The following is a 57671-nucleotide window of genomic DNA, read 5'->3' on the forward strand; positions in this document are numbered from 1 at the left end:
AGAGGAGCAGAGGAGCAGAGGAGAAAATCTTCTTTGCAACTGACAACTGACAACTGACAACTGACAACTGACAACTGACAACTGACAACTGACAACTGACAACTGACAACTGACAACTAACAACTGACAACTAACAACTGACAACTAACAAATTAAAAATATTGCTAATCCTAACCATAGTAAAAACGCATATCGAGTTAATTGTAAAGCTTTATCAATAGAATCAGGAGTTATGGGATAAATAGCATCTCCTAAAAGTGGTTTATCTTTAGCTACTCCACGATACCAATTTATTCCTCCCATTTGCACACCTAAAACCGCAGCATAGGCACATTCACTCCAACCAGAATTGGGACTTGGATCTTTAATGGCATCCCGGCGGCAAATTCGCCAGACATTTAAAGGTTTCAAGGATAGTAACGATAGAGTTATCACTGTTAATCTACAAGGCAACCAAGTAAAACAATCTTCCCATCGCGCACTAAACCAACCAATATCGGTGTAAGGTGCTTCCTTATAACCAATCATAGAATCTAGAGTGCTACTAGCTTTATATGCTAAAGCTAAAGGAGCAGAACCAATTACAGGTATAAACGCACCGATAATGGCATAAAAAAGAGGAGCCATGACTCCATCGGTAGCATTTTCTGTTACAGTTTCCAAGATTGCTCGTAAAACTTCTGCTGCTGAAAGATTGGCTGTATCTCTACCAACATAATTACTTAAAACTTGTCGAGCTTGTGTTAATTCTCCTAAGATTAAGGGTTTAATAACCTCCGTTGCTGCATCTCGTAAACTCTTGAGTGCAAAACAACTAGCTAAAAGAATGCTTTCTATAGCGATTCCTAAGAATGGATGTATCCATTTGGCACTTTGAATTATTACCCAGCCAACTAAAGCACTACCAATCATTAAAATCATGGCAATGACAATTCCGGCCAGACGCTGAGTGAGAGAATTTTGACAATATTGCAGGGCTAATTTACTCAACCGAGAAATTACTCCACCCATGACTCGTACCGGATGAGGCCAATTCCAAGGATCTCCTATTAAATAATCTAAAAATGCAGCCAAAACTAAAACCAAAGCGGCGGATCTCATTTGTTCTTGATTTTTTGTCTTTTAGATGATGATTGATGCTGAACTGATGACTAAACCACAAAATTGGCTTCTTCACCTAAAGAGGCTTGCCAACTACGAGCGTCATAATAAAGGTCAGCCAGAGTGATACTGAATAAAGCTTCTTTGAGTTTTTGGTTAAGTCTCTGCCACAAAGTGAATGTTACCCAATCTTCTGTTTGAGCAGGTGTAGGATTATTCAGAGGTAAATTAGTGATATTTTCACCAACAGCCTCTAAAATTTGGCCAATAGATATTTGTGCAGGTTTTTTTGCTAATTGGTATCCACCGACGCTACCACGAATAGAAGTCACCAATCCTGCCCGACGCATTTCTATTAGTAGTTTTTCTAGATAAGGTGCAGGAATATCTTGACGTTTGGCGATCGCTCTGACCGATTCAGGTCCATATTTGGGACGTAAACTCAAATCTAGCAATGCTTTCACACTGTAGTGTCCCCTCGTCGTTAGTTTCATATTGCAGTTGTCATAATTTTTTTGATGCCCCTCATCACTTTTCCCTATTTTCTGCTTTTATGAGTAATTTCCAAAATCCCATCGGCAGACAATACTGCTCTCATTGTCGGAAAAGGGGGAAGGGCAAGAAAAATCTTTAACCTTTTCCCCAACCAACTTACTAATTACCAATTCTTCACCAAGTTGTATTGAGTCTAGCAGGAATTGACAATCTATCTATCGTAGCTATCAGCATGATCATAATTCTATTTCATATAATTTCTTGACAATATTGATAATAGTGCAACAATTTTGTCTATGAGTGTAATATACTTGGCTAGGCTGATATAAAAAACTAAAGGATTCTGTTCTTGTTAGCTCAATGTCAGCTAAAATAAAATCCACTCAACAACTTCAAAAATTCATTTTCGACCTAAGTTGATGCCTAAACAGAAAAAAATTGAACCCCTAGTCGGTGAAGAACTGCTCAAAAAAGTTAAAGAGCTAGAAGCCCTCAGCAAAGACGAAAAAGCTAAACAGTGTGGCTACTATACTGTTACCAAAAATGGTATAGAGCGCGTCAATATGATGAAATTCTTGAATGCCTTAATTGATGCCGAAGGTATTCAGTTGGATAGTTCACCCAGTGCTAACGGACGCGGTGGACGCAGTGCCAGCTATAGAATTAGTGTGCAACAAAACGGTAACTTGCTAATCGGTTCAGCTTATACAAAACAGATGAATCTGAAACCCGGTGATGAGTTTGTCATTACTTTAGGGAAAAAGCACATTCGACTCCGGCAAATAGATGCAGAATCACTAGAAACTGCCGAAGTAGAAGCTACAGCTTAAATAAATATTCATTAGTCAGTTGTGAGTTGTCAGTTGTCAGTGGTTTAGTTTTACCTCTGACGGCTGAATACTGGCCACTGACCAATTACCAATTACCAATTTCTTCTATATATTCGGTAGTTGGTAGAATTGGTAAATAGTGATGTAGTGTCTTAGTGATTGCTGTTAAATTACAGGTTAATTCAATTTGCTCTCTTTCTAATAAACCCAGAATAAAATCAGGATTGTCTTTAGACACAACTGGTAATTGATGTAAACCACGTAATGCCATGCGGTCTAAAGCCTCAGACAAGGGTTCATTTTCCCAAGCATAGAGAATATCAGTAGTACAAATATCTATCAGCTTTTGATTAAATAAATGATCCTGAATTTCAGTAGATGAATGAGGATAATTTTCCCATAGAGAAAGAGTCCGCTTAATATCTTCTAGGGAAAGAATTCCCACTAACTTTGCAGTCTCATCATCAATAATCAAAGCACTGCGTGTCCGTTCTTTTGTCATTTCTACCGCAGCTTCTATAACTCCTAGAGTTGCTGATAATTTTTTCGGACAAGTGTGCATAGCATCTGCTACTAACAGTTGCTGCCACATTTCCACCTTTTCATCTTTTAACTCTGGTAAACCAATCTGTTGCAGATTGGTATTAGCATCTACAGTTGGCTTAATTCGTTCCACTAGCCAAACACTTAAACCTACTGCGGCCATTAAAGGTAAAACAATCCGGTAATCGCGGGTTAATTCAAATAACATTAAAATTGCTGTTAATGGCGCTCTCACACTAGCTGCTAAAACCGCTGCCATACCTACCATTGCATAGGCTGGAGGGGCAGCCATATATTCCCCAATCGTTGGTGCTACCAAAGTCAGAAATTTAGCATAAGCAGACCCAAAGGACGCACCTAAAAACATAGCTGGGGCAAATAATCCACCAACAAAACCACTACCTGAACTGACCGCTGTCATCAGCAGTTTTAAAACCAGTAATATTAATAATAGATTCAGGGAAAAATCCTCATCCTGTAGCATTGCTTGGACAGTATCATAGCCAATACCCAGGATTTGTGGGTAGCGCCAACTGACAGCACCAATAATTACACCACCAATAATGGGCTGAATTGACTGAGGAATTTTACCTAGTAACTTTAATCCTGGTAAATTTCCCGCAAAACCAGCCTTAGCTAAACGAATTGATTCAGTATAAGTTACAGCAATTAAACTTGCACCTAAACCTAAACCAAGATAAAGCGGTAATTCTAAGTAACTACGAACTTGATAAGCAGGTAAAGCAAAAGCTGGTTGTGAACCCAAGCCAATTTGAGCAATTAAAGCAGCCACTACAGCGGCCAGCAATACTACGCTCACAGCCGAAGTGGCAAAATATGTAGTCCCCATAACTACTTCTAAGGCAAAAAATACTCCAGCAATGGGAGCATTAAAACCAGCAGCTAAACCAGCAGCCGCCCCAGCACCCAAAAGTAACCGCTGACGTTCTTGAGAAACTTGTAATATATCAGACAACAACACTCCAAAATTAGTACCAATTTCTACACTTGGTCCTTCTGGTCCTAAAGATGCACCACTACCTAAAGAAACAGCCGCAGCAATCATTTTTGTGACTGGTCTTAATGGTTTCTTTGCTTCTTTCCCTTGAGAAACCGCTATGAGAGATGAAAGTCCCGGTCCAAAATCTTGAGTGCGCCAACGCATGAGGCCAACAATGATTCCACCTAGAGTGGGAACAGCCGCTAAAGTCCAAGCACCCCAAACACCAATCTGTCCCATGAAATTTTCCAGCATGAAGTTGTTAATTAGCTGGATTAAATAGTGAAAGGTAACTATCCCCATACCTGTACTACCGCCAATTAAAATGGCTAAAAATAACACTACTGTTTCTGGGGAAGGCTGAAAACGATTAATTAATGGAGTCAACCGCAGGGAAGGTGTGGGAAAAGCAGGGGATTCCCTGACCTTGCTCTGTGGTACAGGAGGCAAGATAGTCATTGATAAATGGGGTAAATGGGGGAAAAATTCTATTTTTTTAGCTGTTATTTTTAATTGTGGTTCATTATGAGAATAAATGCTTGATTAATAAATAGCAGGATCAAATTAGTTTGAATGTTACATATTTTTACCCAATTGTGGGGTAAATTGCTAGTTAGGCAAGGTATATTGTCCGAGTCAATACTCCTCGGTTTAAAGCTAAGTAGGTGGGCGTTAAAAATTGTCGTTGGGGCAAGGGAACAGGGAACAGGGAACAGGGAACAGGGAACAGGAAGAGAGTTTTGGGCGATTTTACTTTTCCTCGCATACCTTTAAATTTGTCTGTTCACCTACTTAGTACCACAGGCTAGAATTAATAATTAAAAATTTAAAAAGTAGGCGATACCAGCTTTTTGCGGGTTTTTAATAGTTGACAAGCTGTAAGTATGAATAAAAATTAGACACAAATACACTTTCAGCCTGATCACCTGCTATAAATATGGAAGGCTGTAGCAGGGTTGGTGATTTTTTAGTAAAATTCAATACAGATATTGTTAAAGTGAATAAATGGACTAGGCGGACGAGCTAGATGAGTACAAATACCTTTTGATAATCGTTATGTTACTTGCCCAATTTGTCAAAGAAATAATAGAACAATGCCAATTAAGAGTTATATTGGTTTGTTTACCTGTCCTTATTGTCAAGAAAAGTTAGTTGTTTGTCAAAGTGGACACTATGTGCGTGATCCATTTATTTGGAGACAAATGATTATTTCTTCGGCTTTACGTCGTCAAAGCCGACCTTTAGCGAGAATAATCAGGGATTTTATTTTCATTAAGCGTCCTCTATTGTCCTTAGCTGTGGGAAGTGCTATTTTTTTGACTATTGTCACTATGACTCAAGATAATATGAGTTACGATCGCCAAGAGATTTTGAAAATTGAAAGTATAAAAAAAGATAATCATTAAAACAGCAAGAAGGGGAGGGTCAAAAGAAGCAGGGGAGCAGGGAGCAGGGGAGCAGGGGGAAAGAGTTTTAGATACCTTTTAAATTTTTCTGTTCGCCTACTTACACTGTACCTGACGGTACAGTGTAGATAGTTTACAAATGTTTGCTGTCTTTGGTAATTAATTGCCAATCTTCTACTTGATCTACTACTTTAATAGATTTAATTTGTAGGTTTTTTAAGGTAGATTTGTTGATGAGAAAGTAAGGTTGGCTATGATACTGCCAAAAATATTCCAGATCACCAGTAGAAACAGGAATGATAGTGCGATCGCTATAAAAATCCAAAGCAGGACGATGGTAGGGAAAAGATGTATAGATTTCCTGAACTGCTGGGTTTGTTTTAGCTATCATTGCTGCTACTGGTTTAACGGGATAGGCTGTATTTAATTCCCAAATCCAGTAATTAGATCTCATGAGCAGGAATAAGGAAAGATAACTTCCCCAAATTAAAACTTTGAGAAATTGCCTATCCCCTCGTTCTGCTAAAATTGCGGCTAAAGTCATAGTTAACGCTACAGTTGCAAAAATTATCTGTAACTCGGCTTTAGCTAAAGTCCGCCAACTAAAATAAATACTCCCCGCCGAAGCAACTACCGCCAATATAGCTAAACTTGTTACCCAAGCACGGGGATAGCCGGAAAATGCAGGTGCATTTTCCATATCTGCCAACTGAAATCCAAATGCTAATGCCAAGCTAGGATAAATGGGGAGAATATACCAAGGAAATTTGACGCTAATTAGGGAAATGATTAATAGATAAACACCACACCAAACAATTAGTAATTTTGCCCAACTTAAATTATTATTTTCCCAGGTAATGCGGATAGTTTGGGGTAAAAATATCAGCCAAGGCCATGTCCACTTGCAAATTTCTAGAAGATAATACCAAGATGGTTCTGAAGCGTCTTTAGTAATAGTTGCCATCTTGGGTAAAGATGTATTGACATCAATTTGGCTGAAGGGATAACCATAGTGTAATAGCTGAAACCCGTACCAAAAAAATACAGGTAGACAACCAATAAAAATGGCCATCCAGAAATAATAACAAGTCAGTAATCTGGGTGTATCCCAATAGAGAAATACTAAGACAACCGCGCCTAAATAAATACCCATCATCCCTTGAGTCAGACAAATTAAGCCAAAACTCAGACCTACACCCAAGCAATAACGTAAATCACGGCGCGATCGCAACAAAAACCAGATCATCAATATTAAAAAACTGACAACCACACCATCAAACAATGCCAACCTACCATAACGGACAACAGGTAGCATTGTCAGATAAATCCAAGAACTATAAATAGCAGCCCAACGTTGCCGAAATATTTCTCGTCCAATGCAATATAGCAAGGGGACAGAACTTGCTGTCAAAATAGCACTAGGTAGGCGAGTTGTCCATTCATTGACACCACCTATGGCATAAGCCCCAGCGATTAACCAGTGGATTAGCGGTGGGCTGTGATGATATGGTTCACCACCCAATGTTGGGTAAAGCCAACGCATAGAACCTGGGGGGGCTTGCCAAATTTCCCGTGCTACCCGTGCGATCGTTCCCTCCTCACCATCTTGTAAGGGTAAGCCACCAAGATTGATGCTGAACAGTATCACTGCTGCCAATAGTAAGACTATTAGCCATAGCCAATCCATCTTTTTCTCAACCACACGGTGCTGTTTTTCTAGATGACTCCAAATAAAGCTTCCTTCTTGCATATTCTATGCTAATCATTTGACTGCGGGGTTTGATTACATAGAGATCAAAGCAAATCTCCAATGTTGCCATCCAGGAACAACCTAATTTTCACAAACAATGGCTAGATCCCAAATTAGCGCAGTTTTCTAGGAACAGAGATAATTTTTTAGCGAAGATTTCTTTATTGATTTTTAAGGAAGTTTACAAGCACCTTGACGCTTAAATGATATAAATATTACCATCAGTATTTGGTCAATTATCCGGAAGGAGAATGTAAATGAACCTACCTTTTATTTTAGATGTGGCACTTGGTTTAATTTTTATTTACTTGATTTTAAGTTTGCTGGCTTCCGAAATTCAAGAATTATTATCAACAGTTTTGCAATGGCGTGCTGAACACTTGCGAAGATCAATTGAAATTCTCTTAGCTGGTGATGTTCAAGATTCAGATAGTCAGGAAGTAATTCAACTAGTTAATAAAATTTACGATAATCCTTTAATTAGAAGTATTAATCAAGAAGCTAAAGGTTTATTAGCAACTTTACCGCGCAAAGCTACTTGGGTAATTGGTTCATGCTTTAATATTTTAAGAAAGTCTAGTTCTAGACTCCGCAAAGAAACTGTTTTTGGTGATCAGAAACATAGTGCGCCTTCCTATATTGGCGGTGATAATTTTGCTAGTACCTTTATGGATACGCTCCAACTACCAATGCTGGTTCAGAAATTAACGGAAATTCGTTTAGATAATTTCAAAAAAGAACGTTTAGATGATATTAGACAAATTTTAATTCAGTTGCAGATTTATATTAATAATCAGGAATTATCTAGTGAATTTGCTACGAATATTGCTACAGATTATAAACAATTGGAATTAGAGTATAGTCATATTGTTAATGAATTTACCAATGATAAATATGATATATATATGAGTATTAATCGCATGAGAGATTGCCTGGATAAATATATAGAGAGTTTTCAGGCAAATATCGGTGATCATGGCGATATTTTAAATAAGTCTTTACGGGAACTAAAATTTTTAAGAAAAGATATTTTTGAAGATGCAGAAAAAGCTATAGTGCTGGGAGGATTAAGGCCTAATATTAATGAAATTGTTAAATTTCTCAAAAAAGGTAGTGATGTTCATGATGAAGTGATAACAGCTATCCAAGATAGAGATAGTGAAACTTACAAAAAAGTGAAAGAACTAATTGATATTTTGCCAGAGTCTGTAGTTAAGAATATTGAAACTATGGCAAAACGCGCTCAAATGAAGGCAAAAAGCACTGAGGAGGGGATTACTCTGTTACGAAAAGAAATTGAAAATAGTTTTGATAGCTCTATGGAAAGAGCCGGTGGTGTTTATAAACGTAATGCTAAAGGGGTAGCAATTCTAATTGGGATAACTTTAGCTCTGACAGCCAATGCAGATACTTTTCATATTATTAACCGCTTATCAAAAGATTCTTTATTGCGAGAAATAATTGTTGATAGAGCTACTCAAATAGTCCCCCCATCATCTAATCCTTCAGATATGTATAACATAAATCCTAATGAGGTTTTGAAGGATATTAATTTACCAATTGGTTGGACATCTGTTAACTTAAATGAGCAAATCAACCGCACAAACTATAGAATCAATGATTTACCTGTTTTTAGTGTTTTAACTATGATTGCAGGTTGGGTTGTTAGTGGTATTGCTATTTCTATGGGTGCATCTTTTTGGTTTGATTTACTCAGTAAAGTCATGAATGTGCGTAATTCTGGGAAAAAAAATAAACAATCTTCTAGAAATCAAGATGAATAATTCCTAATTCAGATCCCCGATTTCTTTAAGAAGCTATTACGGGCGAAGCATTCGGACAATAGTCTTGGAAAAAATGGATAATTTATCGCCCGAATGCTGATGCTTCCAGCACGCTCCGCGAACGCCCCTACCTCCTGCTGTATTGCTAATTTAGAAGATAAAAATTATCTTTAAATACCATTCTGGATTTTGACGGATAATTTGGATTTGTTGAATAAATTCGCGGAAGTAAAATCGTCTTTCTACTTCTGATAAGTCTAACCAAAATTGAGGAATGGAAACAGCTTGAGCGACGGAACGTAAATTGACAGGAGGAAGAATCGCTAACTTGGCTTGAAGTTCAGAAATTTCTGTGCGGATTTTATAAGCTCTTAATTTTGCAGTTTCTGGATCTAAAATTCCCGTTTCTATTAAAGTGGGTAATTGTTGCAGGATTTCTTGCTGACGAGATATGCGATCGCTTACACTATTTTTAATCGCATCTAATTGGGGAAAATCCATCCCCGCAACAGCTAAAGGTAAATCTCGACAAACACTATCAATAGTTTTTTGCAAAATTTCTTGGTAAGGAATAGCACGACATTTTGGTTGTTGAGAACAGTTGCTTGGGCGTAAATATAGATACTCTTTATCTTGATGACGCTGGGTAACACGGGAGACAATCATCTGTGATTGACATTGATTACAAATGACTAAACCTGCTAAAGAACGGGGCGCACTCGCAGTCCGTGATGGTAAACGGCTGTTGCGTCGCAGTAGTCTATCAACTTGTGCGGCTTCTTCCCTAGAGATAATTGCTCCATGAGTATTGGAGATAATTTCACTATTCTGATAAGCGGTATCACCCCGATAAACTGGATTAGTTAACCACCGTCTACCAGTAGTTACAGAAATTGTTTTACTGTATTTTTTACCTAAATAACGGACAGAAGCACGTAGAGAACCATAAAGTAGAAAGTGTTCAAAAAAATCTTTAACGACAGGTGAAGTGGTGCGATCAATGATATATTTCCCTTGTCCTCTACGGTAGCCATAGGGTGATTTTCCCGGTGGTGGTGAGGCTTCTAGCCGATTGCGAGCGTGTCCTTGACGGATACTGCGGCTGCGTTGTTGACGTTGGATTTCTTGTAATACTTCCAGGAGTTCAGCGCGGATGTGACTAGATTTGGAGGTGTATGGCTGTTGTGTCGCAATTACCATGACTCCCATTGCTTCTAATTGATTGAGGCGATCGCTCACTTGGGCTAGATTATCACCTAATTCTTCTAAGCGGCGAACCAGAAGATAATTTACTGTTTCTCTTTGACAATCAATTAATAATTGTTGTAATTGGGTACGTTTTCCCAAATCTTCATAAATTTTATCTACTTCCCAACCCCAGTCACCTTGATTGGGAACTGGATCTAGTAATGGATCAGTATAAATATAAACAATGATTTTCATAATGGGAAATATGGGATAATTATATATTTTCCTTAATTATTAATGATAAAAACTTGAATACCCTACTGATTATGAGATACTGATGACATTCTCCTAGCTGTTCCATAAACTGTGAGTCTGGAAACTGATATTTAAACAATCAAACTTTTTGTTGCAAAATACAAGATCAAAAGATCGTCAATTATCAGTGATTAGAACCACCTACAATTCGTCATCCGTAGTCATCATAATGTATGGATTCTCTTCAGGTTGACACAGTTGAATTGCTGAATGTAACAATTCCCGATCTTGATTCTTCACCAACTCAACAGTTTCCTGAGCGATTTGCTAAAAATGCTATTCGCACCAGTTTGCGAGCTTCTACTATAGACGCTATTTTCGCATCTGTTTTTTCCTTGAGTACAGGGGGAATTTTACTAAGTAATTTCTTAGTTGAGTTGAATGCTACTCCAGTGATATTTGGGATGTTGTCATCAATTCCCATGCTGGTAAATTTCATTCAACCTGTGGGTGCTTACATCTCAGAACAAACTACCAGTCGGTTTAAATTTTCTCTATTAACTTTTGGAACTTCCCGTTTGTTGTGGTTAATTCTGGTAATTGGCATTTTTGCTAATAATTCTAGTTTAATAAATTCCCAGCAACTGGTTGTACTAACTCTGTCAATTGTTCTGTTTAGCCATCTGCTCGGAGGGCTAGGAAGTGCGTCTTGGCTGAGTTGGTTAGCACTTATTGTTCCTCGTCGGTTACGAGGTAGATATTTTGGTATTCGGAATAGCGCCTCTAATCTGACAAATTTAATATGTGTACCTTTGACTGGATTAGTTATATCTCATTGGTACGGTGGAGCGATCCAAGGCTATGGTTTAGTTCTGTTTTTAGGTATTATTTGTGGACTAATTGGTTTAGGTTGTCAATATTTTAAGGTAGATATAAATCCTCAATTACAAAATCAGAATCGTCTGACTTTTTGTGAAAGTCGCACTAATGTTAGTGACAAAATCATTGATGCTATGTGTACAAATGAGGATTCTTTGACTGCTAGTATTTGGCAAAACTCTAACTTTTTAATATTTCTGGTTTATTTTAGTATATGGATGTTGGCTGTTCATTTGAGCGCACCTTTTTTCAATCTCTATTTACTAGATACTTTAGATTTAGATGTCACTTTAGTAACTATTTATGGCAGTCTTCAGACAGGTGCAAATCTTTCGATGCTGATTATGTGGGGTAAATTAGCTGATAAGATTGGCAATCGTCCTATTTTAATTTGTATTGGTGTTTTAGTAGCAATTACACCATTATTGTGGTTAGGAATTGGCACTGATCACCTTGATTTGTGGTTGTGGTTGCCGCTTTTACATATTTTTATAGGTGTGACTTGGGCGGGAATTGACCTGTGTACTACTAATATGTATTTGGGAATTGCCCCTGTCAAAAATCAATCAATCTATTTTGCGATCGCTGCTGCTGTAGCAGGAGTTAGCGGGGCTTTAGGAACAACAATCGGCGGTTTTATTGCCCAAACACCTGGTTTTGGCGGTTTATTAGGCTTGTTTGCCATATCTAGCATTTGTAGATTAGTAGGGTTAATTCCCCTGATTTTTGTCAAAGAACCAGGGAAATAAGAGTCAGTTGTCAGTTGTCAGTTGTCAGTTGTTAAGAAGTTTTCCTTTCCCCCTGCCCCCTGCCCCCTGCTCCCTGCCTCTTCTCTGTCACCTGTCACCTGTCACCTGTCACCTGTCACCTGTCACCTGTCACCTGTCACCTGTCACCTGTCACCTGTCACCTGTCACCTTACTCCTTACTCAACAGAGGTGGAACTCAATTTCATGGTTTCCCACAGAACCATGTTTGGTGTAGTTGTGGGTAGAGGTTGATGTAGAGCAATTAGTTGTGTCAACGTAGATTTTAATTGTGTCCGAGAGACGATATCATCAACAAATCCGTGTTTGAGTAAGTCTTCTGCTGTCTGAAAATCTTCAGGTAGTTTTTCTCTGAGAGTTTGTTCAATTACTCGTCTTCCTGCAAAACCAATAGTTGCTTTTGGTTCAGCGATGATGATATCACCCAACATGGCGAAACTAGCTGTAACACCTCCGGTAGTGGGGTTAGTTAAAATGGGAATATATAATAGTTTAGAATCTCGATGACGTTGTAGGGCGGCGGAGATTTTGGCCATTTGCATTAAAGAGAGCATTCCTTCTTGCATTCTTGCACCACCGGATGTGCAGATAATGACAACAGGATAACGGCGTTGGGTGGCTTGTTCAATCATGCGGGTGAGTTTTTCCCCGACAACAGAACCCATGCTTCCACCCATAAACCGGAAGTCCATGACTCCTAGTGCTATGGGTAAAGTGTTTATTTGTCCCAAACCAGTTTTAACAGCATCTATAAGTCCTAGTTTTTCTTGTGTTTCTAGCAGGCGATCGCTATAGAGTTTGCGATCGCGGAATTGCAAGGGATCAGTGGGGCGCAAATGTTCATCTAATGGTTTCCAGGTATTAACATCAATTAATTGACGAATCCGTTCATCACTATCAACGCGATTATGATGTCCACATTCAACGCAAACCATTTGATTGGCTTTCAAATCTTTTGCATAGCTTAAAACGCCACATTTGGGGCATTTATGCCATAAACCGTCAGCAATTTCCCGTTCTTGGCGTTCTAAATTGGTACTTCCTGATTTACGCCGATTTGCGAACCAATCAAATAGAGACTTTAAACCGCGTGATTCTTCGTTGTTTGCCATTTTTATTTTATGTAATGAAGTATGAGGTCAAAAAGCAGGCCAATCAAATAACAATTGATTGACAACACCTCTCCAGGTTGGTAGAGATTGAGAATTGTAGATTTTGGATTGAAGATTTATGAAGAAAGGTGTCAGCGAGTCAGGAGTCAGGATGAAGAATATTGGCAAAATCCCACAGATTCAAGATTTTGGCTAAATTATTAAGCATGATCCTGAAAGTCTTATTTATTCTGATTGCTTAGATATTACCAAAATCTGCAATGTCAGTGAGGTAATGGCAGCTACAGTCATCTGGGATGGAGGTTTGGGTTGATAAAACCATAAGCATGAGACAAAAAAAGATTTAAAAAATGATTTTAAGATCCAGGCAAAAATAATCTCATATAGTGGGACAAAATAGTTTCACCGCTAAAGACAGTGATTACCGCACCTAAAGCTAGAAATGGACCGAAAGGCATCTTTTGTCCCAGTTGGTGACGAGAGAGAATAATTGCTCCACCACCGATAATTACTCCCAAGGTACAGGAGATAAAACCCGCTAGGAGTAAATAACGCCATCCTAACCATGCTCCCATCATGGCGGCTAATTTAGCATCACCTGCACCCATGACTGTTTTGCCAAAAGCTAGAGAACCTAAAAAGGCGATCGCATCAAACAGCCATAAACCGAGAACTGCACCAGCTATCCCTGTCATTAAGCGTTTGGACAATCCCGCTATCGTCGGTTCTGATAACCAACCAACGGCTATCTGAAAGACTATTCCTAGAATTAAACCTGACTTAGTAAGTGAGTTAGGTAAGGTCATTGTATCTAAATCTATGAGAGATAAAGCTAATAACCAACTACAAAAAGCCCAATATCCGATTGTGAAAATCGAAAATTGAAAAACCCAAAATACTATTAAAAATATTATCCCCGTTAACGCCTCTACTAATGGATAACGGCGAGAAATCTTAGTTTGGCAATAACGACACCGCCCTTTTAACCATAACCAACCAAAAACCGGAACGTTATCATAGGCTTTTAACCTATTTAAGCACTTCGGACACCGAGAAGGTGGCCACAGCACAGATAAACCAGCCGGTAGCCGATAAACTACGACGTTAATAAAACTACCTAGAGATGCACCCAAGGCAAAAACAATGATACTTGCTAAGATATTAATTGGAATGTCCATATTGTTATTTGTCAACTGTCAGTTGTTAACTTATGACTAATGACTAATACATATAGGACTCAATTTGATTCAACGGTACAAAACACTCTTGTGGTAACAGCACTGGGTACTGAGTAAAAATAACTTTACCCCGATGAGTTACCCGACTAATTGCCACTCCTACTGCTTTCCCTACTATTTCTGGATGTACTTCACAGTAGGTGTAGTAAATTTGACTAGCAGCCTTAATTACAGCAGGATCAATCAAAGACGAATACTTTTTGGGAGGGGTAAAATTTGCCTGTTCTTGTTGTAAAGCGTACACTATTGCTTTTTTGTGATTTGTAGGTTTGCTATATATAAATACTAGACAAGTCTAAATATTTATGTTTTACTTCAAAGGTATTGGTTATTCCTTTGTAAATTTACAAGTGGTAGTTGACCATACTAGCGGATTATAACGCACTAGGATTCATAAAATTAATTGCTTTTAGTTTATCTGAAAGTTTTAACAATAGGTGTTAAAATTTCCAGATTTATACTTTAACGTGATTTTAATTCCAGAATCTCTATCAGTGCCTCGCCCATAGCTTGACAACCTACCAGTTTCATTCCTGGGGACATGATATCGCCGGTGCGATCGCCTTGTTGTAAAACTTGTAACACTCCATTTTCAATTAAGTCTGCTGCTTCTGGTTGGTTTAAAGCATAACGCAACATCATTGCCGCACTGAGAACCTGTGCCAAAGGGTTGGCTTTATCAAGTCCGGCAATATCTGGGGCTGAACCGTGAACTGGTTCATAAACACCGGGACCATCAGCACTTAAACTTGCGGATGGTAACATTCCAATACTACCAGTTAACATAGCCGCAGCATCGGAAAGAATATCACCAAATAAATTTCCTGTAACAATTGTATCAAATTGTTTGGGAGCGCGAACTAATTGCATGGCGGCGTTATCTACATACAGGTGAGATAATTCCACATCAGTATATTCTGAAGAAAGTTGAGTGATGCGATCGCGCCATAATTGTGATACTTCTAATACATTAGCTTTATCCACAGAACAGAGTTTTCCACCCCGTTTTCTGGCGGTTTCAAAAGCTACTCGCCCAATTCGTTCAATTTCTGATTCTGTGTAAACCATCGTATTTACACCACGTTTTTCTCCGGTTTCTGTGGCAAAAATGCCTTTGGGTTTACCGAAATAAATCCCTCCCGTGAGTTCACGCACCACCATAATATCTACACCTTCCACTACTTCTCGTTTTAAGGTGGAAGCGTCAATTAACTGGGGAATGATTTTCGCGGGACGTAAATTAGCAAATAGTTCTAAACCCGCCCTTAGCCCTAATAAACCTGCTTCTGGGCGTAAGTTAGAGGGAAGGGAATCCCATTTGTAGCCACCAATAGCCGCAAGTAAAACGGCATCGCTATTGCGGCACATATCTAAGGTAACAGCGGGTAGAGGTTCGCCTGTTTCGTCAATAGCCGCACCACCGATTAAAGCTGTTGAAAATTCAAAGCTAATATCAAAGCGTTTACCAACGACTTTTAGCACGTCTACCGCTACGGCCATAATTTCAGGACCAATGCCATCGCCGGGGAGTAGGGTAATGCGGTAGTTTTGAGTCATAATTAGATTTTGCTGGGTAAATGTTTACAGATAGAACATCATACCTAGCAAGTGTACAAAATGGGTAATTGGTGATTGGTGATTGGTAAAATGCTGATTTATTAACTATTTGCCTAAGTTTCATCAATTTCAATCAGTTTTTGTCGAGATGTTGTCCCAGATTTAATTCTGATAGAGGATTTAGGAACATCAAATTTTTTGGCTAATAGTTTAATTAATTCTTCATTGGCTTTACCATCTACTGGTGGTGATTTTAAATGTACATTTAAACTACCATCTGCTAATTCTTCAATTTTTTGTTGTTTGGAATTTGGTTTCACTTTGACTCTTTTTTGCATTATCTATTCCTTGCAGTTTCTTTAACCACAATTAACCCAAAATGATGGAAGATGGATATCTCAAGAAAAAACCCACCGCTATAACGATGAGTTTATAAATGATATAGCAATTCTGGTGTTGCTGATTAAGAGTATGATTTTGTTATGCCTACGGCACGCTGCGCGAACACGCAGAGGCGCAGAGTCTACAGAGAGTAAGAGTTTGAAATCATTGATTTTTGAATTTCATACCCTAATTCAGCAACGCCGCAATTCTCATTTAAGTGAGGTACAAGAAGAAGGAATTAACCGCAGATAAACGCAGATAATTTTGTACCTCGTACGAAATGCTATAATAAATCTTGTTTGGTAATGATCAGGACTAATGAAAAATCAAGGGTTTGAAACCCACGAAGGTGGGTTTTGTCTGTGTAGCCGCGACTTCTAGTCGCCAGGGCGAGTATGAATTTAGACTTTTCAAACATCCTCTTAGAGGATCACAAATTTATCCAATACCTAACATCCTATTGACTTGTGTTAATGCTAAAGGTTTTCGTTCGATATTTTGGAAGCATTCGACTTTTTTTAGTTGTATATAAGCATTTTTGAAATTACTTGTTTTTAATAAAACAATATCTTGATAAACTGCATCTTGAGGACTTTTGATCTCTATTACCAAGTCTTGTAATTGATTTTGGCTAATAGCGAGATTCAGAAATTTTAAAAATACTTCTCGTTTTTTAGAACGAACAGTTACTAAATACCAATTCTCTAGGCTTTGTTCTGATGCGGTTGAATCTATAGGTTCGATTGGTGGCATGATTGACAGTCTGACTTTTTTTGAATTTATTTAAAGAGAAAATTCTGAACTGTGATGTTTATGATTAATTAATCACTCGAATCATAGTTTTGACTTTAGCCAATATTTGTAAGCAGCATAAGCCAAGGTGACTACTCCCGTAATAATAGCAGATTCATCAACTTCAAATTGCGGATGATGCAAGGGATGATTAATAATTCTATCTTCATAGCCTACACCTAAGCGAAACATTGAACCAGGGGCGTGTTCTAAATACACAGAAAAATCTTCTGCACCCAAGGATGGTTCTGGTAAAATTTGCACTCGCTCATGACTCCAAGCTTCTTCCGCTGATGATTGTAATAATTGTGTGAGCGCATTATCATTTTGGACACTGGGTACACCTTGATGATAATTAACTTGATATTTTGCATTATAAGAATTACAAACATTGGCAACTATGTTTTCAATCCAATGTGGTAGTTTATCACGGGTTTCTGGATGAAGCGATCGCACTGTCCCTAATAACTGGACTTTATCAGCAATTACATTGGGCGCTCTCCCGCCATTAATTTGACCAATACTTAATACTACAGGACGTAACGGATTTTGGGTACGGCTAATTGCTTGCTGTAGGGCTGTAATCACTTGAGCCGCAATCCAAATCGCATCTATGGCTTCATGGGGACGCGCACCATGGCCAGATTCACCAATAATGATAATTTCTAAATTATCTGCTGCTGCTGTTAGCGCACCGTAGCGGATACCAATTGCACCGGCAGGAATGGAAGGAAAAACGTGCAACCCTAAAATAGCCGCAACATTGTTCATCACTCCATCTTCTACCATCCAGATTGCTCCTTTGGCAATTTCCTCGGCTGGTTGAAATAAAAATCGGACTTTTCCACCTATTTCATCGGCAATTTGGGCAAGCACCATTGCTGTCCCTAAACCTACTGTAGTATGGATATCATGACCACAAGCGTGCATAACTCCTTCTATTCGAGAAGCATATTCTAAATTTGTGCGTTCTTGAATGGGCAAAGCATCCATGTCAGTGCGAATTGCGAGGATTTGACTACTATGTTGAGTCCCTTTCAATTCACCAATGACACCTGTTTTACCTATGCCCTCTTCTACGTGCAAGTTATTGGCAGATAAGACTCCGGCAATGAAAGCAGCGGTTTGATATTCTTGCCCACTCAGTTCTGGGTGTGCATGAATATGTCGGCGAATTTCGACTAATCGGGGTGCAATGGTTGTTGTTAAGTCTTTGATTCGGTTCAGCATAGAAATAATTTTAATTCATTCCAAAATTTGAGTAGTAAGCGATCGCCAATTGTCATTTCTCAGATTTGTTCAGCAGGTGTTGTTTTTACAAGCGATCGTCATGATTCTCCCCAATCAATTATTTTATATGGTTTAGATAACATGATGTGTTGCTGAGGATTCCATAATTAATTAAAAGGTATGGGAATAGTGGAATTGACTGAATCACGTTTGTGCAATTTATTAAACCAATTTCCTAAGTTAGGATACTGTAAAATCCAATCTTCATCTAAGCGTAAACTATAATAACCCATTGAACATAATGCTGCTACATCTGCTGCTGTCCAGGCTTCATCACCTAATAAGTATTGATGCTGGGTTAATTGTTGTTCAAAAATTGGTAAAAGGCGATTAATTGAAGTTTCCAATTTTATCCGCTGACGAGTCGGGGCTAAATTATTGGTTAAATTGAGTATCCATAAGTTGATGATCATCTCACCTAAATTATCTGCTAACTCTTCCCATTTTCGACACTCAAGCCGTGACCGAGGAGTATTTGGATAAAAACTAGGTTGTGGATAAGTTTCATCTAAATATTCCGCAATTAATGTAGAATCCCAAATAACTGTACCATCTTCTTCTACAAAGACAGGGACTCGACCAATAGGAGAAATTTCTAGAAATTCAGGGGGTTTATTTAGCAGATTAATTTCGTGTAGTTCGCAATCTAAATTTTTCTCTGCTAACAATATGCGGATTTTCCGAGAAAAGTTGGATTGCTGGTGATAATACAATATTCTGTTCATTTAGATATCTTCAGAAAAGCTAGGAGTATCGAGCCGTAAATATGAAAGAGCTAAATTCTATTATTATAGCATTTGCCGCACTTCAGGATAATCCTGAATCGGTATTTCTCGCCACAATTGTGAATGTTAAAGGCTCTACTTATCGTCAACCAGGGGCGCGAATGTTGATGTCATCAACAGGTAATATGGTGGGAACGATTAGCGGTGGTTGTTTGGAAAATGATGTATTTGAGCATACTCGCGTTTCCATGCCAGATGGAAAGTCAATTGTTGTTACTTATGATACTAATGCTGATGAGGATATTATTTGGGGTTTTGGACTGGGTTGTAATGGTGTGGTAGATGTTTTGATTGAATGTCTAAATCCAGATGATCCACTTAATCCTTTAATTTTTATTCAGCAATGTTTTAATAATCAACAGTGCGGAATTATTGCTACTGTTTTTGGTGTGGAAGGTGAGGTTAATGTTCAGGTAGGAGCGCGGTTAATTCTCAATGCAGATAATAATGTCAATACTAATATTCCTGAATCTGCTTTAAATCAAGTTTTAATAAAGGATGCACAGGAAGCATTAAAAAATCAATGTTCGAGTTTTCATAAATATCAATTTGGATCAGGTGAAGTTAATGTTTTTATGGAATTTATTCAGCCTCCTTTTAACCTGCTCATTTTTGGTGCAGGTCGTGATTCTGTCCCAGTAGCGGAATTTGCGAAAGCTTTAGGTTGGCAAGTTACTATTTTTGATTGTCGAGCTATGGAAGCTACTAAAGGACGGTTTATGATGGCTAATGAGGTCATTTTAACTCGTCGGGAAATTCTGTATAAACAGATATCTATGAATGAAAATTCTATTGCTGTGGTAATGACACATAATTATTTTGATGATTTAGAAATTCTCAAATTGTTAATACCATCTAATTTAATTTATGTAGGTTGTTTGGGGTCAAAACAACGAACTCAAAGATTACTCACAGATTTACAAAAAGAATGTGGAGAATATCCCCCAGCACAATTACAAAAGTTATATGCTCCCATTGGTTTGGATATTGGTGCAAATACACCAGAAGCAATAGCTTTATCTATAATTGCAGAAATTCAAGCCATACTTACTCAAAGGAATGGTGGTTTTTTGAAAGACCGTAATCAACCAATTCACCAAATAACTCAAGTGCAGGAAATTTTTATTGAAAAATGACTGAATCAAAAATTGCCATTATTATTTTAGCCGCAGGTGCATCAACTCGCATGGGTACACCGAAACAGCTATTACTATATCAAGGATGCAGTTTACTTAAAAATACCATTGAAAATGCGATCGCTTCCCTATGCAAACCTATAATAGTAGTGTTGGGAGCAAATGCCGAAAATGTCCGTTCGGAAATTAGCGAATCTGCTATTAAAATCGTGGAAAACCCTGATTGGAATTTGGGAATGAGTTCTTCAATTCGCAGCGGAATTACATCATTAATAACTGATTTTGAAAATATAGATGCAGTAGTTATTACTGTTTGTGATCAACCATTTATTTCTTCGGAAATTATCAATCATCTAGTTGCAGCATATCATACTATGGGAAAATCCATCATTGCTTGTGAATATGCAGAAACTCTAGGAGTACCTGTGTTATTTAGCCACATATTTTTTCCAAAATTAGCAGTTTTGAGTGAAGATGTAGGCGCAAAAAAATTAATTAAAAACCACAATGATGAAGTTTTTAGTATTCCTTTTCCTTTGGGTGCAATTGATATTGATACACCCCAAGATTACCAAAAACTTCAAGAAAACTGAATTTTAATCTTCTGTATTTTTCTTTTCCGCTATTCTCAATTTAGCAGAACGAGAACGAGGATTTTCTTTTATTTCTTCTTCTGTGGCAATTATTGGTTTTTTGGTCAATACTCGCAATGAAGGTAAATTTCTTAATCCATGTTTAACTGGTCGGTCTTCTAAACTGTGAAAGCTGATTATGGCTATTCTTCCCCCAGGAATAAGCGCGTTTGGTGCTTTTTCTATCAACGTTTCCAGCACTTTTAATTCGTCATTGACAGCGATTCGTAAAGCTTGAAAAACACGGGTTGCGGGGTGAATTCTGCCATGACGATATTTAGGGGGGACAGAATAGGCGATCGCATCAGCTAATTCTGTAGTAGTATTAAATGGGCGTTTTTCAACTATTCTTCTGGCTATTCTTCTCGAAAGTCTCTCTTCACCATATTTAAAGAAAATATCCGCTAGTTCTTTTTCGTCCCATTCATTAATTATATCTCCAGCGGTGAGGGATTGTTGTTGGTTCATTCGCATATCTAAATTTGCAGTGTTGCGAAAACTAAAACCCCGTTCTGGGTTATCTAAATGATAAGAACTTACTCCTAAATCTGCTAAAATTCCATGATAGGTATTTTCTGGAAATTGGTAATTTGCAAAGTTGCTATGAATAAATTTAACTCTATCTCCAAATTCTGCTAGATTTTGTTTTGCTGCGTTTAAAGCATCTTCATCTTGGTCAACTGCGGTAATTTTCACATCTTCAGCAGTTTCTAATATTAACCGACTGTGACCACCACCACCAACTGTTAAATCTAAATAATTTCCTCCAGGTTGGATATTTAAACCTGTAATCACTTCTTGGCTGAGAACAGGAATATGGGAAAATGTAACTTCTTCTAAATCTAATGGGGTTTGTAAATCTGATTTGCTCATTAATTTATTAATTTATCAAAATGTAACTGCTTTTTGCTTTTCAATGACAGGATTAAAATCAATTCCTTTCCAATCTTTAAATAACTCCGAAATTCCTTCTACTGTAGTAAAATTATCTGTAAAATATTCAAATTTGCCAAGATCAAGATTGAGGAAAAAACTCAAAAAACTACAATGATCTTTTGCACCAAAACCAAGTGGACAATCAACACGCCAATTATCTATACTTGTTCCATATTCATGAATAATGTCACAAATTTTCTCAATTTTACTAGAATATTTTTGGCATAATTCTAGTAATTTAAAAGGATTTTTACCGATTTCACAAAATAACTCTATTGCTTGATAGGTTAAATTGGTAGGACGATATTTAAAACCAATCAATGATTGACAAATATCTAAAGCTTCAACAAACTTTTGTTCAGATGTTTTGTTCATTTTTTCTTATCTCCTTTAGTTATAATTATAGACCAAGGGTATTCATTTTGAGCTATTTTATGAGCATCTAATTGATTCACACCTTGATTAATTACCAATTCAGATTCCAGAATTTCATGCTTTAGTAAAACTTCATCACTATCAATTTCTTCTCCTAACGCCATTCTTTGCCAACTTTGAGCCATACGTAAATCAGGGATAAATTGATTTTGTAATACTCCCTTACCAAAAGCATACTGTTTAGCTCTTTCAATATCCTCAAAATTTAATTGATACCGATTTGCTATTTTGAAAATATCATCTTTTGATTCTATAATTTTATCATAAGCTTTCATAGCTTCTTTGAGATATTTTTTCTCATATTGATTCAGATATGACCACCTATCAGCAAGAGAATTTTCATTATTAGGTTGATTGGGGTTAGATGCTGGAATATTAGACAATTTCTTAACGAATATTTATAACTTAGATTAAAAATCCTTTATTGATTCTATTCTAACGGAAAACCGCCATATTTATCAATAATTTTATCAATATCTTCCATAATCTTAATAGTTTGCGATATGATGGAAATTATATTTTGATAATGACTAATATCATCAAAGTTCAATTCTCTCCCTTTCCTATCTTTCAGCCATTTTTGACAAACTTGATAACCCCCAATGTAAAAATTCCATATTTGCTGAGGAACTTGATCAAAATACTGTTCAGCATTTATCCAAATTTGTTGTTCATTTTCATTATATTTAACTTGTTCGACAACATCAGAACCAGGAATAGGATAAGTAGAAATTTCTGTTACTGTTACTTTCATTAAATGATATTTAACTAATCTATCACCTTTGATAACTAACTCCCAAAAAAGCGCAGAATTGGTAGTTAAAGGAATACGAGGAAAATCAATCTTTAAAAATTCAGCGTAGCGTTGACGGTAGTTAGGAGAATGGAAGATAGCGTAAATGTAATTAAAAATATCCTCTGGTCCAAAAGTATTAGTTTTATCTCCCTTACCATCTCCAATAAATTCTAAGCCTAATTTTCGAGAAAATTCAATAATAAATTCTGGGGATAAATTCGGTTTACGTCCTCCAGGTGCGTTAGTTTGTGTATCAGTTGGGTAAAGGTAGAGAGGAAAGATATATGCAGAAGCATTTCCTGTTTCTAAAACATGACGTTCTACGATATTTTCACTAACAAAAAAATGCCTAGTAATATCTAATTTAATCTGTCTATTGGCAATTAATCCATAATTTTCCTGATTTAACAAATGTTGCATAACTTCGTTTCGAGGGGTACAATGAAACCCTCTTGATTTCCCCGTATAATAAGTATAACGGATGTCAAAAGGTCTATATAAAATAGGAACAATACATGATTTTAGTAATCCTGATATTTTCAAATCTTTCTGTGCTAAATCAACCTTCCAATCTCTCGTGTCTATTCCTAATTGATATTTATTTCTAGCTCCTTCTATAGATAAATTAGCAAAATCTTTAACAGTCTTCCATATCTCATCAGGTGTGTCTTTGATTGTTAAAGCATCTCTAGCTGTGACAACACTTACACTATTAATATAAAATATTTCTGTGAGTTTGAAATTCCTAGTATACTCATCTAAAATATGATTATTTTGGACTTGAAATAAATAAAATTCCTTTTGAGGATTTATAATTTTCCACTCAGTTGAACTAATATCATTTTCTGCTAACCAATGATATTTACCACCAACTAATTCTTTATTTTCATAAACCTCTCGAATCCCCCATAAATCAGCATGATAAACCTTGGCTAAATTTTGCTGACTATCTTGATATTTGATAAAGATACTGATTGCTACTCCTTGTTGAATATCAAAAACATTTTTATCCGGTGAACCGTCAAGACAAACTTCTTTTTTCTTACTATTACCATGTAAATCTAAAACATAAATCTCATCAAAAGTTTGCATCAAATTTTGACGCATTCCCCGAAATGTCGGATTATCTAAATATCCATGATTCGTAATTAAAGCCACAATACCATAACCAGTTTCCGAAACTCGATGTTGAGCAAAACGGATAAACTTTACATAATCATCTAATAAACCTTTAGGGTTTCTTTCTCCTAAAGGTTTTCCGTCTACTTGATAATAATCTCGAACTAATCCCATAATCCAAGGGTCAGTATTTATAGATTCATAAGAATAAGGAGGATTTCCTAAAATTACCATCACAGGAACATCTTGTTTTATGTCTTTAATCCCGTTCACCGCACCATCAAAAGGCATTGGAAATGCTTCTTTTAACGTATTAGTTAAATAAATCCTTAACTGTTCCTCAGAACTAAAATCATAACCCAATTCTTGCAACTGTAAACCTAACTTGATATGTGCTACAGTATATGGAGTGATTAATAACTCAAACCCAAGTAAACGGGGTAGTAAATGCTGACTCACATAACTTGACCACATTTCCTTTTGAGATTTAAAACTATCATAAATATAATTAATAATATGGTGCATAAAAGTTCCTGTTCCCACCGCAGGATCTAAAATCAAAACTTGATGAGTTTCGATAGTTCCCTCACCCTTGGGATTGGGAATTTTAATCTTTTGAGAATCTGCTAAACCCTGACTAATATTAAATTTATGTTTAAGAAGATAATCTACACTTTTAACAATATAAGAAACTACAGGTTCAGGAGTATAGTAAACCCCTCTAGCTTCGCGCACTTGCGGATCATATTCCGCTAAAAATGTTTCATAAAAATGGACAACAGGATCTTCTCTGCGAGTCCGTTTACCAAAATCTTTAAGAATTTCTGCCATTTCCGTTTGTTGGAGAATATTCGCTAAATTATCCACAGCCCAACTAATTCTCTCATCTAAATCTGGGCTAGCTATTTGTCCAAAAATACTTCTTAAAAATGGGTTAGTTTTCGGTAATTTAAAAGCTGCTGTTTCCCGTGAAAAAGTCTGAACATTATCAGTATTACATCTGGCTGCAAATAACCCATAACAAATAGTTTGAGCATACATATCCGCAAATTGTTCAACAGTCAAATCCTTAATTAATACTCGTTGAAATAACTCTAACTGTTGACGTAACATTCCCCCATTATCTACATCATATAAAGCCGTTTTAATAGCATCTCTCATCAATTGTGCCAAACTAGCCATACATTTAGCTAAATCCTTCGGTGTCGTGACTTTAGGAACTTGCAAATAATTCATCATTTAATCATACTTAGTAAAAAAACTCTGCTTCTCTTACTTTGCGCCTCTGCGTGAGAAAAAAACCTTAAACCCTATAAAGACATGAAAAAAATCAAAACTCTTAATCCCTTATATATCAGGCTTCCCTATAATAATTGAAGAAGCAGCACAAAATAAAACATCACCTACAAAACCGACTCTGCTATTCTCTCTCCAATATAACCGTGTAGAGATAACCTAGAAATTATCCCTATCAGCTAAATTTTGGCAGAAAAGAGCGATCGCAGCAGGTTAATCTTAGCTACAACATCCATCACGGGAGAACAGCGAATCTATGAGTAGAATAGAAACCCGCACTGAACCAATGGTGCTAAACATGGGACCTCACCACCCATCAATGCACGGGGTTTTGCGACTGATTATGACACTAGATGGTGAAGATGTCGTTGACTGTGAACCAGTCATAGGCTATCTACACCGGGGAATGGAGAAAATTGCCGAAAACCGCACCACAATCATGTACGTCCCCTACGTCAGCCGTTGGGACTACGCTGCGGGGATGTTTAACGAAGCGGTAACAGTCAACGCCCCAGAAAAATTAGCAGGGATTACCGTCCCCAAACGCGCCAGCTATATCCGCGTGATTATGCTGGAACTAAACCGCATCGCCAACCACTTATTATGGTTTGGTCCGTTCCTAGCTGACGTGGGCGCACAAACACCCTTCTTCTACCAATTCCGGGAACGGGAAATGATTTATGATCTGTGGGAAGCCGCCACAGGCTACCGCATGGTAAATAACAACTATTTCCGCGTTGGTGGTGTCGCTGCTGATTTACCCTATGGTTGGGTAGATAAATGTTTGGATTTCTGTGACTACTTCATCCCCAAAGTAGATGAATACGAACGCCTAGTTACCAATAACCCCATTTTCCGCCGCCGTATTGAAGGTTTGGGAACAATTACCCGTGACGAAGCTATTAACTGGGGACTTTCTGGACCTATGTTACGCGCTTCTGGGGTGAAATGGGACTTGAGAAAAGTTGACCATTATGAATGTTACGATGATTTCGATTGGGACGTACAGTGGGAAAAAGAAGGTGATTGTTTAGCGCGTTACATGGTACGGATGCGAGAAATGCGCGAATCTGTAAAAATCATTCGACAAGCGATCGCAGGATTACCTGGTGGCCCTTACGAAAACCTAGAAGCCAAGCGGATCATGGCCGGGAAAAAATCTGAATGGGATGCTTTTGATTACCAGTTCGTTGCCAAAAAAGTTTCTCCTACCTTCAAAATGCCCAAAGGTGAAATTTACTCCCGCGTCGAAAGTGGCAAAGGGGAATTGGGAATTTATTTAGTAGGTGATAATAATGTTTTCCCCTGGCGTTGGAAAATCCGCGCCGCTGATTTCAATAACCTACAAATTCTGCCACATTTACTGCGAGGAATGAAGGTTGCAGATATCGTTGTTATTCTCGGTAGTATTGACGTAATTATGGGTTCTGTTGATAGATAACAGATATCTTTTCACAAATCTTGTAGAGATGTTCCATGGAACGTCTCTACATTTTTTTCACAGATGTCTAACAAAGATTTTACCACTGACTACCAATCATTGTAAAAGCAGACCAATAATAAGGATGGGAAAGACTACCATTAATATTCTTCTGTAAATAAGTGGCTATTGTTGGTGGCAGATCAATACTGCTGTTGACACCAGTTAATTGATTTCCTGCAATTGCAACTTTACCTTGAATCATGGCTATCTGTGCTTGTCGCAATGCTTCTGCTTTTATTGGTGCAGTCTTTAACTGCTGATAGAACTCAGTCATTAAACCCATAGTTCCGGCATCGGAAACATACCACAAACTGGCAACGGCTGATTTGACCCCAGTTCGCACCGCTAACCCAGCAAAACCTAATTCTGCCTTTTCGTCTCCAAAAGCTGATTTACAAGCACTTAAAACTAATAATTCAACTGGTGGTTGATTCCATCCCAACTCGCGGACTTGATTTAGTCCCAGCTTGCTATTGTACAACTGGATGTAGGAATTACCTGCATCACCAGAAACAAAGTCTACGTGAGTTGCTAGGTGAATTAAACTAAAAGGATTTTGCTGACGTTTAATTTTGAGATTTTCCAAGGTAAAGCTCTGATTGAGAAAGGATTTACCATTCCATAATTTGGCAATGTTCTCAACTTCTATAGGTACTGCCTGTAAAGGGTTCTGTTTTTGGTCTTTGGTAAATTCACTAGCTCCCATTGCTAAAACTTGGGATTTTTTGATATCAACGTAGTTACCGTCTGTGAGGCTGACACTGGGTAACATTCCTAAACTGTATTTTTCAATCAAAAACTGTTTACCATCATGGAGAGCCGCTAAGGGGATAGAACGTAAACCCACATCCGTAATAAAGGCCATATTTTTAATGCCTTGCTTTTGCAACTCGGCTTCTTGAGGAGCAATGAGCCATTTATATAGTTGCTGGGCTGGAGTTAGATAGCTTGTAGTATTTGCTTGATTGGGATCAGAAATCTCACCGTAAAATGTCTGAGCTACTTGTATCACCTTTGCCCTAGTTGCACCAGCTACCGCCAAGCGAATGGGTTTACCTTTACCAGTAATAAGAACTAAATCAAGTACGTCGTTATCTTTTGTTGATGTGTCACCACTGGAAGTAAAGGTTGCATAAACTATTGCTGGTTTAATGCCTGTTTTTGCTTCAATTTGCCGCAGGGCAGCCTGTACATCAGACAAGCTTTTGATGGCAGTTTTCCCTGATTGTCCTAGATATTCTTCTATCTGTTTTGTAGCACTGTCATCTAATTGTGCAAATTCTGTATCAAGCAATACTGAGGAGCTAATAGTATTAGTATTAGCCAGAAGTCCATTATTAACTGTAGAACGTCCTACCACATCGGAATTTGGAGCATTTTCTGGATCTTTAGTAATGACTCCAATATTACCTTGAGTATAAGTACCTGGTAAAGATTTGGTAGGTGCAATCACATTACCAAAACCTGTAGCAATGGCGGCTGCCGTACCGTTGGTAGTTGCATCACCTACTATAAATGGTATATCTCCATTACCACCATGACGGATGGTAACTGAACCATTGCCTGTACCACCTACGGTGGAAATACTAGCATTTGTGCCGTTATTATCTGTGAATGTGCCAGTAGCTCGGAAGAAGCGACGAGTTGTAATATCTACATTACCACCAGTGCTACCACCTTGGGCATTGATAGTAGTAACTTGAATATCATTATCTGGATCTAACAAGACATTACCACCCTTGCCAGTAGTAGAACTGGAATTTAACTCCTCAGCTTTGATACTGTCTTTGGCTTCAATATTAATTGCTCCACCGTTGGTTGTAATATTTTGAGTTGTAACTGTGCCAGTCGTACTTTTGAGGGTGACGTTATTGTTGTTGTTGGCAATATCCTGAGTGGTAATATTGCTATTTGCTGAGAGATTAATGGCAGATTGACCGGTACCTGTAATTTTTTCCGTGGCTGTGATTGAACCTGCACTAGAATTAATAGTCTGGCTACCAGTCCCTGTGAGGTTGATTGGACTACTAAAGTTAATATTGCCTGTGGTGAAAATATCGCTACCAATACTTGTCTTCGCAGTATTGCTAATGTTGAAGCTATTGAGTGGATTTGTACTACCTAAAGCACCACTAAAGTTAATATTACCATTACCCGCAGTCAAGGTTAAATTTCTAGCTCCATCAACTGTACTAGTAAAGTTAATGTTTCCGGGGCTAGTGGCATCTGTATTAAATGTGATGTCGTTAACAAGATTTACTTTACCATTGAAGTTGATATTACCAGCAATGCCTGTATTAGAAATCGTATTGAAGGAGTTACTAAGGTTAATAAAACCTGTGTTACTGGTAATGTCTATATTTTGTCCATTTGTGATGATGCTATCTGTAGTAATGTTCTGGTTAGCCAACAGGTTAATTGAAGCGTCGTCTGTACCTGTGATTGTTCCTGTTGCTGTGATTGAACCTGCACCAGTGGGAGATTGAATATTTACAGGATCTTGGAATGTAGCATTATTGACGGTTACTGTACCGCTGCCGTCACTACGTCCAATGGTAATAGAACTGAATCCATTGGCTAGTGCGGTTATGTCAGATTGAGTCAAGTCTAAAGTATTTGTACCACTATCGGTAGTACCTGCGATCGCAATATTTTGAGTAGCTGTTCTAGGTTGAAGTGTGAGTTTTGTTCCATCAGATCGAACAGAGCTTGTATTTCCTAGTAAGTCTATCTCGTTACCAGTTAAGCTAATTGCTCCATACTGAGTTCCTGGATTAGAAGTATTATTATTAACTGAATTGAGGGTAATATTGTCAGCTTCTAAAGTAATTTCTCCCCCTGTTCCAGTTTTGTTACTGCCATAAGAGGTGGAATCAATCGAACCATTCACAGTAATATTACTGCCCTCTCCAGTAGAAAGAAAGCTAATCTTTCCCCCATTACCCACTGTACTACCAAGCGTTCCCGAAAATACATTACCTACAACAATATCATTTTTAGCATTGAGAGTGATATCACCACCATTACCTGCTATACCTTCGTTTGCAGATGTATCTGAAGCTAAATAACCTGCATTAATACCACCATCGGTACTTGTAATTTTGATTGCTCCACCATTACCAGCCGAGCCAGGACTATAAAAACCAGGACTATAAAAATCAAAGGAACTGCTACCATAAGAACCAGTTACTATAGAACCAACATCAATATCATTTTTGGCATTTAGTGTAATTGCTCCACCATTACCCGCATTTGGGGAACTAAAGAAACTCAAAAGCTCTTTACTAAATATACTGCCATTGCTAGTGATATCTATATCATTACCATTTGTGCTTATTGTATCTGTAGCAATACTTTGATTCGCTATTAAGTTAATGGCAGCATTGCTTGTAATTGCCCCATTAGCTGTGATTGAACCTTCACTAGAATTGAATGTTTGGCTATCAGTACCGGTGAGGGTAACGGGGCTGTTAATACTAATATCGCCAGTGGTGAAGATGTTACTGGGAATAGTCGTGTTAGCAGCACTGCTAATATTGAAGCTACTGAGTGGAGTTATCCCACCAATTGCACCACCAAAGCTAATATTAGCTGTACCCGCAATCAAGTTTAAATTGCCACTACCATCAATTGTGTTAGCAAAATTGATGTTTGCATTGCCAGTATTAAGAGCAACATTAGAATCATTGCCCAGTAATACTGCGTTGGGGAAAGTGATAGGTTGATTGTTGGTGGTAATGCCTCCATTGAGGGTGGTTGAGGCAACATTGAAATTCAAAGAAGCATTATCTATAGCTGTGATTCCACCACTATTGACTATTAGTGAACCTGTGGGAGAGAGGATATTTACAGGGTCTTGGAATGTGGCATTATCTAGACTAACTGTACCACTACCATCACTGCGTCCAATGGTGATGGAACTGAAGCCATTACCTAATGCCGTTATGTCAGATTGAGTCAAGTCTAAAGCATTTGTACCACTATCGGTAGTACCACCAATGGTGATGTCTTGACTGGGGGTGGTGGGTTGAAGGACTAAATTACCTGTTCCTGTGACAGAATTTGCCCCACCTATCAAATCAATTTCATTACTTGTAAGACTAATTAATCCGCTACTAGTTGCCCCTGTTGAGTCAACAAGACCTGTAGTAATGTTTGTAGGAGCATTAAGAGTAATATTTCCGGCACTTCCATTATCAGAAATTGTTGACGTAATCCCGGCACTAGTGTTGATAGAACCATTTGTGCTAGTTAGAGAAATATTACCACTATTTCCTAATCCATTATTGGGTGCGCGAGTATATATATTGCCAGCATTTATGTCATTTAGAGATTGGAGAGTAATTGAACCACCAGTTCCAAAAGTAATTCCAGTATCTAAAGTTCCAGCAGTGGTGTTAATAGATCCGGCTGTACTAGTTAGGGAAATATTGCCACTAGTTCCTGTAGCATCTTGCCATAGGAGAGTTGCTAAGTTTCCAGTGATAATATCATTTAGAGCTTGGAGAGTAATTGAACCCCCTGTTCCATTAATACTATTACTACTTCTGGCATCAATCGTACCAGCACTAGTATTGATAGAACCATTTGTGCTAGTTAGGGAAATATTGCCGCTATTCCCGTTAACTTGATTTCCCTGAAAAAATTGACCTACAGCAGAAATTATAGTAGCAGTGGAAATATTATTTTTGGCATTAAATGTTATTTGACCACCGTTACCATTATCAGAGAAGGCAGATACATTACCACCACTAGTATTAATAGAACCATTTGTGCTAGTTAAGGAAATATTACCTGCATTGCTAACGCTATCAGCACCTGTTTGTTGAAGAGTTATATCATTTGCTGCGCTAACTGTAATATTCCCACCAGTAGTCGAAGCAATTCCTGGCTGTGTTACACCAGCAACAGTTTGATCTGGTTGTGAGCCACTATAAAGACTGTTAATATTAACATTACCACCTGTACTATTAATATCAATTGTACCGCTATTGCTTGTTCCTGCTGATGTAATAACACCAGTAGAAATATTTCCTGCTGCTTTCAAGTTGACATTACCACCAATGGCACTAGTAAAAGAAGTGAGTAATCCTGTAGTAGAGTCTAGGAAGAATGATGAACCAGTACCAATACTGCCAAGTGGATTATTGACACTAATAGAACCATTATTGCTCGTTAGATTAATGTTACCGCCTGTACCACCCCTAGACAGAGCAGCAACATAGTTGTTAATGGTAATGTCACCATTGCTCGTAAGCGTTACTATTCCACCATTGCCAGTTCCTGCTGCAACAGCATTAATATGTCCTGTATTAAAAATACTACCATTCGTGCTGGTGACGTTGATATTGCCAGCATTACCTGAGCCAGAATCAGGATCTATTAATGAACGAAGATTACCTGTAGTAATATTACCAAATGCACTCAGGGTAATTGCTCCGCCATTGCCATTGATATTACTCCCAGATTGAATCGTACCGCTTGAGAAAATAGAGCCTGTACTACTATTGATATTGATATTAGCCCCATTCCCATTTGAACTAATTGTCGAAACGCTAGTACCGGAAGCATCACTAGCAATTGATATATTTCCTCCTGCATTAACGTTAATTTCCCCTGAATTAGTAGGTGAACTAGAATTTAAAAAACCAGAATTGATAGTACCAGCCGCAGATAAAGTAATTTTTCCAGCATTTCCATTTCCATCAGTATATGAATTGATGTTTGCTATACTGCCCAAATTCGTATCAATATTACCATTTTTGCTAACAAAGGTAATATTACCGCTATTTTCAGTAGCTGTAACACCTGAAAGCCCTGATGCAAAACTCTCTACACAAAAACTTGCGGAAGTGCAATTAAGCAGAATATCGCCGTTGGCTGTGAGAGAAATTGGACTACCGCCATTGTTTGAGAAAGAGGCGATATTACCAGTAACAGAAATTTTACCACCTGCATCAAGAGTAATCGCCCCTCCTTTACCTGGATCTATATAAGCATGGATAGCACGAAGACTTCCTGTAATAATATCCCCTGTAGCATTTAAAATAATTGGACCAGCATTACCAGTTGAGTTACTGGTGTCGATATTTCCTACTTGAATACTTCCCACTGGTAAACCCAAAGAACTGCTGACAAAAGATGCTCCACCATTAGAACTAGGAAAATTCTCAGGAGTAATCGAAGTCAAACCTGCACGCAAAATCAATGCAGGAGTAGTAGTCAACACTGTGAAATCAGGATCTGAAATAGGAATGTACCCACTTGTATCAGGCGAAGTAATCGTAATATTCCCACCCTGAATACTTCCCGTTGCTTCAACCTTCAGGGCGGCACCCGTATAGTCTCCAAATAGTACATCTCCATTAGCCCTAATAATAGGGTCAAACAGACTGACAAAATTACCCGCACCACCGGAAAGGTTTTTAATAGCAAACCGTCCACCACTATAAAAGTGAGCATCCCCAGAAACTATACCACCACTGACTAAACTCAGATTTCCACCACTCACAAAGGGTGTTTGAAGATGATTCAAAGCCAGAATATCAATATTCTGATCACCTTGAATATATAGATTGTCTAATGCTTGAGCTAAAAAAGGATTGTCAATACTATCACGGACTTGAACAGTGTCTTTTGCTAAGAGGTTTAAATCTCCAGTGGTTTGGAGTTGACTTTCCACTAAAATTAAATTCTTATCGGCTGATAAAGTCGCAGATTGGGCTGTAACGTTCTTAGCGACTATATCCCCGGCATTTACAGTCAGTCCAGAACCTGTAAGTTCTACTTGTCCGTTGCTATTAACCGTTACACCATTAGCATTACCTCCATTAATACCTGTTAACAAATCTAATAGAGTCGCGGGAGTAGCTGATGTATTTGATGAAGGTTCAACTTCTAAACTCAACAGGTGTCCTGGTTGACTGATACGTAAAAGGTTTTGACCAGGAACTGATGCGACGGTAATATTACCTCCTGGTGCTGATAAATTGCCAGTGCTGACAACAGTACCACCGAGTAAGCTTAAATTGTTGCCATTCCCAACTCCTAAATTGCCAAAATTAACAATACTCCCTGGTTGGGAAGCAGAAAAACTAAAGGCATTAGGAGTTCCAACTAAATTGGCATAGTCGTTACTACCAACGGCATTAAACTTATTTTCACCCAGCCAAATGCTATTAGCTGTAGTAGCTGTGAAGTCAGAGGGGACATTTAATCTAGCATTAGCACCAAATACAATCCCCGCAGGGTTCATTAAGAATAAATTAGAATTTCCGCCAGTAACTTGTATAATTCCATTAATAAATGAAGGATCTCCACCAATGATCCGCCCCAAAATGTTTTGAATATTCGGGTTAGAGAGAAAGTTAGCTATCTCGTTGGAATTGAGTCCAAATTTTTGGAAGCTTTGAAAGAGATTTACACCGTCTTTAGAAAGACTACCACCACTAATATCTAACTGATTGCCGTTGGGAGTAATAACTGTACCAGTACCATCGTTAGCAGGGGTGATAGATTGGGCTTTGACGGGAGCTATGGTTTGAAGAAGAGGAACTAGAGTAATTACCTGGGTGAGAATAAATAAACCAATTTTGCCAGTTAAGGAATTCATAATAAGTCCTGGTATAAATATTTCAATTTGAATTATCCCTTATGTAACATCATTATTGATATAAGTGTATATGCCTAAAGTTGCTCAAATATGAATTAAATCTCCTAAAAAAGACCTCAGTGTTTTTACTATATCAAACTCAAAAGCCCGCACCTGCGGGCTTTCTAGCATATTATCTTTTAAAAAGCTTGAGAATGACTTATTGATTCTTAACAAGTCCTAATCACCATACACGAGAACCAGACGGAGCAGGAGCAGTATTTTGATTAGGTGTGGGCTGTGTGGGGGAGGGGACGAGGAGGGGTAACGTTGAGTAGGTGCAGGACGGGATGGAGTGCTATTTTTAGGAGATTGGTTAACCACCTGAACAACTGCATCTGCTGGTTCTTCTTCTTCAATGTTAAATTGGGGACGACCTCTAGTAGCAAATAATTGTGCTGTTCCTGGTTCAGAGCGATCAAATTTCATGCCTAATGTATATATGGCATTGGGCGTTAATGTTTTCATAAACGTCTGAATAGGAATGGCTAAGTTAAATCCGGTTTTATCTGGGACAATTTGCGGTCCACTTTCTTGATTACCTGCTTGGGATGCGGGACGCTGAGGGGTTTCCTCTCTTCCACCTCTACCGTGAATACCGACAACTCGCCCCGACACATCGAAAACAGGACCACCGCTCATTCCTGCTCTAGTGATAGCTGTATAAGATATAGCATAACCATTATCTACCACATTATCTTCTTCTTCACCTACCACTGCATCCCCATCTAAACGACTGGAAACCAAGGAAGAGGTGAATTGAAACACACGCCTTGTAATCGCCTGATCAGGGTTAGGAAATCCAGAAACATAGATACCTGCACCTTCGACTGTGTGATCAGAGTCGCCCAGAGTAGCGGTGTTAAATTTGTGTTGACTGCGGAACTTAACTATCGCTAAATCTACACCGGGCAATCTCTGAATATCTTTCTCTGTAGAAATACTGATTTTCTGCCGTCTTCTGTCTCCTTCTATGGGAACAGGAGTGATCACTTCATATTCATCATCGCTGTGTTGAACGACGTGATTAGCTGTTAACACTACATAAACGTTTTGACCACCTTCTTTGTAGCTACCAGTGATCACTCCTGAACCGGGATAATTCATACTAGGCGCAATCTGCACTACGGTAGATTTGGCAATACTGGCTACTTCTTTGGGTGATAATGCTTCTCTAGCAAAGGCTGGACTAGCTACCATCACCATTGCTGAACCGATCAAGCAACCTGATAATAAATAACGATTTAACATGATGCTATTTCCTGAAATTTTTAATTTATGACTATTAGCAAATTCACCCGCCAGTTATATTACCAACATATTACCAAATCCACAGAGAACGCCTGGAAAAATTTGCTGGTATTTGGGCGGGTGGCGCAGAAGTTGAATAGAGAGAATCAGTTTCAATTTCTGTGTAAGCAGATGCTTTAGGTGGGCTAATTACACCTTGAGAAAATTGGGGGGCGCTGTTAAGGAATGTGGCTATTGATACTGCCCAACTGGAATGTTCAAATTGATTACGAGTTTCTAGATTTGGGGTAGAACCATCTTCAAAAATAAAGGGATTTCCCCAGAAAGGAAATTTGTGTCTGCCATTAATTGCTACCAGTTCACCACGTTCATTAAGTACCGGACCCCCACTCATACCTTTAAGGATGTCGTTGCTGTAACCGATTTGATAACCATCTCGGAAAGATTTGGGTAATATATAATCCACCTTTCCATTTGTAAATGACCAAGTTTTGGTTTCGTGGGGAAAGCCAGCAGCAAAGGTTTTGTCTCCTACTTCTAAGGGTGATTTGGCAATTGAGGCGATCGCATAATTACTGCTACTCTTAAAACTGAGTAACCCCAAATCATCATCTTTGAAATTCACATTCCTAATTTTCTGACTACGATAAATTTTACCATCGGCAGTCTGAATTTGATAATTACCACCCATTCTCACAACATGAGCGTTCGTTAGGACTGTATAAACCTGACCTTTTCTTTGAATGATAATTCCTGAACCCCAATTGTCTTCAGAGATAATTTTGACTGTAATTTCTCTGGCTTTTTGGCGTATCATCTTTTCTGACCATTGCTCTGATGTCTGAGAAATTTCAGTATCAGCTGTTGGTGTTTGCTTTTCTTGGGAGTAGACAGTCTGGGTAGAAACAGCAAAAGACAAACAACTCATCAAAGCTAAAAAACTGATTTTGGAAACATTCATGTTAGCCCAACTCACAAACAGTTAACTAATATCTCCTCTCCATCAATTTGCTGTTGGTGAGGAGAATTAGTCTATGTTAATCGAACTTTTAAGCTCTTACCAGGAATTACCTCTAGGTGCTGCGCTGGGTGTTGTGTTGGGACTGTTATTAACTACACGAGGTTGTTGTGCTGAACCAGCAGCATTCACACCAAGTTGATTTAACATTTTATTCACGTCAATGTAAACACGATCAGTAGATTCATTTACAACAGCATTTGCATAACCAGCACGATTATCAAATAGTGTTTGCAAAATATCTGCTACCTTCATTCTATTTCTGCGATTCAAGGTAAATAAAACATTGTTTCTATTGCAGGAAGACCCTGGTGAAGCTGCACAAATCACGGGCATTCCATTTACTTTACCAGCGGTGATGTAGTTTAACTGACTTGTGCTGTGAAAATTATTAAATCTGTCTGATACTTCCAAACATCTCTGCAACGGGGTATATCCAGCAGCGATGAAGTCTGGGGATCTCCATCTCATCACTGTATGCCTGCCTGGACCAACAACGGTAGTGAGACTATTTGTATCGCAACTAAAAGGACCACCGGGATCAGCATAGCTGGGGCTGCTAACTGCTGCTCCCAAGCTGCTGACAATGACTGCTCCACTAAGAATTGCTAAGGATTTACGTAACATTTTCTTGTCTCCTAAAGTGATTATTTAAGTATCTTGACTGCTTAAAAGAAGCCTTGTGAGTTAGGCTGAAATCTTATTTGCTTGTTAATTTACAGAGTTTCAGATTGGTTGTTTATTTTTTTGTTTGATTTGTATACTTCACAAATAGATTAGCTTATAATCATGTACCCTGTAAGAGTAAATTTACGGATAGTACGTACTGATTTTTTTTGAGGGAACTTATGGAAATTTTTATGAAAACTACATAATTTTTGGGTATTTATTTTTAATAAAGTATTGAATATGACTGTAATTTCTGTTATGGCTCAACTCATTGCCGCTATTTATGGAAAAAACACTAAAATTTGACCATGACTCTATCCAGAAGTAACATAGCGTGTTAATTTTGGAACAACAAGCTTATATAAGTATGAAAGTCCCATCCAGGAGTAATAATTTTATGCGTTGGCATTTAGAAGGTAGAATATGTTCTGTATTTTTAATTCCCAGTGTGTTCTTAGTTGTCTCTGCATCAGCTAGTTATGCTCAATTGTCTGATTCATTTGTATTCTTAGAATTACCAGATAAGCTACTAACACAAGTCGCAAATAAACAAGCTGAAGCAAATCAGCAATCACCTAGTAATCCTGAATTGTCTGATTTATTTATATTTTTAGAATTACCAGACAATTTGCTGGTACAAACAGCAAATCCAAGTGGTGATATCAATCAGGAAAGATTTCTGCAATCAGCACCTATTCCCGAACTGCTACCGTCAGAAAATCAGGAGATGGCACAAGTAGCAAATCCAAGTGGTGATATCAATCAGGAAAGATTTCTGCAATCAGCACCTATTCCCGAACCGCTACCGGCAGGAAATCAGGAGATAGTCCCATCAGAACCTGTACCAGAAACTCCACCAGAAACAGTCACCGAAAATATTCAGATTGATAAAATTGAGGTGACGGGGAGTACAATTTTTAACCAAGAGCAATTAAATGCCCTAACTCAGCCAGTGCAAGGACGTTTAGTTAGTCTGGAAGAACTTAGAGGGGTTGCTAATGCTATCACCCAACTCTACTTAGATCGGGGTTATATTACCTCAAGAGCCATTTTAGCCAACCAAACAATTAGCGATGGTGTAGCGCAAATTCGGGTAATTGAAGCTGGTGTTGAGAAAATCGAAATTGAAGGTACAAAACGCCTTAATCCTAATTATGTGCGATCGCGTGTAGCTTTAGGAATTAAAACACCTCTTTCTACAGGTGATTTAGAAGACCAGTTAAGATTATTACGAGCAGATCCTTTATTTTCTAATGTAGAAGCCAGTGTCCGCACAGGTACTCAGGTAGGGCAAAATATTTTAGTCGTCAGAGTTACCGAAGCTGCATCTTTGAAAGCATCATTGAGCGTTGATAACTATTCCCCTCCAAGTATCGGTTCAGAAAGATTTGGAATTAATACTAGTTATCGTAATCTCACAGGATTGGGTGATGAATTAGCCGCATCATATTACTTTACACCTCGCGGGGGGTCAAATATCTATGATTTCAATTATCGCCTACCTCTAAATGCAATGAATGGGGCTTTACAATTGCGAACAGCAATTAATAATAACAAAGTCATCCAAGAGCCTTTCCAGAGTTTCGATATTCGGGGAGAATCCCAACTATATGAAATTAGTTATCGTCAACCATTAGTGCGATCGCCCCGCCAAGAATTTGCCTTATCATTAGGGTTAACTTTGCAAGATGGTCAAACCTTTACCTTTGCTGGTCCCACAGCATTTGGTTTTGGACCAGATGATAACGGTAACAGTCGCACTCGTGTCATTAAATTTGGACAAGACTACGTAGCGCGAGATATACAAGGTGCTTGGTCCTTGCGTTCTTTATTCAGTTTTGGTATTGATGTATTCGATGCCACAAGCAATGCAGATCCTATTCCTGATGGTCAATTTTTTAGTTGGTTAGGACAAGTACAACGAGTACAACGCTTTAGTAATAACCATCTTTTAATTGCCCAAGCCGAAGTACAACTCACCCCCGATGGTTTATTACCCTCACAGCAATTTGTCGTTGGTGGTGGTCAGTCAGTGCGGGGTTATCGGCAAAATGCCCGTGCTGGTGACAATGGAGTGCGATTTGTCCTAGAAAACCAACTGACAATCCACAAAGATGAAAGTGGAAATATCCTCAAAGTTGCACCGTTTTTTGATTTAGGATATGTCTGGAACACAGATGATAACCCCAACCGCTTACAGAAACAAACCTTTTTAGCTGGGACAGGAGTCGGAGTTTTATGGCAACCCCTACCTAGTTTTAATATGCGGTTAGATTATGGTCTACCTTTGATCAACTTAGATGATAAAGGCGTAAATGCCCAGGACGAAGGCTTTTACTTCAGCGTAGGATATAAGCTGTGAACTATCACACACTGACTTTCGGTACAGTGTGGGCTTCCCAATTCATCTTAAAATCCTTTAAGTCTTTAAATTTAATCTTACTGGTTAGAAATTGCCAATCCCAAATTGCCAAAGATGATTATGGGAAAGTTTCCCATGCTTGGGCAACCAACTGACTTAACCAGCGTCTTTGTTGTCTGTCTAACATCTGGTCATCTTCTAATACCTGGGCAGTTAATTGATCTAAAGACTGACCTTGAGAGCGAACAACTTTAACAACACCAGCAATTACCGCAGCCACTAATTCCTCATCAATTGGCTGTTTTCTGAGTGCAAAAATTTCTTGGGGACTGTCTGGGATAGGATAATTCATGGCATGGGTTTACAAAATTTACAACATGAACAATAAACTTGATAAATCATTAAAATTCTTCATGGAATCTTTATGAAGCTAATTAGGGCAGAGTTTAACCTAGTTTCTGCCTTTTTCAAATCTGTCTGAGTGAGTAGATTTATGGGAGATATCAGCAATATGCAAGAACTTCTTTACTTAGAAATTCCTACACCCGATACAGCCTCTGTACGCCAATGGCTACAAGCAGATTTTGTCCTAGATAACGGGGAAAAAATCATCACCCCAGATGGGTTACGCTGGAAAATCCCAGTTATAAATGCTACTTCTGGTAGAGTAGAACTGTCTGTCTTTGTCTGGTCGGTGCAGCGGACAACTTACCTGAAAGTATTCCTGTGGGGAGATCAACCTTTTCCTGAGCAAAAGCGCATTCTCCAATGTCTGACGAAGGAAATTAGAAACCGCTTTCCCAATTGCTACCCAGAACCACCTGTGATTGATGCCCAAAAATCAATTTTCGCAGAGCTAGAACCATATTATCCCCTAACTGTCAAGTATTTTCAAAAAATGCCTAATGGGGAATATGATTTAAAGCGGGCTTACTGGTGGGAACAAAGATGGCGCGAAGGGGTGAAAAATCCCCAAAAACCACGTCAAGTGATCTTTTATCAAGAAAATAATGGGGAAGAAAACACAAAAAATTCCTCCTCTTCTTCTTCTTCCTCCTCCTCACTGTCACCTGTCACCTGTCCCCTGTCCCCTGAATATGACCTCATCTACATCGGTGGCGCTTTAGGGTCAATTCATGCGGCAGTTATGGCTAAATTAGGCTATAAAGTCCTGTTGATAGAAAGATTACCTTTTGGGAGAATGAACCGCGAATGGAATATTTCCCGTGATGAAATTCAAAGTTTGATAAATTTGGGTTTGTTGACAAATGCTGAGGTAGAAAAAATTATTGCTAGGGAGTATAAAGACGGATTCAATAAATTTTTTGATGCTAATAATCCCTCTAAGTTAAGATCGCCTGTTCTCCACACTCCCACTGTCCTAAATATAGCTTTAGATTCAGATAAATTATTACAAGTATGTGGAGAAAAGCTCAAAGCTGCGGGTGGTGATATCTGGGATGAAACGGAGTTTATTCGGGCAGATATTAGCAGTTCACAAGTTAGTATTAATATCAAACATTTACCGACTGGGAATGAACAGCAAGTTAGTGGACGTTTGTTGATAGATGCAATGGGAACGGCTTCCCCAATTGCTTGGCAATTAAATGGTGGTAGGGCTTTTGATAGCGTTTGTCCAACAGTAGGAGCAGTGATTGAAAAAGGCTTTGAACCTGGTGTTTGGGATGCTGATTATGGGGATGTTCTCTACAGTCATGGAGATATTTCTAGGGGGAGACAGTTGATTTGGGAGTTATTTCCTGGTTCTGGGGAAGAATTAACAATTTATCTATTTCACTATCATGAAGTCAATGAAAAAAATCCCGGTTCTTTGATGGAAATGTATGAGGACTTTTTCACAATTTTGCCAGAGTATCGGCGCTGTGATCTGGACAAGCTAGTGTGGAAAAAACCAACCTTTGGCTATATACCAGGACATTTTAGTACGAGTAGTAGCGATCGCACAATTGCTGTAGATAGATTAATTGCCATTGGTGATGCTGCTTCTTTGCAATCTCCTCTAGTCTTTACTGGTTTTGGTTCTTTAGTCCGCAATTTAGAAAGGTTAACCACTCTATTAAATACTGCTCTCAAACATGATTTATTAACTTCCCAACATTTAAACAAAATTCGTGCTTACCAGAGTAATGTAGCTGTCATGTGGTTATTTTCTAAGGGAATGATGGTTCCTACAGGAAAATTTATCGCACCTCAATTGATAAATTCCATGCTCAATACTTTCTTTGGATTATTAGCAGGTGAAAGTCTAGAAGTAGCAGATAATTTCATTAAAGACCGTTGTGATTGGTTCACTTTTAACCGTCTAGCCTTGAAAGCAGCTATCAAAAATCCAGCCTTATTACTGTGGATTTGGCAATTAGCTGGTTGGCAAGATTTATTACGCTGGGTTGGTAATTATGTTAGCTTTGCCCGTCATGCTTTAGTTAGTGCTTTATTAGGTATATGGTTTTCACAATTCTTGAAATGGAGTCAATCTTGGCTAGAAACGCACTTTCCTGGATTATGGTTGCAATTGTTAGTAATTAACTACGCCATTTCTACAGGTAGGCCACGATTACCGCCGGCTTTGCGTTAATTTAATTTATGGGCAATCAAATTGGGATTTTGGAGTCATCAAACCTCTAAAATCCCAATTTTTAATTTTATCAGGACTTACGCAAAATCATGAAGAAACGAACCCCAGAGGACAGGTCGAAATAAGAGTTTCAAAGAGTTATTAAGTAAGTCCTATTTATGATTGATTTAATAATTAATGAAAGTTGCAAAATCACTATCCTTTTATCACCATATATAACCTTTTCATAACTAAAAATTAATTTTTAAACCGAATTTTTTAATCAAGAGACAGTTAAATCATAGTAAAACCTTAACCTCTGGATGAGAATTTAAAAAAACGTAATATTCATATCTCAGTAAATTAGGTTTTCCTAAATTTACCAAATTCGGACTTATTGATTTAGTACGAACTACAAAGAGGATTAAGGAATTTCATGGCTATATCATTCGATACAACCCAACAGGCTCAAGTTAAAGGGCTAAATGGTTACACTGTTGACCCACTTTTTACCGTTGGCGACAAAATTGGCGACTATGTACCACCCGGAATTCTCGATGGTATTGGAGCTTTTTCACTCAACGATACAACTGTTCGTGTATTAGTGGTTAATGAAGTAGGAAGTGCGGATGGTTATAAGTACACCCTCAAAAACGGTACACAACTTCCTGGTGCAAGAGTTAACTATTTTGATATTGATAAGCGCACATTCCAAATCGTCAATGCTGGACTAGCCTACGACACCATCATCAACCGTGGTGGTGAAGTCGTTGATGCTGCTGCTGATTTAGAATTTGGTGGTATTCAGCGTTTTTGTTCTGCTGCTTTGTTTGAAGCGAACCAATTTGGTGCAGGTATTGGTTTAGCTGATCGTATTTTCTTCTCTGGTGAAGAAACCAGTGGCGGCACACAATTCGCCCTAGATACACAAACAAATACTTTATATGCCCTACCTGCATTCGGTCGTGCTGCATGGGAAAACATCACAGAACTAAATACAGGCCGCACTGATAAAGTAGCCTTTTTAATTGGTGATGACAGAAGCAACGCACCTCTATACCTCTATGTCGGCGACAAAAAGGCTGGTAATTTCCTAGATCGCAATGGTTTAGCACAAGGTAAGCTATTCGCATGGGTGGCTGATGATCCTGCAAGTGCTACTGATGTAATTGAACTTAATCCTGGTGAATTTAAAGGCAGTGGTAGTAGCACAAATGGTCAGTTTGTAGAAATTGCTTACTACGATCCCACGAAAGCAAATACTACAGGTTATGACACTCAAGGGTATGTTACACAAGCCAAGCAAGATGAGTTAGCTGCCGCAGTTAATGCCTTCAAATTCTCTCGTCCTGAAGATATCGCTACCAATCCTTTTGATGGTACTCAAGCAGTCTTAGCTTCCACTGGTATTGCTGCAGGACCTGATGTTTGGGGTACAACCTACAAAATTGACGTTGACTTTAGCAAACTTCTTTCTACTACTGCTACTGTTCCTACAGCAGAAGATACTGCACCGTTCTTGCTACCAACCGGTTTTACTCAAACAGAAATTGTCGATCGCAATACTGCTAATTTAGATCCCGACTTTGCTGCAACCTTTGGTAACTGGGATATGGTGGCATTAGATCCCACCAACCGCTATATTTACATTCCCACAGAAGTAGGTGCTGGAGCTGGACTAGTTCGCTATGATACTCAAACACAAGACTTTGTTGCTGCTCTTACTGGTAAAAGTGCATTAGATTTCACTACCAATCCTGCTATTTGGGATAAAAATAATGATGACTTCGCAGCATTTGACCCTGCTGTATATACTCCTCATGGAACTGTTTTAGTTGCAGAAGAAAGAACTAATGGGCGGTTATTTGAGTGGCTTAACCCCTTGATGGCTGCTGGTGAAACAGCAAATGTGGTTTGGCGTAGTAATATTCCTGCGGTTTCCCACGAAGGTTTGAAGATTGATGCTGCTGGTACTTTGTACTTTATTGATGAGAACAACTCCGGTTCTATTTACAAGTTTGTACCTACAACTGCTGGTGATTTGAGTGTTGGACAAAGTTTTGTCTTGAAGGTAACTGCCTTTACAGGTAATGCTTCGGAAAACTGGAACTCTGCCACCAATACAAGTACAACTCGAACTGGTGCTGCTACTTGGGTTGCTATTACTGATACTAACGGTGTAAAGCTAACCACAGCCAATCCCTTTGACTTTACCAGTGCGACTACAGGTGGACGTGCGGCTGCCGATGAATTGGGTGGTACACCCTACGGTCGTCCAGAAGACTTAGAAATTATTGGTGACACTCTATATGTCGCTACAACCAGCGAGAACTCAGTCTATGGTATTAACCTCAAAACCAATGAAGTTAAGCTTTTTGCTAGTCGTAGCACCATTGACGGTGGTACTGGTTTAGCTGCCGGTAGCAACCTCAATAACCCTGATAACTTGGCTAGTGATGCTGCTGGTAATCTCTACATTATTGAAGACAACAATCCTGGCGATATCTGGAAGGCATCTGATAGCAATAAGGATGGTGTCGCTGAGTCCATCACTCGCTGGGCTAGTTTGGGAGTTTCTGGATCTGAACCTACTGGCTTAATTTCCACAAATAACCCCAATGAATTTATCGTTGCAATTCAACACCCCACTTCTGGAAATGATGCCCTGTGGAAGATCACAGCAGCACCAGAAATCACCGCAAAAATTGACATCCTTTACGACGGTAACGAAGCTGACAAACAAGACTTTGGTTTACGTAGCCCTGATAACCTGGATTGGGCTGATGATGGCAAAATCTACATCCAAGAAGACCGCGCACTCGGAGCAAGCATTTGGGGCGCAACTTCTCAGCAAGAAGCATCTATTTACGTTCTTGATCCTGCTGCTACAAATCCAGCAGCCAGCTTAACTAAAGTTGCACAGGTTGATCGCTCGGCTGTCCCTTCTGGTCAAACTGATTCTAATCCAACTGATATCGGTAACTGGGAAACTTCCGGTATTCTTGATGTTTCTACTCTGTTTGGTAACGCTCCTGGTACACAGTTTATCTTTGATGTCCAGGCTCACAGTGTTCGTTCTGGAACAATTATTACTGCTACTAACATTGATGGCAATGGTGATGGAACACCAACTAGACAAGAAAACCTGGTTGAAGGTGGTCAGTTAGCGTTCTTAGTTGCTCCTAATGCAAATCTTGTTCAAAGCTCTTCTTTAGTTGCAGGTGCTACTTCTGGTGCTGACATAATCGAAGCTAAGGTTACAGCAGGTTTTGATGGTATCAACGATATCGTCTTTACTGGTGCTGGTAATGACTATGTTGATAGTGCCATAGGTGGCGCTCTGGCTAGTGGCAACAATATTGACACTGGTAGCGGCAATGATGAAATCTTTATTGCCAATGGCGATCGCGCTTTTGGTAGCGATGGTAATGACACATTTGAAGCAGGTACTGCCACCAACTATCGTGCCTCTGGTGGTGCTGGCAATGATATCTTCTATCTCCGTGACGGGTCTAATGGTCGTGCCTTGGGTGGTGATGGTGATGATAAATTCTACGCTGGTAATAAAGGTGGCAACTTGCTCTCTGGTGGCGTAGGTGCTGACCAATTCTGGATTGCGAATGCCGCACTACCAACCGCTGCTAACACCGTTCTTGACTTCCAAATTGGTACTGATGTAATTGGTATCAACGGTGCTGCTGGTTTGGGTATCACCACGGCTAATCTTAGCTTGACTCAAGTTGGTTCTGATACTGCAATTATCTTTGGTGGTCAAACCTTAGCTACTTTAACTGGCATTCAAGCAAGTTCCTTGAGTTTAACTAATACTAATCAGTTTGTCTTAGCTTAATTCAGACAGATATTCAAGGGTAATTAATGGCGATTAAATACCTTGGCAAAACTTCTATTATTAAAAGTTTTGCCTCGGTTTTTCTATAGCCTTCTTTAAAAAGACTGAATAAACAAATTTAACCCAGTATCTACTAATTATTTGTGAGGAGAATCAAATGGCGATATTATCTGTAGAAGCTTTTAAAACGAATGTCACCTTAACTGGTACAGCAGAAAATGATTATCTTGATGCCTTAGTTGGAGGGGGAAACAATACCCTTAATGGTGGTGACGGAGATGATGAGTTATTTGCTTATAGTAGTGACCAACTCTATGGAGAAGCGGGAAACGATAAACTCCACTCCCAGGGTAATGGTAACAATACCTTATCTGGTGGTGAAGGCAACGACTATATTTATGCTGACCGCAATGATATTGTTTTTGGTGATGCGGGCGATGATATAATTTTTGGTGGTCTTGGTGGCAATACTATCACGGGTGGTCTTGGTAAAGATACATTCCATTTAGCTAATGCTGAATATCCAAATAATCCCAATATCATTACTGATTTTAATCCCACAGAAGATTTATTGCAGGTCAATGTTGATGAGTTTAATGAAATCAATAAACTCACATTTACAACCCAGGGGAATGACACTTTAATTAGTGCTGGTAGTAAACAATTAGCTATTTTAAAAAATTATGAATTACCTCAGTTTTCTATCGCTTCCGCTTCCGCAATAGAAGGTAATGCCATAAATTTCACGATTACCCGGACTGGAAATAGCCAAGCAAACCAAAGTGTAACTGTATCCACATCTATAAATTCAGATGATACAGCTAGTGAAAATGACTTGACTGCCAAAAATGAAACTCTCACATTTACTCAGGGAGAAACAAGTAAAACTTTTACAGTGCAAACAACTCAAGATTCACTGATAGAAAAAGATGAGACTTTTACAGTCGCTTTAACTAATTCTACTAATGGATCAATTATCAATAATAAGGGAATTATTAAAAATGATGATATTCCCATAGCAAATCTTAAAAATAATGATATTTTTACTATTAAAGGTGAAGGTAATCAAGTCAGGCTAAAAGTCAACTTAGTAGAACTCAATTCTACTTTTATCAATGAATTAGGTGTATTTAAAGTTGATGATACTCAAGGTAAAATCAATGGGATTTCTCCGGGTGCAGCAAATTATAATGAAGAAGTTTTAAAGAGAGCAAAGGTAGTTTTTTCTGCTATTTCTAATCTCCCTAATGGAGTTAAAACTGGAGATTTTACCCGATCTTTAGAATTTGATAGTGGTGATAATCTGAAATTCTTTTTAATCAAAGATGGAACAATAGATTCTGCAAAAGCTGGTAAAATTTCCTTATCAAATTTATTATTCGCTGATGCTTCTACCCAAAAAATTATAGATTTTGGGACTGAAGGTTTTAGTCTTTCTTGGGAAGATGGTTCTGGGAATGTTACAGATTTCAAAGATATAGTGGTGAAGATTCAATCCACAAAAGAAGCCTTAGTTATAGGTACAGGATTGCAAGGTGGAAATCAAGGGGAACTGATTGATTTACGAGATATTCAAGGTCAAGTAAAAGCCAATGTTTCTGTTCATAGAGAAGCTGCATTTAACAACGAAGTCTATTTTTATGAAGTTGATAATGCTGATGGACAAATTGGGAATTTACAACCAAGTTCAGTCAATCGGAGTAATTATCTACAAGCAGCATTAAATAATATTATCAAAGATGTTCAAAGTGGTGTAAATATCAAATTTGCCACTGCTAATCAAGGTGTTCAAACTAGTACAACAACTATTAATGGTGGTACAATTCTTGCTCCCATGATCATAGTTAATGGTACGTTGTCTCAGCTTTTAGATAGCGATGCTAATAATAATCCCCAAGTGTATTTTTCCTATATGGGAGTAAATAGTGATGGTGTTGATCACATTCGCTTACTAGGAAATAATACTTTTGGTTTTGAAGATTTACCTAATGGTGGTGATTTGGATTATAATGATATGATTGTCAAAATGAATTTTACTGAGATTATTGCGTAATTGTAGATTCAGAATTCATTTCAATTCCTAAAGCTAGTTGGTACAAATAGCGACGGGATAGTAAAGTATCTTTTGCTAACTGACGACTAGCTTGGGAACGGGATATTCCCTGTTGCATTATTTGTAATAACTCAGCTTTGAGTTCTGTTTCTGTGAGTTGGATCTGGCTTGGTGAAGTTCCTGCGACTAAGAGAGTATATTCTCCTTGAGGTTCTTTTTGGGTATAATGAGCGATCGCTTCCCCAATTGTCCCCCGCCAAAATTCCTCGTATAATTTAGTTAGTTCTCTAGCTATAACTATAGAGCGATCGCTTCCCAAAATTTCCCCAAAATCTGCTAAAGTATCTCGTAACCGATGGGGTGATTCATAAAAAACTAAGGTCCGGGATTCCCCTTGCAGAGATTCTAAATATTGCTTTCTTTGTTGAGTTTTAGCAGGTAAAAAACCATCAAAAATAAACCTATCTGTAGGTAATCCAGCCGCACTCAAAGCTGTAATTACTGCACTTGCACCGGGAATAGGGACAACAGTTATATTGGCATCAATACAAGCCTTAATTAACTCATATCCTGGGTCAGAAATTCCGGGCATTCCTGCATCACTTACCAGAGCGATCGCTTTTCCATATTGCAAATGTTCTAACAATTCAGGAATACGACTATTACTGTTATGTTCATGATAACTGATTTGGGGAGTTTTAACTTGAAAATGTTGGAGTAATCTTCCTGTATGGCGTGTATCTTCGGCTGCAATTATATCAACTGCTTGCAAAATTCGCACAGCCCTAAAAGTCATATCTTCTAAGTTACCAATTGGAGTAGCAACAATATAAAGTGTTCCTGGTTTTGGTTCAGTTTGCATATCAATTTAAACACGGATTCGGCGGATTAAAGGATTTCACAGATTTCATCACCTTAAAGATCATGAAATCTGTGAAATCTTGAGTTTGGAAAAAAGTAATTTAAAATTAAACCTTAAATTTAGTTGTTAATAAATTTCTCAAAAACCTCACCAAAATCTTTACGTACATAAGTTTCATGGGCATACTTTAACCAATTAAAAGCATACTGGTTAATTGCCTTAAATTGCTCTTCTGAGGTAGATGTAGTTGTCGAACGACTAACCGTATTAGCTGCTGTATTTAAACTAGTTTGAGCATATTGATGATAGAGGGCATTTTCTTTTTGAATTGAGGCAATTTTCAGTAAAGCTTTGTACAAGTCTTTCAAAGCAGCAATATGAACTTTGGCAACATCAATAGAATAGGATTGATCACCCATTGCTAACTTGATTTCTATATCCATATCTATTGTTCCTGCTGTTTCTAGTTTCACATCTTTAATAATGTTGTGACTATAAGTAAAACGTTTGAGTAAGCGTTTTTTACTAACGGCAGAAGTTCCATCCAAATGAATTAGAGCTAAATTTGTAAAACAGTATTCATCAGTTTTTGACTTGATCAAAAAATAAATTTTTTCCCCTTCTTCATGGATCACATAGTCATCACTATCAACCTTGTTATAATCTTCCGGTTTGATGACAGCACCAATATCACTCAAACCTAGTGCATCCATGGCCATATTTTTGAACATAATTTTTTGCTCTCTCCAAAAAAAGGACTTTGATTATTTTCCGTTAATTATATACCATTACTATTGGATTTATATATTTACTTAACAGTATTTTACTAAAATTTGTATCATACCTCTCAACTATCTTCGCTGGGTAAAAAGTCAGGTGCGAAAATTTCTGTTAAACTATAAGGACAAGTTTCGGGAAATGAAGATAATCCAGTTTCTCTTTCGGCGCTAATAGTAGCAATTTGATAAGTTTTTGCGAGAAAATCAGTTAAACATGATTTAAAGCTAGGATTTTCTGCAATAAGTTTTTCTAAACGTAAGCGTTGCTCTTTGATAGTTAATTGCCAAGTTCGAGAACGTAAGTTAGGCTGAAGTTGCCATTTTAGTAAGTGTATAAGTAATACTTCTAATCGGCTTTCTAATTCCCACTTTTCAGAACGTCCCATATCTTCAATTTCGTCAGCAATATGATCAAAATCAATTTGGTTAACTTGTCCAGTTCTTAGTAAATGCACTTGTTCTTGTGTCCAGGCATAAAAATCATAGTCATGGGTATTGAGATTCATAAATTCTCCTATAATTCATTTAATCCTTAAATAAAGTTAGCAACTACCAATGATCAATTCTGCCTTATTTATAGGTTTAACTACCTTAGATCTAATTTACCTGGCTGACTCTCCTCCCCAAAATAATCAAAAACTCGTTGCTACTGACTATACTGTAGCAGCAGGTGGTCCAGCAACAAATGCTGCTGTTACTTTCAGTCATTTAGGTAATCAAGCGACAATCTTGGGTATACTTGGTTCTCACCCCATGACAAAGCTAATTCACACCGACTTAGAAAATTACCAAGTCGCAATTATTGACTTAGATGTTGATAAAGATACACCACCACCAGTTTCTTCAATTATTGTCACACAATCTACTGGTGAAAGGGCAGTAATTTCTATCAATGCAATTAAAACCCAGGCAAATATTACCTCCATACCGCCAAATATTTTAGAAAATATTGATATTGTCTTAATTGATGGTCATCAAATAGGGGTGAGTAAAATTATTGCTCAAATTGCTAAAAACCAGAATATTCCCATTGTCATTGATGGTGGCAGTTGGAAACCAGGATTTGAGGAGATATTACCTTTTGTTGATTATGCAATTTGTTCTGCAAATTTTTATCCTCCTAGTTGCCAAAATCAAGAAGATGTTTTTGCATATCTGCAAGATTTTAACATTCCTCATATTGCCATTACTCAAGGGGAAAAGCCAATTCAATATTTAATTGGTGGTCAATATGGTATTATCAACGTGCCGAAAATACAGTCCGTTGATACATTAGGTGCAGGAGATATTTTCCACGGTGCTTTCTGTCACTATATTCTTAAGACAAGTTTTACTGATGCCTTAGCTTTAGCTAGTCATATTGCTGCTGAAGCTTGCCAGTATTTTGGTACACGACGTTGGATGAATTCATGAAAGACTTATCAGAAATATTAACAATTGCGCGGGAAGTGGGTTGGGGTGCAGCCAGTTTACTCAGTTCTTATTATCACGGTACTGCCACCGAACCAAATTTAGATATCAAGTATAAAGACAATGAACCTGTTACAGTTGCCGACTTAGCTGTAAGTGAATATATCTTGTCACAGCTACAGTCAGCTTTAGGTAATGAAGACTTTGGTTATGTCAGTGAAGAAACTCATAAATCACAACAGGGAAAAAATCCTTCTGAATGGGTATGGATTATTGATCCTTTAGATGGGACAAGAGACTTTATCAATAAAACTGGGGAATATGCTATTCACATTGCCTTAGTGCAAGGGAAACAGACGATGTTAGCGGTGGTAGTAGTTCCCGAAACACAAAAATTGTATTATGCTACTAGAGGCAGTGGTACTTTTATAGAAACTTCAACTGGTTCTGTACCTGTACGAGTTGACTCAAAGAAAAATATCCAAGATTTAATTTTGGTTGTTAGTCGCTCACACCGCAACGATAGGTTAGAATATTTACTACAGCATTTACCCTGTCAAAATCAAAAAGCAATTGGTAGCGTCGGTTGCAAAATTGCGGCGATTGTTGAACAGCAAGCAGATGTTTACATTTCCCTTTCTGGTAAGTCCGCACCTAAAGACTGGGATATGGCTGCTCCCGAACTAATTCTGACGGAAGCAGGTGGTAAGTTTACCCATTTTGATTGCACGCCATTAGAATACAACACCGATGATATTCATCAATGGGGTGAGTTACTGGCGAGTAATTATCAGAATCATGAGGTACTGTGTCAGGAAGCACAAAGCATCCTATCACGGTTTACTTCTCACTAAAGCAGTATTTGTAGGGGTATTTTCCTAGCAATGCTGGTAATTTTGTTGGGAAATTTTGTTCATTATGAGTTCATATTTCCATGTGGTGCTATACTTGGGGATATAAAGATTATTTTCGGTGGAGTAAGTCGTTTTAAGTTTTTTTTAAATACGTCTCTCCGAATCTAACTCTCTACACTCTCTGATTTGGGAGACCCTCGTCTATGTCGATTTACGTTGGTAATTTGTCCTATCAGGTAACAGAAGAAGACCTGAAACGGGCTTTTGCGGAGTACGGAACGGTTAGTCGCGTGCAGCTACCTACAGACCGGGAAACTGGTCGTCCACGGGGTTTTGCCTTTGTGGAAATGGAGAAAGAAACAGAAGAAGCCGCAGCCATTGAAGCCCTTGATGGTGCTGAATGGATGGGTCGTGATCTGCGAGTAAACAAAGCTAAACCCCGCGAAGACAGAGGTTCTTCTCGCGGCGGTGGCGGCGGAAGTTGGAGCAATCGCGGTGGCGGCGGAGATCGCAGTGGCGGTAGTGGCGGCGGTGGTCGTCGCTATTAAGTCTGTTTAAAAAAATTAACATCTAGAGTATCCAGCAGATACAGCCCTGGTCTAAACGCTGCTGGAATATTTTATTTTAGCTCTAGTCGGCAAATATTGATTTAGCATTAAGGAGAAACGAAAATGACACAAGTGGTTTTAGGTGAAAATGAAGGTATTGAGTCAGCATTGCGAAGATTTAAGCGGGAAGTTTCTAAGGCGGGAATTTTCCAAGATATGCGGAAAAAGCGTCACTTTGAAACACCTTTAGAAAAAGAAAAACGCAAAGCGATCGCTAGACACAAACAACGCCGTCAACAACGTTCTCGCTTCAAACGATAAATTTTTAGTCATACCGGCTAAAACTGGAAATCCTTTCAGGATTTCCTTTAATCTACGATAGATTTTAATTAAATTATTATTACTAAAAAAGTCTTTTCGTTAGGGCTAAAAGTCAGGAAAAAATGCTATTGGAGTTGATTAGGGGCGAGTTTATCTTGCCCCTAAGTTGTTTTTTGAACAATAGATTAACTGCTAGATTTCAGCTATTGCTCGTTCAATTAAACGTCGTGCTAAAGTCTGCGTTCCTGTGTGTTCATAGTAATTTGTAGACATATCTAGAAATGCTGCTACATAGTCCAATTTATCATCAGCAACGTCTAGAAAACCTTTGAAATGACCCAAGACTGATTGTGCTGTTAAAGCATTAGCGGAGACAATACCATTCATCCAACCTTTAACAGAATCTAGACTATTACCAAGAAAGTCCATTTTCCCACCAATACCGTTACCAGGAATGGCATCTTGCATAGTTGCAAAAGTTGAGTTTTGTTGTAACTCTTGGGGTTTCATTTGACTGAGCATTGATAATGACTTATCAATAAAATCTGGACCAAGGGGAATTAAACCATCAACACAAATTAACGCCACCATGCGGATAAGTGACTCGCCACCATACTCACCTAAAGCACCGACAAAATCACCAATACTGTCACCGGGAATGCCATTAATTTGGCAAAAAGCAACTAATTCAGCAACTATTTTAAGGTGAGATCGATGGTTTGAGCTTTGTCTGCTTTAGGAGTAATAGAGTTTAAAAACCGAAGAGAGGAATTGCTTCACCAACTTTGTTAGCTAAAGCTGCTGCACCCAAAGCTCTATCTGTAGAGTCAACTGTTTGATAAAGCCAGAGGGCAGTTTGATATCCTTGGGATTTATCATTAAACAGATAAATCGCTCTTTCGCCAATTTGTTGAATTAAGTCTTCGTCATCTTCACCTGTCACAGTTTTAATGGTATTGACAAAACCGACAGTGTTTTTCCACTCACCAGGAGCAACAAAATCTAAAGCATTTAGTAGAGAAATTGTCAATCCCTTGGTAGGAAGTTCATCAACTAACTCGAAAATTGGTTTACTCACAAAAGTCTCCTTATCAATGTTTTGTATTAACGTCCGTTGTTAGTTAGAGTGTTCCAAACAATAAATGATCCAAAACCAGAGATTGCTTCATTCCGCTCCGCTCCATATGGCTAACGCCACGCTCCGCGAACGCAATGACAATTGGGCATTTTTTTACTTGGAATACTCTTAGAGAAGTGGTGAAACTATTTCAACTTTGCTAAACCACTAAGATTGAATCTTTCTATCCATGCTGCGCGATCGCTCGCTGTAAATGATGGATCTTTAGAAATTACTTTCACTTGGTACTTATTCACCAAAACCGAAGTTTGGGTTTTACCAAGTTCTACTGCGGGATAACCACCAATTTTTTTGGAGCTATTAGCAAATTTTGATGCTGCTGCTGGTGTGCTACTCGTATCAGAAATAGCCAATTGGGCAACTACTTTATCGCCTTTTTTCAAATTGGCTTCTGAAAAGCCTTTCTTTTCTTGAGTATAAACTCGATTATAGCCATCTCCGCCACTAGGGAAGAACGCATTTAACTTACTCCCCTGAGTCGCATCTTTAACAACAGCCTGTCCGCTTTTTTTCTGGGTACTTTCCTGTTGTACCTGATCAAAACGACTAGGTGCTTTTGTAGCACAAGCTGTAGTCAGTAACATCACTGATAGTAATACAGCCGCTAATACTTTCTGCCCACGCTTTGTAAACATTTTTGGCTTCTCCTAAATACTTGAGCTTATTAGGCAATTATCAACTCTGCCGTCACCCACAAGCCAGAAAATTTACTTTTATATAACTATTCAAGGTATTGATAATCACCAATATTTAATAGTTAGTGTAGTATAATACTAGGTTAGACGATGAGCTATCACCGCATATAAAGGATCTCCACCCGGTACTCCTAACCACTGTAAAAAACTTGGTGCTGTTGACCTTTGAGCAATAACTTCTGGGGTTGTAAATCCCGGTACTGACGTAAAGTAGCCCTTGACCAATTCTACTCTAAAAGCTTCCGAACCATCGCGCCAAGCTTGAATTGCTTTTTGAAAAAACATCCGGTTAGAAAAACTAATAATTGCTATTCCACCCGGTTTAAGAATGCGATGTATTTCTGAAAATATCGCCTCTGGGTATTGAATATATTGAACAGAAACACAGTTAATAACAGCATCAAAGTCTTGATCTGGGAAAGGTAACTGCGGATTTGTGTTGATATTTTGCACAAAATAATGATTTAATTGAGCATTTCGGGCTAGTTCCTCCGCGTTGAGTCCATGGCCTTCCACATGGGCAAAATCTATATCTGTGGGTAGATGCGATACCCAACTACTCATTAAATCAAGAATACGCGTCTGAGGTTGGAGTCGCTGACTATACAAATCCGTTAATTGCTGAATAAAACCATCATCTACATGAGTGACAAAGCGAGGGTAACTGTAGAATAACTGATCATCTGAGTCATCTAACTTAATGCGTTGATCTGGTTTAAGAAGCATAAACGTCTTATTTGTACAAGTTGAGAATTTTGGCTAGTATTTGCATTGAATGAGTTAGTATCATAACGCAAATTATTTTACCCATGTAAAAATTGATATTTATAATCTATCAATGTTTTTTAAATCACCCCTAATTTTAGCTTTTTGGCAATTACTTTGGCGATTTTGGCAACTTCCATATAGCAAATTGTTAATTTGGTTAATACCTTTATTACTATTTACATCTGGAGAAACCAGTCTTATGGCTCATGACGAAGCCCTGTATGCTGGAAGAGCAAGACAAATGTTCGAGACTGGTGACTGGGTAGCTCCTTGGGGTAATGCTCATCATAAAACGCCTGGTTTCTATTGGTTGATTGCTATTTTTTATCAGCTATTTGGTATTAGTGATTTTACGGCAAGAATGCCTACCATGATTGCTGGTATTATTAGTATATTCATTATCTATGAAGTCGGGAAAATACTATTAAATAAACAATTAGCATTTCTAGCAATTATTATTTTAAATATACAATTTCTCTGGTTACAGTATTGTCGTTTATCCGCACCAGATATACCAAGTATATTCCTAGTATTCGTTGCTATTTTTTGTTTACTAAAATCTGATATAGATCCTCGAAAACGATTTCTTTATGGTTTTATTGCTGGGTTAAGTTTTAGCTTAGGTTTTTTGCTCAGAAGCTTAATGATTTTTTTGCCTATGATGGCATTATCACCTTATTTAATTATCAATCATAACCGTCATCGCCATTTAACTAACCCCATGTTGTATTTAGGGTTTTTAGTGGGTTTAATTCCTACAGTAGCTTGGCTTTATTTTAGCTGGTTGCGTTATGGTAGCAATAGTATTGGGGCTTTATTGGGATTTGTTGTAGAACTAGGTAGCAAGGAACAACATAAAAATGGCATTTTGTTTTATGTTTGGAATCTATCTTTAAAATCTTTTCCTTGGTTCTTTTTTAGTTTATTGGGATTAGTATTAGTCATTCGTCGTTCTATGTCTGCTTATTCACTAATATTAATAGGTTTCCCAATTATCTTATTTATTGAACTTAGTATATTTACAACTCGGTTATCCCATTATAGTCTTTGTCTTTATCCATTTATCGCTTTTCTGGCTGCGGTGGGTTTAGATTGGTTAGGAAAAATTTACCAAAAAGGATTTGCAGATAAATTTCCATCTAGTAATATGGGTTTTTTAACCCGAAATTTTAGTTATGCTTGGGGAATATTAGGCATCATTTTAATATTAGCTGGAATAGGTATTTTAATATGGGGTGATGTAGAAATTCACAAATATGCAATTCTGTCTATTATTTCTGGGTTTGGTAACTTAATTACACCATTGGTATGGATAGGAAATTTTCACTACCAACAAAAGTTTCTTAATGCTAAATATTGGCTAGGTGGATTGTTAGTTAGCTGTTGGTTATCCTTAGCTACAGCCGGGATTTTGGGTTTATTAGGAGATTTTAACCCAAAATTTAGAGTATTTTACCAACAAGAATCAATTGCTGGGATTTTAGAGAATTATCCCATTAATTTTGTTAAAAATAGCCAATTTGGTGATAAAGAATCTGTGCTAATTCAATTCTATACTCCTAAATATGGTGAAAGTGTAGATTCAATATCTCAGTTATCTAGTTTAAGCTATGCTTGGATTTATCAACCAAGTTCTGGTAATTCACCAACAAATTATCGGGTAATTGGTAGTTTTAAAGATTATCAATTAATTCAGGTTTTACCTGAGTAATAAGTAGTCGGACAAAATTAAATTCACTCGTTGAGAGAGGGAACAGAAAAATCAGTTGTGTCAGTAACTAGACCAAAATAAATCAACTTAGATTAAGTAATGTAAAAAATATTGAGATGCTTTGGTAGTAAGGGCTGAAGCCCTTAAATAAGGACTAAAGTCCTCAC

Annotated in this window: 43 protein-coding genes and 1 pseudogene; 16 read left to right on the forward strand and 28 right to left on the reverse strand. The window is 38.1% G+C overall.

Going from position 1 to position 57671, the window contains the following annotated elements; genetic code table 11:
* Positions 1-144: 144 nt before the first annotated feature.
* Together cbiB and FJR38_RS17365 are read right to left on the reverse strand one after the other, a co-directional pair.
* Positions 145-1101 carry an adenosylcobinamide-phosphate synthase CbiB gene (gene cbiB / locus FJR38_RS17360; RefSeq protein WP_168491368.1) on the reverse strand — a complete coding sequence of 319 codons (957 nt, stop codon included), beginning with the start codon at positions 1099-1101 and terminating at the stop codon, positions 145-147.
* Positions 1102-1151: 50 nt separating this feature from the next.
* Positions 1152-1595, reverse strand: a complete 444-nt coding sequence (locus FJR38_RS17365) for an Rrf2 family transcriptional regulator (protein WP_168491370.1) — start codon at positions 1593-1595, stop codon at positions 1152-1154.
* A 420-nt stretch (positions 1596-2015) separates the two neighbouring features.
* Here FJR38_RS17365 and FJR38_RS17370 point away from each other — a divergent pair, with 420 nt between their 5' ends.
* Positions 2016-2426 carry an AbrB family transcriptional regulator gene (locus tag FJR38_RS17370; protein ID WP_168491371.1) on the forward strand — a complete coding sequence of 137 codons (411 nt, stop codon included), beginning with the start codon at positions 2016-2018 and terminating at the stop codon, positions 2424-2426.
* A gap of 85 nt (positions 2427-2511) precedes the next feature.
* On the opposite strand, the gene FJR38_RS17375 is transcribed toward FJR38_RS17370, so the two are convergent.
* A complete protein-coding gene (locus FJR38_RS17375; RefSeq protein WP_168538429.1) occupies positions 2512-4428 on the reverse strand; it encodes a chloride channel protein in 1917 nt (638 codons plus the stop codon).
* Between the two features lie 635 nt (positions 4429-5063).
* On the opposite strand from FJR38_RS17375, the gene FJR38_RS17380 reads away from it, so the two are divergent.
* The gene (locus tag FJR38_RS17380) at positions 5064-5375 is read left to right on the forward strand and encodes a hypothetical protein (RefSeq protein WP_254449494.1); all 312 of its coding nucleotides are present in this window, start codon (positions 5064-5066) and stop codon (positions 5373-5375) included.
* Between the two features lie 133 nt (positions 5376-5508).
* Here FJR38_RS17380 and FJR38_RS17385 read toward each other — a convergent pair whose 3' ends face one another.
* Entirely contained in the window at positions 5509-7125 is a 1617-nt protein-coding gene (locus FJR38_RS17385) for a glycosyltransferase family 39 protein (RefSeq protein ID WP_168538431.1), read from the reverse strand.
* 257 nt (positions 7126-7382) lie between these two features.
* On the opposite strand from FJR38_RS17385, the gene FJR38_RS17390 reads away from it, so the two are divergent.
* Positions 7383-8909, forward strand: a complete 1527-nt coding sequence (locus tag FJR38_RS17390; protein ID WP_168491378.1) for a hypothetical protein — start codon at positions 7383-7385, stop codon at positions 8907-8909.
* 150 nt (positions 8910-9059) lie between these two features.
* Here FJR38_RS17390 and FJR38_RS17395 read toward each other — a convergent pair whose 3' ends face one another.
* Positions 9060-10352, reverse strand: coding sequence for a recombinase family protein (locus FJR38_RS17395; protein ID WP_168491380.1), 1293 nt, complete (start codon positions 10350-10352; stop codon positions 9060-9062).
* A 233-nt stretch (positions 10353-10585) separates the two neighbouring features.
* Here FJR38_RS17395 and FJR38_RS17400 point away from each other — a divergent pair, with 233 nt between their 5' ends.
* On the forward strand, positions 10586-11980 hold the full coding sequence (locus FJR38_RS17400) for an MFS transporter (RefSeq protein ID WP_168538433.1): 1395 nt from the start codon (positions 10586-10588) through the stop codon (positions 11978-11980).
* Positions 11981-12156: 176 nt separating this feature from the next.
* Here FJR38_RS17400 and accD read toward each other — a convergent pair whose 3' ends face one another.
* From accD to FJR38_RS17440, 8 genes are all read right to left on the reverse strand, one after another.
* Positions 12157-13110 carry an acetyl-CoA carboxylase, carboxyltransferase subunit beta gene (gene accD / locus FJR38_RS17405; RefSeq protein ID WP_168491383.1) on the reverse strand — a complete coding sequence of 318 codons (954 nt, stop codon included), beginning with the start codon at positions 13108-13110 and terminating at the stop codon, positions 12157-12159.
* Positions 13111-13466: 356 nt separating this feature from the next.
* Positions 13467-14288: an A24 family peptidase gene (locus FJR38_RS17410; protein WP_168538435.1), complete on the reverse strand. Its 822-nt coding sequence runs from the start codon at positions 14286-14288 to the stop codon at positions 13467-13469.
* Positions 14289-14331: 43 nt separating this feature from the next.
* Positions 14332-14592 (reverse strand): hypothetical protein, encoded by a 261-nt coding sequence (locus FJR38_RS17415; RefSeq protein WP_168538437.1) that lies wholly within the window; start codon positions 14590-14592, stop codon positions 14332-14334.
* A gap of 218 nt (positions 14593-14810) precedes the next feature.
* Positions 14811-15905 (reverse strand): 3-isopropylmalate dehydrogenase, encoded by a 1095-nt coding sequence (gene leuB / locus FJR38_RS17420; RefSeq protein WP_168538439.1) that lies wholly within the window; start codon positions 15903-15905, stop codon positions 14811-14813.
* A 113-nt stretch (positions 15906-16018) separates the two neighbouring features.
* Positions 16019-16243 carry a DUF167 domain-containing protein gene (locus tag FJR38_RS17425; protein ID WP_168538441.1) on the reverse strand — a complete coding sequence of 75 codons (225 nt, stop codon included), beginning with the start codon at positions 16241-16243 and terminating at the stop codon, positions 16019-16021.
* Positions 16244-16727: 484 nt separating this feature from the next.
* Positions 16728-17042: a chromosome segregation ATPase gene (locus FJR38_RS17430; protein WP_168491391.1), complete on the reverse strand. Its 315-nt coding sequence runs from the start codon at positions 17040-17042 to the stop codon at positions 16728-16730.
* An 81-nt stretch (positions 17043-17123) separates the two neighbouring features.
* A complete protein-coding gene (locus FJR38_RS17435) occupies positions 17124-18311 on the reverse strand; it encodes a M20 family metallopeptidase (RefSeq protein ID WP_168538443.1) in 1188 nt (395 codons plus the stop codon).
* A 167-nt stretch (positions 18312-18478) separates the two neighbouring features.
* Positions 18479-19096: a glutathione S-transferase family protein gene (locus FJR38_RS17440; protein WP_168491394.1), complete on the reverse strand. Its 618-nt coding sequence runs from the start codon at positions 19094-19096 to the stop codon at positions 18479-18481.
* Between the two features lie 41 nt (positions 19097-19137).
* Between FJR38_RS17440 and FJR38_RS17445 the strand changes: the two genes are divergently transcribed.
* Together FJR38_RS17445 and FJR38_RS17450 are read left to right on the forward strand one after the other, a co-directional pair.
* The gene (locus tag FJR38_RS17445) at positions 19138-20292 is read left to right on the forward strand and encodes an XdhC family protein (protein ID WP_168491396.1); all 1155 of its coding nucleotides are present in this window, start codon (positions 19138-19140) and stop codon (positions 20290-20292) included.
* Positions 20289-20885: an NTP transferase domain-containing protein gene (locus FJR38_RS17450; protein WP_168538445.1), complete on the forward strand. Its 597-nt coding sequence runs from the start codon at positions 20289-20291 to the stop codon at positions 20883-20885. The genes FJR38_RS17445 and FJR38_RS17450 overlap by 4 nt, the downstream gene beginning before the upstream one ends.
* Before the next feature lie 3 nt (positions 20886-20888).
* On the opposite strand, the gene rsmH is transcribed toward FJR38_RS17450, so the two are convergent.
* Genes rsmH through FJR38_RS17470 form a run of 4 tightly spaced genes read right to left on the reverse strand, consistent with a single transcriptional unit; the run spans position 20889 to position 25449 of the window.
* Positions 20889-21797, reverse strand: coding sequence for a 16S rRNA (cytosine(1402)-N(4))-methyltransferase RsmH (gene rsmH, locus FJR38_RS17455; RefSeq protein ID WP_168491398.1), 909 nt, complete (start codon positions 21795-21797; stop codon positions 20889-20891).
* A 15-nt stretch (positions 21798-21812) separates the two neighbouring features.
* Complete coding sequence (locus tag FJR38_RS17460; RefSeq protein ID WP_168491400.1) at positions 21813-22235, reverse strand: hypothetical protein; 423 nt, start codon at positions 22233-22235, stop codon at positions 21813-21815.
* Complete coding sequence (locus FJR38_RS17465; protein WP_168538447.1) at positions 22232-22678, reverse strand: hypothetical protein; 447 nt, start codon at positions 22676-22678, stop codon at positions 22232-22234. The genes FJR38_RS17460 and FJR38_RS17465 overlap by 4 nt, the downstream gene beginning before the upstream one ends.
* Positions 22679-22725: 47 nt before the next feature.
* On the reverse strand, positions 22726-25449 hold the full coding sequence (locus FJR38_RS17470) for a type ISP restriction/modification enzyme (protein ID WP_254449495.1): 2724 nt from the start codon (positions 25447-25449) through the stop codon (positions 22726-22728).
* Between the two features lie 313 nt (positions 25450-25762).
* On the opposite strand from FJR38_RS17470, the gene FJR38_RS17475 reads away from it, so the two are divergent.
* Entirely contained in the window at positions 25763-26947 is a 1185-nt protein-coding gene (locus tag FJR38_RS17475) for an NAD(P)H-quinone oxidoreductase subunit H (RefSeq protein WP_168491404.1), read from the forward strand.
* Positions 26948-27026: 79 nt separating this feature from the next.
* Here the strand turns inward: FJR38_RS17475 and FJR38_RS17480 are convergent, their stop codons facing one another.
* From FJR38_RS17480 to FJR38_RS17495, 4 genes are all read right to left on the reverse strand, one after another.
* Positions 27027-34601 carry a CHAT domain-containing protein gene (locus tag FJR38_RS17480; protein WP_168538452.1) on the reverse strand — a complete coding sequence of 2525 codons (7575 nt, stop codon included), beginning with the start codon at positions 34599-34601 and terminating at the stop codon, positions 27027-27029.
* Positions 34602-34820: 219 nt separating this feature from the next.
* Positions 34821-35891: a serine protease gene (locus tag FJR38_RS17485; protein ID WP_254449496.1), complete on the reverse strand. Its 1071-nt coding sequence runs from the start codon at positions 35889-35891 to the stop codon at positions 34821-34823.
* A gap of 70 nt (positions 35892-35961) precedes the next feature.
* On the reverse strand, positions 35962-36852 hold the full coding sequence (locus tag FJR38_RS17490; RefSeq protein ID WP_168538454.1) for a serine protease: 891 nt from the start codon (positions 36850-36852) through the stop codon (positions 35962-35964).
* A 96-nt stretch (positions 36853-36948) separates the two neighbouring features.
* Positions 36949-37536, reverse strand: a complete 588-nt coding sequence (locus FJR38_RS17495) for a COP23 domain-containing protein (protein ID WP_168538456.1) — start codon at positions 37534-37536, stop codon at positions 36949-36951.
* A gap of 439 nt (positions 37537-37975) precedes the next feature.
* Here FJR38_RS17495 and FJR38_RS17500 point away from each other — a divergent pair, with 439 nt between their 5' ends.
* Entirely contained in the window at positions 37976-39940 is a 1965-nt protein-coding gene (locus FJR38_RS17500; protein ID WP_254449497.1) for a ShlB/FhaC/HecB family hemolysin secretion/activation protein, read from the forward strand.
* Positions 39941-40058: 118 nt separating this feature from the next.
* Here the strand turns inward: FJR38_RS17500 and FJR38_RS17505 are convergent, their stop codons facing one another.
* Positions 40059-40292, reverse strand: coding sequence for a hypothetical protein (locus FJR38_RS17505; protein ID WP_168491416.1), 234 nt, complete (start codon positions 40290-40292; stop codon positions 40059-40061).
* A 159-nt stretch (positions 40293-40451) separates the two neighbouring features.
* Between FJR38_RS17505 and FJR38_RS17510 the strand changes: the two genes are divergently transcribed.
* From FJR38_RS17510 to FJR38_RS17520, 3 genes are all read left to right on the forward strand, one after another.
* Positions 40452-42536: an NAD(P)/FAD-dependent oxidoreductase gene (locus FJR38_RS17510; RefSeq protein WP_168538676.1), complete on the forward strand. Its 2085-nt coding sequence runs from the start codon at positions 40452-40454 to the stop codon at positions 42534-42536.
* Between the two features lie 415 nt (positions 42537-42951).
* Positions 42952-46365 carry an alkaline phosphatase PhoX gene (locus FJR38_RS17515; protein WP_168491419.1) on the forward strand — a complete coding sequence of 1138 codons (3414 nt, stop codon included), beginning with the start codon at positions 42952-42954 and terminating at the stop codon, positions 46363-46365.
* A 157-nt stretch (positions 46366-46522) separates the two neighbouring features.
* Positions 46523-48418: a DUF4114 domain-containing protein gene (locus FJR38_RS17520; protein ID WP_168491421.1), complete on the forward strand. Its 1896-nt coding sequence runs from the start codon at positions 46523-46525 to the stop codon at positions 48416-48418.
* Here FJR38_RS17520 and rsmI read toward each other — a convergent pair.
* The 3 genes from rsmI to FJR38_RS17535 all read right to left on the reverse strand — a co-directional run bounded on the left by rsmI (position 48408) and on the right by FJR38_RS17535 (position 50565).
* A complete protein-coding gene (rsmI, locus tag FJR38_RS17525; protein ID WP_168491423.1) occupies positions 48408-49280 on the reverse strand; it encodes a 16S rRNA (cytidine(1402)-2'-O)-methyltransferase in 873 nt (290 codons plus the stop codon). The genes FJR38_RS17520 and rsmI overlap by 11 nt on opposite strands.
* A gap of 119 nt (positions 49281-49399) precedes the next feature.
* Positions 49400-50011, reverse strand: a complete 612-nt coding sequence (locus FJR38_RS17530; RefSeq protein WP_168491424.1) for a PH domain-containing protein — start codon at positions 50009-50011, stop codon at positions 49400-49402.
* Between the two features lie 116 nt (positions 50012-50127).
* On the reverse strand, positions 50128-50565 hold the full coding sequence (locus FJR38_RS17535; RefSeq protein ID WP_168491426.1) for a DUF29 domain-containing protein: 438 nt from the start codon (positions 50563-50565) through the stop codon (positions 50128-50130).
* 49 nt (positions 50566-50614) lie between these two features.
* On the opposite strand from FJR38_RS17535, the gene FJR38_RS17540 reads away from it, so the two are divergent.
* From FJR38_RS17540 to rpsU, 4 genes are all read left to right on the forward strand, one after another.
* On the forward strand, positions 50615-51472 hold the full coding sequence (locus FJR38_RS17540; RefSeq protein ID WP_168538458.1) for a sugar kinase: 858 nt from the start codon (positions 50615-50617) through the stop codon (positions 51470-51472).
* Entirely contained in the window at positions 51469-52323 is an 855-nt protein-coding gene (locus FJR38_RS17545; RefSeq protein ID WP_168538459.1) for a 3'(2'),5'-bisphosphate nucleotidase CysQ, read from the forward strand. The genes FJR38_RS17540 and FJR38_RS17545 overlap by 4 nt, the downstream gene beginning before the upstream one ends.
* Before the next feature lie 203 nt (positions 52324-52526).
* The gene (locus FJR38_RS17550) at positions 52527-52871 is read left to right on the forward strand and encodes an RNA-binding protein (RefSeq protein WP_168491431.1); all 345 of its coding nucleotides are present in this window, start codon (positions 52527-52529) and stop codon (positions 52869-52871) included.
* 123 nt (positions 52872-52994) lie between these two features.
* Positions 52995-53192 (forward strand): 30S ribosomal protein S21, encoded by a 198-nt coding sequence (rpsU, locus tag FJR38_RS17555; RefSeq protein ID WP_015078697.1) that lies wholly within the window; start codon positions 52995-52997, stop codon positions 53190-53192.
* Between the two features lie 192 nt (positions 53193-53384).
* On the opposite strand, the pseudogene FJR38_RS17560 reads toward rpsU, so the two are convergent.
* The 3 genes and pseudogenes from FJR38_RS17560 to FJR38_RS17570 all read right to left on the reverse strand — a co-directional run bounded on the left by FJR38_RS17560 (position 53385) and on the right by FJR38_RS17570 (position 55751).
* Positions 53385-54270, reverse strand: a pseudogene (locus FJR38_RS17560) (hypothetical protein).
* Between the two features lie 185 nt (positions 54271-54455).
* Positions 54456-54965 (reverse strand): hypothetical protein, encoded by a 510-nt coding sequence (locus tag FJR38_RS17565; RefSeq protein ID WP_168538460.1) that lies wholly within the window; start codon positions 54963-54965, stop codon positions 54456-54458.
* Between the two features lie 138 nt (positions 54966-55103).
* Entirely contained in the window at positions 55104-55751 is a 648-nt protein-coding gene (locus FJR38_RS17570; protein WP_168491437.1) for a class I SAM-dependent methyltransferase, read from the reverse strand.
* A gap of 112 nt (positions 55752-55863) precedes the next feature.
* Between FJR38_RS17570 and FJR38_RS17575 the strand changes: the two genes are divergently transcribed.
* The gene (locus FJR38_RS17575; RefSeq protein ID WP_168491439.1) at positions 55864-57504 is read left to right on the forward strand and encodes a glycosyltransferase family 39 protein; all 1641 of its coding nucleotides are present in this window, start codon (positions 55864-55866) and stop codon (positions 57502-57504) included.
* Positions 57505-57671: the final 167 nt, after the last annotated feature.

The sequence above is a fragment of the Anabaena sp. UHCC 0253 genome (genome assembly GCF_009712085.1).
In the GTDB taxonomy this organism is placed as follows: Bacteria; Cyanobacteriota; Cyanobacteriia; order Cyanobacteriales; family Nostocaceae; genus Dolichospermum.

What these genes read in the sequence shown, in the direction of transcription:
- rpsU (WP_015078697.1), top strand. Translation starts at nt 52,995, where the DNA reads ATGACACAAGTGGTTTTAGGTGAAAATGAAGGTATTGAGTCAGCATTG.
- FJR38_RS17435 (WP_168538443.1), bottom strand. Translation starts at nt 18,311, where the DNA reads ATGCTGAACCGAATCAAAGACTTAACAACAACCATTGCACCCCGATTA.
- FJR38_RS17515 (WP_168491419.1), top strand. Translation starts at nt 42,952, where the DNA reads ATGGCTATATCATTCGATACAACCCAACAGGCTCAAGTTAAAGGGCTA.
- FJR38_RS17385 (WP_168538431.1), bottom strand. Translation starts at nt 7,125, where the DNA reads ATGCAAGAAGGAAGCTTTATTTGGAGTCATCTAGAAAAACAGCACCGT.
- FJR38_RS17450 (WP_168538445.1), top strand. Translation starts at nt 20,289, where the DNA reads ATGACTGAATCAAAAATTGCCATTATTATTTTAGCCGCAGGTGCATCA.
- FJR38_RS17570 (WP_168491437.1), bottom strand. Translation starts at nt 55,751, where the DNA reads ATGCTTCTTAAACCAGATCAACGCATTAAGTTAGATGACTCAGATGAT.
- cbiB (WP_168491368.1), bottom strand. Translation starts at nt 1,101, where the DNA reads ATGAGATCCGCCGCTTTGGTTTTAGTTTTGGCTGCATTTTTAGATTAT.
- FJR38_RS17395 (WP_168491380.1), bottom strand. Translation starts at nt 10,352, where the DNA reads ATGAAAATCATTGTTTATATTTATACTGATCCATTACTAGATCCAGTT.
- FJR38_RS17460 (WP_168491400.1), bottom strand. Translation starts at nt 22,235, where the DNA reads ATGAACAAAACATCTGAACAAAAGTTTGTTGAAGCTTTAGATATTTGT.
- FJR38_RS17400 (WP_168538433.1), top strand. Translation starts at nt 10,586, where the DNA reads ATGGATTCTCTTCAGGTTGACACAGTTGAATTGCTGAATGTAACAATT.
- FJR38_RS17505 (WP_168491416.1), bottom strand. Translation starts at nt 40,292, where the DNA reads ATGAATTATCCTATCCCAGACAGTCCCCAAGAAATTTTTGCACTCAGA.
- FJR38_RS17510 (WP_168538676.1), top strand. Translation starts at nt 40,452, where the DNA reads ATGCAAGAACTTCTTTACTTAGAAATTCCTACACCCGATACAGCCTCT.
- leuB (WP_168538439.1), bottom strand. Translation starts at nt 15,905, where the DNA reads ATGACTCAAAACTACCGCATTACCCTACTCCCCGGCGATGGCATTGGT.
- FJR38_RS17370 (WP_168491371.1), top strand. Translation starts at nt 2,016, where the DNA reads ATGCCTAAACAGAAAAAAATTGAACCCCTAGTCGGTGAAGAACTGCTC.
- FJR38_RS17540 (WP_168538458.1), top strand. Translation starts at nt 50,615, where the DNA reads ATGATCAATTCTGCCTTATTTATAGGTTTAACTACCTTAGATCTAATT.
- FJR38_RS17410 (WP_168538435.1), bottom strand. Translation starts at nt 14,288, where the DNA reads ATGGACATTCCAATTAATATCTTAGCAAGTATCATTGTTTTTGCCTTG.
- FJR38_RS17530 (WP_168491424.1), bottom strand. Translation starts at nt 50,011, where the DNA reads ATGTTCAAAAATATGGCCATGGATGCACTAGGTTTGAGTGATATTGGT.
- FJR38_RS17430 (WP_168491391.1), bottom strand. Translation starts at nt 17,042, where the DNA reads ATGCCACCAATCGAACCTATAGATTCAACCGCATCAGAACAAAGCCTA.
- rsmI (WP_168491423.1), bottom strand. Translation starts at nt 49,280, where the DNA reads ATGCAAACTGAACCAAAACCAGGAACACTTTATATTGTTGCTACTCCA.
- FJR38_RS17480 (WP_168538452.1), bottom strand. Translation starts at nt 34,601, where the DNA reads ATGAATTCCTTAACTGGCAAAATTGGTTTATTTATTCTCACCCAGGTA.
- FJR38_RS17490 (WP_168538454.1), bottom strand. Translation starts at nt 36,852, where the DNA reads ATGAATGTTTCCAAAATCAGTTTTTTAGCTTTGATGAGTTGTTTGTCT.
- FJR38_RS17565 (WP_168538460.1), bottom strand. Translation starts at nt 54,965, where the DNA reads ATGTTTACAAAGCGTGGGCAGAAAGTATTAGCGGCTGTATTACTATCA.
- FJR38_RS17520 (WP_168491421.1), top strand. Translation starts at nt 46,523, where the DNA reads ATGGCGATATTATCTGTAGAAGCTTTTAAAACGAATGTCACCTTAACT.
- rsmH (WP_168491398.1), bottom strand. Translation starts at nt 21,797, where the DNA reads ATGAGCAAATCAGATTTACAAACCCCATTAGATTTAGAAGAAGTTACA.
- FJR38_RS17485 (WP_254449496.1), bottom strand. Translation starts at nt 35,891, where the DNA reads ATGTTAAATCGTTATTTATTATCAGGTTGCTTGATCGGTTCAGCAATG.
- FJR38_RS17380 (WP_254449494.1), top strand. Translation starts at nt 5,064, where the DNA reads ATGCCAATTAAGAGTTATATTGGTTTGTTTACCTGTCCTTATTGTCAA.
- FJR38_RS17365 (WP_168491370.1), bottom strand. Translation starts at nt 1,595, where the DNA reads ATGAAACTAACGACGAGGGGACACTACAGTGTGAAAGCATTGCTAGAT.
- FJR38_RS17390 (WP_168491378.1), top strand. Translation starts at nt 7,383, where the DNA reads ATGAACCTACCTTTTATTTTAGATGTGGCACTTGGTTTAATTTTTATT.
- FJR38_RS17445 (WP_168491396.1), top strand. Translation starts at nt 19,138, where the DNA reads ATGAAAGAGCTAAATTCTATTATTATAGCATTTGCCGCACTTCAGGAT.
- FJR38_RS17550 (WP_168491431.1), top strand. Translation starts at nt 52,527, where the DNA reads ATGTCGATTTACGTTGGTAATTTGTCCTATCAGGTAACAGAAGAAGAC.
- FJR38_RS17470 (WP_254449495.1), bottom strand. Translation starts at nt 25,449, where the DNA reads ATGATGAATTATTTGCAAGTTCCTAAAGTCACGACACCGAAGGATTTA.
- FJR38_RS17495 (WP_168538456.1), bottom strand. Translation starts at nt 37,536, where the DNA reads ATGTTACGTAAATCCTTAGCAATTCTTAGTGGAGCAGTCATTGTCAGC.
- FJR38_RS17545 (WP_168538459.1), top strand. Translation starts at nt 51,469, where the DNA reads ATGAAAGACTTATCAGAAATATTAACAATTGCGCGGGAAGTGGGTTGG.
- FJR38_RS17375 (WP_168538429.1), bottom strand. Translation starts at nt 4,428, where the DNA reads ATGACTATCTTGCCTCCTGTACCACAGAGCAAGGTCAGGGAATCCCCT.
- accD (WP_168491383.1), bottom strand. Translation starts at nt 13,110, where the DNA reads ATGGCAAACAACGAAGAATCACGCGGTTTAAAGTCTCTATTTGATTGG.
- FJR38_RS17425 (WP_168538441.1), bottom strand. Translation starts at nt 16,243, where the DNA reads ATGCAAAAAAGAGTCAAAGTGAAACCAAATTCCAAACAACAAAAAATT.
- FJR38_RS17475 (WP_168491404.1), top strand. Translation starts at nt 25,763, where the DNA reads ATGAGTAGAATAGAAACCCGCACTGAACCAATGGTGCTAAACATGGGA.
- FJR38_RS17535 (WP_168491426.1), bottom strand. Translation starts at nt 50,565, where the DNA reads ATGAATCTCAATACCCATGACTATGATTTTTATGCCTGGACACAAGAA.
- FJR38_RS17575 (WP_168491439.1), top strand. Translation starts at nt 55,864, where the DNA reads ATGTTTTTTAAATCACCCCTAATTTTAGCTTTTTGGCAATTACTTTGG.
- FJR38_RS17440 (WP_168491394.1), bottom strand. Translation starts at nt 19,096, where the DNA reads ATGAACAGAATATTGTATTATCACCAGCAATCCAACTTTTCTCGGAAA.
- FJR38_RS17500 (WP_254449497.1), top strand. Translation starts at nt 37,976, where the DNA reads ATGCGTTGGCATTTAGAAGGTAGAATATGTTCTGTATTTTTAATTCCC.